At 66.3% G+C, this 56,207-nt stretch carries 57 protein-coding genes (1 of these 57 running past the window's edge); 29 read left to right on the forward strand and 28 right to left on the reverse strand.

Translation table 11 applies throughout. From position 1 onward, the window contains the following. On the forward strand, window positions 1-892 hold an 892-nt coding region (locus AO057_RS00005; RefSeq protein ID WP_057673692.1), incomplete at its 5' end, for an IS110 family RNA-guided transposase. Window positions 893-1,839: 947 nt separating this feature from the next. On the opposite strand, the gene AO057_RS00015 is transcribed toward AO057_RS00005, so the two are convergent. Next, a complete protein-coding gene (locus AO057_RS00015; RefSeq protein WP_057673694.1) occupies window positions 1,840-2,271 on the reverse strand; it encodes a helix-turn-helix domain-containing protein in 432 nt (143 codons plus the stop codon). A 157-nt stretch (window positions 2,272-2,428) separates the two neighbouring features. On the opposite strand from AO057_RS00015, the gene AO057_RS00020 reads away from it, so the two are divergent. The 4 genes from AO057_RS00020 to AO057_RS00030 all read left to right on the forward strand — a co-directional run bounded on the left by AO057_RS00020 (window position 2,429) and on the right by AO057_RS00030 (window position 5,412). Continuing rightward, a complete protein-coding gene (locus tag AO057_RS00020) occupies window positions 2,429-2,779 on the forward strand; it encodes a single-stranded DNA-binding protein (protein WP_057673695.1) in 351 nt (116 codons plus the stop codon). Next, on the forward strand, window positions 2,776-2,946 hold the full coding sequence (locus AO057_RS17635; protein WP_156404436.1) for a hypothetical protein: 171 nt from the start codon (window positions 2,776-2,778) through the stop codon (window positions 2,944-2,946). Before AO057_RS00020 ends, AO057_RS17635 begins: the two co-directional genes overlap by 4 nt. Before the next feature lie 84 nt (window positions 2,947-3,030). Further along, entirely contained in the window at window positions 3,031-3,840 is an 810-nt protein-coding gene (gene ppk2 / locus AO057_RS00025; RefSeq protein ID WP_057673696.1) for a polyphosphate kinase 2, read from the forward strand. Window positions 3,841-3,885: 45 nt separating this feature from the next. Continuing rightward, on the forward strand, window positions 3,886-5,412 hold the full coding sequence (locus tag AO057_RS00030; protein WP_057673697.1) for a CYTH and CHAD domain-containing protein: 1,527 nt from the start codon (window positions 3,886-3,888) through the stop codon (window positions 5,410-5,412). Window positions 5,413-5,502: 90 nt separating this feature from the next. Here AO057_RS00030 and AO057_RS00035 read toward each other — a convergent pair whose 3' ends face one another. Next, window positions 5,503-6,339 (reverse strand): hypothetical protein, encoded by an 837-nt coding sequence (locus AO057_RS00035; RefSeq protein ID WP_057673698.1) that lies wholly within the window; start codon window positions 6,337-6,339, stop codon window positions 5,503-5,505. Between the two features lie 343 nt (window positions 6,340-6,682). Between AO057_RS00035 and AO057_RS00040 the strand changes: the two genes are divergently transcribed. Genes AO057_RS00040 through AO057_RS00050 form a run of 3 tightly spaced genes read left to right on the forward strand, consistent with a single transcriptional unit; the run spans window position 6,683 to window position 8,696 of the window. Next, window positions 6,683-7,300, forward strand: a complete 618-nt coding sequence (locus AO057_RS00040; protein WP_057673699.1) for a LemA family protein — start codon at window positions 6,683-6,685, stop codon at window positions 7,298-7,300. After that, the gene (locus tag AO057_RS00045) at window positions 7,297-8,193 is read left to right on the forward strand and encodes a TPM domain-containing protein (RefSeq protein WP_371258257.1); all 897 of its coding nucleotides are present in this window, start codon (window positions 7,297-7,299) and stop codon (window positions 8,191-8,193) included. The genes AO057_RS00040 and AO057_RS00045 overlap by 4 nt, the downstream gene beginning before the upstream one ends. Window positions 8,194-8,195: 2 nt before the next feature. Continuing rightward, window positions 8,196-8,696, forward strand: a complete 501-nt coding sequence (locus tag AO057_RS00050; protein ID WP_057673700.1) for a TPM domain-containing protein — start codon at window positions 8,196-8,198, stop codon at window positions 8,694-8,696. Between the two features lie 59 nt (window positions 8,697-8,755). Here the strand turns inward: AO057_RS00050 and AO057_RS00055 are convergent, their stop codons facing one another. From AO057_RS00055 to AO057_RS00090, 8 genes are read right to left on the reverse strand one after another with little or no spacing between them, the layout of a single operon-like run. Further along, window positions 8,756-9,469 (reverse strand): GntR family transcriptional regulator, encoded by a 714-nt coding sequence (locus AO057_RS00055; RefSeq protein WP_057673701.1) that lies wholly within the window; start codon window positions 9,467-9,469, stop codon window positions 8,756-8,758. A 9-nt stretch (window positions 9,470-9,478) separates the two neighbouring features. Then, complete coding sequence (locus AO057_RS00060) at window positions 9,479-10,141, reverse strand: cysteine hydrolase family protein (RefSeq protein WP_057673702.1); 663 nt, start codon at window positions 10,139-10,141, stop codon at window positions 9,479-9,481. Continuing rightward, the gene (locus AO057_RS00065) at window positions 10,138-11,520 is read right to left on the reverse strand and encodes an AtzE family amidohydrolase (protein WP_057673703.1); all 1,383 of its coding nucleotides are present in this window, start codon (window positions 11,518-11,520) and stop codon (window positions 10,138-10,140) included. Before AO057_RS00065 ends, AO057_RS00060 begins: the two co-directional genes overlap by 4 nt. Next, window positions 11,517-11,729, reverse strand: coding sequence for a DUF4089 domain-containing protein (locus AO057_RS00070; protein WP_057673704.1), 213 nt, complete (start codon window positions 11,727-11,729; stop codon window positions 11,517-11,519). Before AO057_RS00070 ends, AO057_RS00065 begins: the two co-directional genes overlap by 4 nt. Before the next feature lies 1 nt (window position 11,730). Beyond that, complete coding sequence (locus AO057_RS00075) at window positions 11,731-12,654, reverse strand: ABC transporter permease (RefSeq protein ID WP_057673705.1); 924 nt, start codon at window positions 12,652-12,654, stop codon at window positions 11,731-11,733. Continuing rightward, the gene (locus AO057_RS00080; RefSeq protein ID WP_057673706.1) at window positions 12,651-13,730 is read right to left on the reverse strand and encodes an ABC transporter permease; all 1,080 of its coding nucleotides are present in this window, start codon (window positions 13,728-13,730) and stop codon (window positions 12,651-12,653) included. The genes AO057_RS00075 and AO057_RS00080 overlap by 4 nt, the downstream gene beginning before the upstream one ends. Beyond that, on the reverse strand, window positions 13,727-15,340 hold the full coding sequence (locus AO057_RS00085) for an ABC transporter ATP-binding protein (protein WP_057673707.1): 1,614 nt from the start codon (window positions 15,338-15,340) through the stop codon (window positions 13,727-13,729). The genes AO057_RS00080 and AO057_RS00085 overlap by 4 nt, the downstream gene beginning before the upstream one ends. Window positions 15,341-15,345: 5 nt before the next feature. Continuing rightward, the gene (locus AO057_RS00090) at window positions 15,346-16,326 is read right to left on the reverse strand and encodes a BMP family protein (RefSeq protein ID WP_057673708.1); all 981 of its coding nucleotides are present in this window, start codon (window positions 16,324-16,326) and stop codon (window positions 15,346-15,348) included. Window positions 16,327-16,502: 176 nt separating this feature from the next. Between AO057_RS00090 and AO057_RS00095 the strand changes: the two genes are divergently transcribed. The 3 genes from AO057_RS00095 to AO057_RS00105 are packed head-to-tail and all read left to right on the forward strand — an operon-like array spanning window position 16,503 to window position 19,158. Continuing rightward, window positions 16,503-17,300, forward strand: coding sequence for a cysteine hydrolase family protein (locus AO057_RS00095; RefSeq protein ID WP_057673709.1), 798 nt, complete (start codon window positions 16,503-16,505; stop codon window positions 17,298-17,300). Then, entirely contained in the window at window positions 17,300-18,484 is a 1,185-nt protein-coding gene (locus AO057_RS00100) for an amidase (protein ID WP_057673710.1), read from the forward strand. The genes AO057_RS00095 and AO057_RS00100 overlap by 1 nt, the downstream gene beginning before the upstream one ends. A 5-nt stretch (window positions 18,485-18,489) precedes the next feature. Continuing rightward, window positions 18,490-19,158, forward strand: a complete 669-nt coding sequence (locus tag AO057_RS00105) for a TetR/AcrR family transcriptional regulator (protein WP_240480700.1) — start codon at window positions 18,490-18,492, stop codon at window positions 19,156-19,158. A 14-nt stretch (window positions 19,159-19,172) separates the two neighbouring features. Here AO057_RS00105 and AO057_RS00110 read toward each other — a convergent pair whose 3' ends face one another. The 17 genes from AO057_RS00110 to AO057_RS00175 all read right to left on the reverse strand — a co-directional run bounded on the left by AO057_RS00110 (window position 19,173) and on the right by AO057_RS00175 (window position 39,230). Then, window positions 19,173-19,994 carry an ABC transporter ATP-binding protein gene (locus tag AO057_RS00110; RefSeq protein WP_057673712.1) on the reverse strand — a complete coding sequence of 274 codons (822 nt, stop codon included), beginning with the start codon at window positions 19,992-19,994 and terminating at the stop codon, window positions 19,173-19,175. Continuing rightward, the gene (locus AO057_RS00115) at window positions 19,991-20,827 is read right to left on the reverse strand and encodes an ABC transporter permease (RefSeq protein WP_057673713.1); all 837 of its coding nucleotides are present in this window, start codon (window positions 20,825-20,827) and stop codon (window positions 19,991-19,993) included. Before AO057_RS00115 ends, AO057_RS00110 begins: the two co-directional genes overlap by 4 nt. A 5-nt stretch (window positions 20,828-20,832) precedes the next feature. After that, a complete protein-coding gene (locus AO057_RS00120) occupies window positions 20,833-21,849 on the reverse strand; it encodes an ABC transporter substrate-binding protein (RefSeq protein WP_057673714.1) in 1,017 nt (338 codons plus the stop codon). Between the two features lie 19 nt (window positions 21,850-21,868). Then, a complete protein-coding gene (gene atzF, locus AO057_RS00125) occupies window positions 21,869-23,608 on the reverse strand; it encodes an allophanate hydrolase (RefSeq protein WP_057673715.1) in 1,740 nt (579 codons plus the stop codon). A 159-nt stretch (window positions 23,609-23,767) separates the two neighbouring features. Beyond that, window positions 23,768-24,160, reverse strand: coding sequence for a hypothetical protein (locus AO057_RS17310; RefSeq protein WP_205629984.1), 393 nt, complete (start codon window positions 24,158-24,160; stop codon window positions 23,768-23,770). Window positions 24,161-24,259: 99 nt separating this feature from the next. Then, window positions 24,260-25,753, reverse strand: coding sequence for an AMP nucleosidase (locus AO057_RS00130; protein ID WP_057673716.1), 1,494 nt, complete (start codon window positions 25,751-25,753; stop codon window positions 24,260-24,262). Window positions 25,754-25,803: 50 nt separating this feature from the next. Then, a complete protein-coding gene (locus AO057_RS00135; RefSeq protein WP_057677109.1) occupies window positions 25,804-26,364 on the reverse strand; it encodes a dihydrofolate reductase family protein in 561 nt (186 codons plus the stop codon). Window positions 26,365-26,375: 11 nt separating this feature from the next. After that, the gene (locus AO057_RS17640) at window positions 26,376-26,834 is read right to left on the reverse strand and encodes a hypothetical protein (protein ID WP_156404437.1); all 459 of its coding nucleotides are present in this window, start codon (window positions 26,832-26,834) and stop codon (window positions 26,376-26,378) included. A gap of 201 nt (window positions 26,835-27,035) precedes the next feature. After that, on the reverse strand, window positions 27,036-28,037 hold the full coding sequence (locus AO057_RS00140) for a response regulator (protein ID WP_057673717.1): 1,002 nt from the start codon (window positions 28,035-28,037) through the stop codon (window positions 27,036-27,038). Then, window positions 28,034-31,537, reverse strand: coding sequence for a hybrid sensor histidine kinase/response regulator (locus AO057_RS00145; protein ID WP_057673718.1), 3,504 nt, complete (start codon window positions 31,535-31,537; stop codon window positions 28,034-28,036). The genes AO057_RS00140 and AO057_RS00145 overlap by 4 nt, the downstream gene beginning before the upstream one ends. Before the next feature lie 98 nt (window positions 31,538-31,635). Next, window positions 31,636-32,295, reverse strand: coding sequence for a dihydrofolate reductase family protein (locus tag AO057_RS00150; protein ID WP_057673719.1), 660 nt, complete (start codon window positions 32,293-32,295; stop codon window positions 31,636-31,638). A 37-nt stretch (window positions 32,296-32,332) separates the two neighbouring features. Further along, window positions 32,333-32,848, reverse strand: a complete 516-nt coding sequence (locus tag AO057_RS17645) for a hypothetical protein (protein WP_156404438.1) — start codon at window positions 32,846-32,848, stop codon at window positions 32,333-32,335. A gap of 118 nt (window positions 32,849-32,966) precedes the next feature. After that, window positions 32,967-33,578, reverse strand: a complete 612-nt coding sequence (locus tag AO057_RS00155) for a hypothetical protein (RefSeq protein WP_057673720.1) — start codon at window positions 33,576-33,578, stop codon at window positions 32,967-32,969. 146 nt (window positions 33,579-33,724) lie between these two features. Next, window positions 33,725-34,390, reverse strand: coding sequence for a nucleotidyl transferase AbiEii/AbiGii toxin family protein (locus tag AO057_RS00160; protein ID WP_057673721.1), 666 nt, complete (start codon window positions 34,388-34,390; stop codon window positions 33,725-33,727). Beyond that, window positions 34,387-34,878, reverse strand: coding sequence for a helix-turn-helix transcriptional regulator (locus AO057_RS00165; RefSeq protein WP_057673722.1), 492 nt, complete (start codon window positions 34,876-34,878; stop codon window positions 34,387-34,389). The genes AO057_RS00160 and AO057_RS00165 overlap by 4 nt, the downstream gene beginning before the upstream one ends. 76 nt (window positions 34,879-34,954) lie before the next feature. After that, a complete protein-coding gene (locus tag AO057_RS00170; protein WP_057673723.1) occupies window positions 34,955-35,869 on the reverse strand; it encodes a response regulator transcription factor in 915 nt (304 codons plus the stop codon). Then, a complete protein-coding gene (locus AO057_RS00175; protein WP_057673724.1) occupies window positions 35,856-39,230 on the reverse strand; it encodes a hybrid sensor histidine kinase/response regulator in 3,375 nt (1,124 codons plus the stop codon). Before AO057_RS00175 ends, AO057_RS00170 begins: the two co-directional genes overlap by 14 nt. Before the next feature lie 221 nt (window positions 39,231-39,451). Between AO057_RS00175 and urtA the strand changes: the two genes are divergently transcribed. The 17 genes from urtA (at window position 39,452) to ureG (ending at window position 54,756) form a co-directional block, all read left to right on the forward strand. Then, window positions 39,452-40,720, forward strand: coding sequence for an urea ABC transporter substrate-binding protein (gene urtA / locus AO057_RS00180; RefSeq protein WP_057673725.1), 1,269 nt, complete (start codon window positions 39,452-39,454; stop codon window positions 40,718-40,720). Between the two features lie 93 nt (window positions 40,721-40,813). Then, window positions 40,814-41,728, forward strand: coding sequence for an urea ABC transporter permease subunit UrtB (gene urtB, locus AO057_RS00185; RefSeq protein WP_057673726.1), 915 nt, complete (start codon window positions 40,814-40,816; stop codon window positions 41,726-41,728). A gap of 28 nt (window positions 41,729-41,756) precedes the next feature. Further along, window positions 41,757-42,959 (forward strand): urea ABC transporter permease subunit UrtC, encoded by a 1,203-nt coding sequence (gene urtC, locus AO057_RS00190; protein WP_057673727.1) that lies wholly within the window; start codon window positions 41,757-41,759, stop codon window positions 42,957-42,959. 22 nt (window positions 42,960-42,981) lie between these two features. Further along, window positions 42,982-43,725: an urea ABC transporter ATP-binding protein UrtD gene (urtD, locus tag AO057_RS00195; RefSeq protein ID WP_057673728.1), complete on the forward strand. Its 744-nt coding sequence runs from the start codon at window positions 42,982-42,984 to the stop codon at window positions 43,723-43,725. Window positions 43,726-43,745: 20 nt separating this feature from the next. Then, complete coding sequence (gene urtE, locus AO057_RS00200; protein WP_057673729.1) at window positions 43,746-44,435, forward strand: urea ABC transporter ATP-binding subunit UrtE; 690 nt, start codon at window positions 43,746-43,748, stop codon at window positions 44,433-44,435. A 43-nt stretch (window positions 44,436-44,478) separates the two neighbouring features. Continuing rightward, the gene (gene fmdA, locus AO057_RS00205; protein WP_057673730.1) at window positions 44,479-45,711 is read left to right on the forward strand and encodes a formamidase; all 1,233 of its coding nucleotides are present in this window, start codon (window positions 44,479-44,481) and stop codon (window positions 45,709-45,711) included. A 13-nt stretch (window positions 45,712-45,724) separates the two neighbouring features. Continuing rightward, complete coding sequence (locus AO057_RS17315; RefSeq protein WP_082605346.1) at window positions 45,725-46,075, forward strand: FmdB family zinc ribbon protein; 351 nt, start codon at window positions 45,725-45,727, stop codon at window positions 46,073-46,075. 498 nt (window positions 46,076-46,573) lie between these two features. Continuing rightward, entirely contained in the window at window positions 46,574-47,611 is a 1,038-nt protein-coding gene (locus tag AO057_RS00210; protein ID WP_057673731.1) for an aliphatic amidase, read from the forward strand. A gap of 11 nt (window positions 47,612-47,622) precedes the next feature. Then, on the forward strand, window positions 47,623-48,447 hold the full coding sequence (locus tag AO057_RS00215) for a CbbQ/NirQ/NorQ/GpvN family protein (protein WP_371258258.1): 825 nt from the start codon (window positions 47,623-47,625) through the stop codon (window positions 48,445-48,447). After that, window positions 48,431-50,032 carry a nitric oxide reductase activation protein NorD gene (locus AO057_RS00220; protein WP_057673732.1) on the forward strand — a complete coding sequence of 534 codons (1,602 nt, stop codon included), beginning with the start codon at window positions 48,431-48,433 and terminating at the stop codon, window positions 50,030-50,032. The genes AO057_RS00215 and AO057_RS00220 overlap by 17 nt, the downstream gene beginning before the upstream one ends. A 226-nt stretch (window positions 50,033-50,258) precedes the next feature. Then, window positions 50,259-50,561: an urease subunit gamma gene (locus tag AO057_RS00225; protein ID WP_057673733.1), complete on the forward strand. Its 303-nt coding sequence runs from the start codon at window positions 50,259-50,261 to the stop codon at window positions 50,559-50,561. A 9-nt stretch (window positions 50,562-50,570) separates the two neighbouring features. Continuing rightward, on the forward strand, window positions 50,571-50,735 hold the full coding sequence (locus tag AO057_RS17650) for a hypothetical protein (protein WP_156404439.1): 165 nt from the start codon (window positions 50,571-50,573) through the stop codon (window positions 50,733-50,735). A gap of 22 nt (window positions 50,736-50,757) precedes the next feature. Then, window positions 50,758-51,063, forward strand: a complete 306-nt coding sequence (locus AO057_RS00230; RefSeq protein WP_057677111.1) for an urease subunit beta — start codon at window positions 50,758-50,760, stop codon at window positions 51,061-51,063. Window positions 51,064-51,065: 2 nt separating this feature from the next. Then, window positions 51,066-52,784 (forward strand): urease subunit alpha, encoded by a 1,719-nt coding sequence (ureC, locus tag AO057_RS00235; protein ID WP_057673734.1) that lies wholly within the window; start codon window positions 51,066-51,068, stop codon window positions 52,782-52,784. A 7-nt stretch (window positions 52,785-52,791) separates the two neighbouring features. Next, on the forward strand, window positions 52,792-53,406 hold the full coding sequence (gene ureE / locus AO057_RS00240; protein WP_057673735.1) for an urease accessory protein UreE: 615 nt from the start codon (window positions 52,792-52,794) through the stop codon (window positions 53,404-53,406). Continuing rightward, a complete protein-coding gene (locus AO057_RS00245; protein ID WP_057673736.1) occupies window positions 53,378-54,088 on the forward strand; it encodes an urease accessory protein UreF in 711 nt (236 codons plus the stop codon). Before ureE ends, AO057_RS00245 begins: the two co-directional genes overlap by 29 nt. Window positions 54,089-54,093: 5 nt before the next feature. Next, window positions 54,094-54,756 (forward strand): urease accessory protein UreG, encoded by a 663-nt coding sequence (gene ureG, locus AO057_RS00250; RefSeq protein WP_057673737.1) that lies wholly within the window; start codon window positions 54,094-54,096, stop codon window positions 54,754-54,756. A gap of 23 nt (window positions 54,757-54,779) precedes the next feature. Here ureG and AO057_RS00255 read toward each other — a convergent pair whose 3' ends face one another. Continuing rightward, window positions 54,780-55,964, reverse strand: a complete 1,185-nt coding sequence (locus AO057_RS00255; protein ID WP_057673738.1) for an alkane 1-monooxygenase — start codon at window positions 55,962-55,964, stop codon at window positions 54,780-54,782. Between the two features lie 113 nt (window positions 55,965-56,077). Here AO057_RS00255 and AO057_RS00260 point away from each other — a divergent pair, with 113 nt between their 5' ends. Further along, on the forward strand, window positions 56,078-56,207 hold the beginning of the coding sequence (locus AO057_RS00260; protein ID WP_057673739.1) for an MDR/zinc-dependent alcohol dehydrogenase-like family protein. 248 nt of this gene lie beyond the right edge of the window; the window shows 130 of its 378 coding nt (coding positions 1-130); its start codon is at window positions 56,078-56,080; its stop codon lies beyond the right edge, outside the window.

Here is a 56,207-nt window from a genome sequence, read left to right on the forward strand (position 1 = left end):
CAATTCCCTGGGCATCGAGGTGCGCCTGCTGCCGGCCCAGTACACCCGCGCCTATGTGCGGCGCAACAAGACCGATGCCACGGATGCGGCCGCCCTGCTGGAGGCGGCCCGCGCCGCCGATATCCGTCCGGTACGCGTCAAGTCGGTCGAACAGCAGGCCCTGCAGGGCCTGCACCGCATCCGTTCCCTCTGGATGGGCACACGCACTTCACGCATCAACGCCCTGCGCGGCTTCTTGCGTGAGTTCGGCATTGCCATCCCCGTGGGTGCGCGTACCGGCGTCGAAGCCATCAGCCGCGTGCTGGCCGACCCCAATACCGCGGTGCCCGAGCTGATCCGGGGTTCGGCCAGGCTGCTGGTGGAGGAGATCCGCCTGCTGGAGGCCCGCATCGCCCAGGTGGAGCGGGAGCTGGCCGCAGCGGCCCGTCTGAGCCCGGCCTGCACCATGCTGCTCTCCATTCCGGGCATTGGTCTGTTGACGGCCACGGCCCTGGTGGCGGCCACCTCGGGCGATGTGAGCCACTTCCAGGATGCGCGGCACTTCGCCAGCTGGTTCGGCCTGACGCCCAGGGAGTTCAGCTCGGGCAACAGCCGCTACCTGGGGCGCATCTCCAAGAAGGGGGATCGCTACTTGCGCATGCTGCTCACGCACGGCGCCAGGAGCGTGTTGCGCGCGGCCAAGGTGGCCCAGGGCGCGGGCAAGGAGGTCTGCGGGGTGCGACGCTGGGCACTGGATGTTCAAGGGCGAACGAACCACAACAAGGCGGCCTGTGCACTGGCCAACAAGATGGCACGCATCTGCTATGCCACGCTGCGCGACAAGACGACGTTCGATGAAAACAGCCGGCTCAGCAAGAAGATGAACCGCCAGGCCTTTGTGATGCCGGCCTGAGCCACCCACGAGAGATTTGAAGTTTACCCATCTGCCTTTGCGACGAGATTGATCGACCATCATGGCCAACCGGGTTCCTCCCACACCGTCAGACGCCGATAACTCTTCCGGCTCTTATGCAGCCGCTTGTATTGATTGGCGCAACGGTGACGCAGATTCCATGTCGGCACGGGACTACACAGATCCCACCTCAGATGCCGGATATACGACTGCAGGCGCTTTACCCGTCGGTCCCCAATCGGTCAGTTTCTTGCACTTGAGGGGGAGTCCATATATGAATTGTTAGACCGTGCGGCCACCCTCAACGCTCCAGCCACCAAGACGCCAGCGGCGCGGCGACCATCACCAAAGCAACGAGACCCCACCCAAGCAGTTCGCGCCTGCTCAAGCGATAGCCCCGCCTCTCCAGGTAGGCATGAAGCGGGCCAATGGTCACCCACCCCACGAGCTTCTGTCCGCGTCCAGAGCTTCGTCGCTGGAACCAGAAGAGTAGCGCCCATACGCCAAACCCTGCGGCGATTAAAAGGACGTAGATTGCGTATCCGCGCATACCAAGCGGTCTAACTTGATATAGGCCGCAAATCTGTCGGCATAACAAGGCTCATGGCTTTCTCCCTTTTCGTTTGCAAGTGCCTGATTTATATCCGGATTCGTGCCAATTGGCCCACCGGAAAGACAATTAACGAAGTCCACGAACCCGGCAAAACTGCGGGATAACATGGCCGCTTGCGGACTAACACGGCAACGGCCGTTCACCAAAACCCGCGTCGCATCAACGACTTAGCGTTGCTCTGTGTTTTAGGGGCAACATTAAAAAACCTGCAAAACCCGGCAGTGTTCGATGTCCGCTTTGTGCCGTCGATGCCACTGTCCGCTATTGGCCGACAACGCCCCTTCGATCGCCCCTACCTGATCAAAAAGAACTTGCTCAAGAAGGGGGCGCAAGCTCACTTCTGCTGCGCCAGGCGCGCGGCAGCTTCACGTTTGCCCAGCTTGCGTACTTGCGCAATGGCGGCCAGCTGGCCTGCCCGCGGTTTGGATTTGCCGCTTTCCCAGTGGTAGACGGACTGGGCAGAAACGCCCAGCAGCCTGGCCATCTCTGCCGCCGAAAGATCGAGCTTCTTGCGCAGGGTGGCAAAACCATCGACGCGGAAGCGCAAGGGCAACTGCGCCGGCTCTTCGGCAGTCTTCCGGTTGCGTGGGCTGGTTTTGTCCAGCTTCTTGAGCGTTGACTCCAAGCCGGCGATTCGCCTCTTCAGTGCCGCGATGTCAGAACGGTACTGGGCCGAGGCCTTCTTGAAAGCCTGGGTCTCTGCGCGAACCTCTTTGCGCGCGATGCGCGAGATTTCCGATTTCAGCAGCGTTGCCAGATTGGGCATGGGGGTCCTTATGGAACGAGATGATCTTCATGTTACGTCGAACGCGCACGGGGCAGGAACGCAACTCTTTTCCAAATGTGCAAATTTCGAGATATCTTCACGATGTCTTGAGGGCTTTTCGATCAGTGACAATCCCCCCACAACTCCTGGGAACCCCATGATCGAAGGCCTCATAACCGGCACCCTGGTGGGCCTGGCAGAACAGCGGCAAGGCAAGAACGACACCACGTTCGTGCTCGCCAAGGTGAAGGCGACGCCGGGCGAAGGCGAGAGCCTGATCGTCAATGTGATTGCCTTTGCGGCCGAGGCCTGCGCGGCCCTGCTGGCGCTGGACGAGGGCGACACGCTGGCGCTGTCTGGCGCGCTGACGCCGAAGGTCTGGACCGACAAGCAGGGCAACACCCGGCCGGCGCTGGACCTGGTGGCCAGCCAGGTGCTGACGGTCTACCATGTGGACCGCAAGCGCGCGGCACTTGGCGACACCTCGCAGCCGACGGAAAAACCATGAAGCCCCCGCCCCGCGTCATCCCCACCCCCGGCTGGCTGCGCCCCGTGATCCGCTGGGCCACCCGCGTTTCCATCAACGCGCCGGCCTGGGTACCTAACTGGCTGAAGAACGCGCCGCTGAAGCTGACCTCACTCATCCTGCGCGCCTGGATCGCCATCGTGCGTTAACGCACGGAGGGTCCGTGGCGCGGCCCCGGACGAGCGGGCCCGTTCACCATTGAACCAGCGCCCCACCTCCGCTACGATGCAGCGATGAAGAAACCCAAAAACGGCAAGGGCGACAAGTCCGACAAGCTGGGCAAGGACGCCTACTACGAGCAGCTCGCAGCACTCCAGCTGGAGCTCAACGACGTGGCGCGCTGGCTGCAGCACACCGGCAAGCGCCTGGTGGTGGTGATCGAGGGGCGCGACACGGCCGGCAAGGGCGGGGTCATATCCGCGCTGTCCGACACGCTGAACCCGCGCCAGTGCCGCACGGTGGCGCTGGCCAAACCCGGCGAGCGCGAGAAGACGCAGTGGTATTTCCAGCGTTACGTGCCGCACCTGCCGGCGGCCGGCGAGATCGTGTTCTTCGACCGCAGCTGGTACAACCGCGCCGGCGTCGAGCGCGTGATGGGCTTTTGCACCGAGGCCGAGACCGAGGCCTTCCTGCAGCAGGCGCCCGTGTTCGAGCGCATGCTGGTGGACGACGGCATCCTGCTGTTCAAGTACTGGCTCACGGTGGACCAGGCGCAGCAGGAGGAGCGTTTTGCCGAACGCGTGGCCGACCCGCTCAAGCGCTGGAAACTCAGCCCCATCGACGTGCAGGCGCGCGCCAAGTACGCCGAGTACGGCAAGGCGCGCGACGCCATGCTCAAAGCCACCCACCACAAGAAGACACCGTGGGTGCTGGTGGACTTCAACGACCAGCGGCGCGGCCGGCTCACGCTGATCCGCCATCTGCTGGACCACATCCCGGAGCGCGAGGTGCCGCAGACCGTGGTCAAGTTCCCGCCGCTGGACCACAAGCCTTTGCGCGAGAAGTTCGGTACGCCGCTCAAGCCCATCGCGGCGGCGGACTGAGCGCTGCGGTGTGCATGGCAGATCTCCGTGGGTAGCACCCAGCCCATGAAACGCGACACGACCACCCGCCCCGCGCAGGAGATCGAACTCAAGCTGGCCTTGCCGGCCGCGGACCCCGCCGCCCTGGCGCAGCGACTGGCACGCCTGCCGCTGCTGGCGCGGCGCAAGGCCAGCACACTGCGCCTGTACAACATCTACTACGACACGCCCGCGCAAGACCTGCGCCAACAGCGTGTGGCGCTGCGGCTGCGCCGCGTCGGCAGCGAGGCCAGCCCGCGCTGGTTGCAGACGCTCAAGACCGGCGGTGCTGACGGCTCGGCCCTGAGCCAGCGCGGTGAATGGGAAGTGCCCGTGCCCGGCGCTGCCTTGCAGCGGCGTGCCCTCAAAGAAACGCCCTGGTCGCGCCTGGACCCGGACGGCGCGATCTTCCGCGCGCTGGAGCCCTGCTTCGTCACCACTTTCCACCGAACGAGCTGGACCGTGCGCCGGCGCAATGGCAGCGTGGTCGAGGTGGCGCTGGACATCGGGCACATCGAGGCGGGCGAACGGCGCAGCGCCATCTGCGAGCTGGAGCTGGAGCTGCTGGCCGGCCCGCCGCAGGCGCTGTTCGACCTTGCGCAACTGATTGCCCGCAACATTGCGGTGCTGCCGGCGACGCAGAGCAAGGCCGAACGCGGTTTTGCCCTGGCGCAGGGGGTCATCGACATGCCGGTCCGGGCCCAGCCGCCGGCGCTGGGGTCCAAACTGCTCGTGACGCAGGCGGCGCAGCAGGTGCTGCGCGAGAGCTTCAGCCAGTTCACGTCCAATCTTTGGGCCCTGCGCAGTTCGGACGACGCAGAAGTGGTGCATCAGGCGCGCGTGGCCTGGCGCCGTTTCAGGAGTGCGTGGCGGCTGTTCAGGTCGTCGCTACCTGCCGATGCGGTGCCGTCCTGGTTGCCGCTGCGGCCCCTGCTGACGTTTCTGGGCGAACTGCGGGATCTGGACGTGGCCCGCATCGAGACGCTCCCGCCGCTGGCCGATGCCTACACGGCCGGGGAGCCGCGGCGCGCCGGGGAATGGCAGGCCCTGTCGGCGTCCCTGCTGCAGGCGGCCACGCTGCAGCGCAAGGCGGTGCGCTTCGCGCTCCAGGTTCCCACCGTCGGCGCCTGCCTGCTCGCGACCACGCAATGGATCGAGGGTTTGTCGGCCTTGCCGGCAGCGGGCACCGCTGACGCCGGGCACCAGGAGCCGCTGCCCCGCTGGGCCAGGCAGCGCGTGGTGCGCCTGCACCGGCAGCTCAAGCGCGCCCTGAAGCAGGCGCCCGACGCCGCGCATCTGCACCGCATCCGCATTCTTTCCAAGCGGCTGCGTTATGGCATCGAGGCGCTGCGCCCTCTGTTGCCGAAGCAAAAAGCGAAGCCCTGGCACGCGCAGGCCCTGCACCTGCAGACCACCCTGGGGATGACCCGCGATGTCCTGCAGGCGAGCGCACTGGCCACCCAACTGGAAGCCAACCGGGGCCTTGCGGAGTTCTTGCGTGGCGTTGCCATTGGTTCAGTGACAAGCCCCCAACAACTCCAGGGAACACCATGATCGAAGGCCTGGCAACCGGCACCCCCCTGCCAGTGTCCTGCTCCGGAAATAGTGGCACGGAATGAAAGCGAGGGATTTCAGGTCAGGACACTAGATATTGGCCTGATCCTTGGTGCTCGGCAGCCTGCGCCCGATGTCGGCGGCTGCCTGCGTCAGCGCGGCATCCAGCGCTTCCATGCCGAGCGCGTTGTACTGGCGCCCGGCCTCGGACTTCAGGAAGGCGACATAGCTTTTCAGATGCGGCGTGGACAAGGGTGCGTAGGCTCTGGCAAAAAGCGACAGTGCCATGGCGGAAAAGCCTTGCATCATCTGCGGGCGCTGCGCCTCCAGCGCGGCCTTGAATTCACCCTGGGACAGCATCGGCGCCTGTGCCGAGACGCTTGCCGCGCCATGCCACGCAGCCAAGCTCGTGTTGATGGTGATCTGGGCCCACGTTTCGGCGGTACTCGTCTCCTTGACGAGTTCCTCCAGCAATTTGCGGCGCGCCGGCTCCGAGTTTTGCAGCAGCGCCGTCCCTTGCTGCATCTGCACTTGCGGATCCACGCTTTCTGCCGAAGCCTGCTCTTCAAGCTTCGTCACGGTTTTCCCGACAGGTGAATCGAACCAGCGCTGGAGTCTGGGGACGTGCTGGGCACCGAGCTTCTTCGAAATGACGTCCATGCTGAACTCACGCAGCCGGTTCGCCGCGTAGGACTCCCGGATGACGCTCGATATGCGAGCGAGCTCGGCGGCGCTCGGTGTCATGCCGGCTTGCGCAAAAAACCCTTGCAAGCCGCTCTCGGCCTGGGGCGCAATGCTGCCCAGCTGCTCCCACAGGCCGGACTTGCGCAGCAGGCTCTCGGTCGTGGCCCGGTCAATCTGCGCATGCACACCACCCGCCCCCAGAAGAAACGCGCTCAGAAACAGACATCGAAAAAACCTGATCATGGGACCCCCTTGTTGATCGTTACCGACTCTCACTCATGGTGGCGGCAATCCGCCGGATATCCTGTGCGCTGCAGGGCTGACACATTGGTCCACCGACCCCAACATCGCGCCGCGAACTCGGGACGCCGCATCTTAACCAAGAGGATTTGCACTGCCTATCCCCCGAAAGGGGGATACAGGCGCAGATTTCGAGGAAGGGCTGGCAGCCAATCGATGCCGGGCGCAGCCCATCGCCAGGACCTGTTCAGCGCAGCCTTGGCCCCCGGCGCCGGCATGGCGTGAAACGGAACTGGACACCTCCCCGGCAAGGTCCTAGCATTGCCGGATTCACCGGAGAAATGAAATGCGCAGATTGCAAGTCTTGCTCTTGACCCTGGCCGTGCTCAGCCTCTCGGGCTGCGGCTACAACACCTTCCAGACCACCGACGAGCAGATCAAGGCCAGCTGGGCCGAGGTGCTGAACCAGTACCAGCGGCGGGCCGACCTGATCCCCAATATCGTCAACACCGTCAAGGGCGAGGCCAACTTCGAGCAGGAAACCCTGACCAAGGTGGTGGAGGCCCGCGCCCGGGCCACCAGCATCCAGGCCACGCCGGAGCTGGTCAACAACCCCGAGGCCTTCCAGAAGTTCCAGGCCGCACAGAACTCACTCTCCGGCGCCCTGAGCCGCCTGCTGGTGGTGAGCGAAAACTACCCGCAGCTCAAGGCCAACCAGGGCTTCCAGGAACTGCGGGCCCAGCTGGAGGGCACCGAGAACCGCATCACCGTGGCCCGCAACCGCTACATCAAGGCCGTGCAGGAGTACAACGTGGCGGTGCGCAGCTTCCCCACCAACCTGACGGCCATGGTCTTCGGCTACTCGGTCAAGCCCAGCTTCACGGTCGCCGATGAAAAAGAACTGGCCACGCCGCCGAAGGTGGATTTTGGTGGCCCGGCCAAGAAGCCCGAGGCCGCACGTTGAACCCTGTCGCTCACGGCCTGCGGCAACGGCGCTGGGCCGGGGCGCTGGTCGGCCTGCTGTGGCTGCTGGCCTTCCCCTGGGGGACGGCGCACGCGGCCGATGAGCTGGTCCCCGTTCCCCCGTTGCAGGCCCTGGTGACCGATCTCACCGCGACCCTGACGCCCGAGCAGCGGGCGGGCCTGGAGAGCCGGCTGCGGGCCTTCGACGAACGCAAGGGCAGCCAGCTGGCGGTGCTGATCGTGCCCACGACCCAGCCCGAGGCCATCGAGCCCTACGCGATCCGCGTCGTCGAGCAGTGGAAGCTCGGGCGCAAAAAGGTGGACGACGGGGTGCTCCTGCTCGTGGCCAGGAATGACCGCAGCGTGCGCATCGAGGTGGGTTACGGTCTGGAAGGCGTGTTGAGCGACGCCATCACCAATCGCATCATCAACGACATCATCGTGCCCCGCTTCAAGCAGGGCGACTTCTTCGGCGGCATCGACGCCAGCGTGGAGCAGATGATCAAGCTGATCGACGGCGAGGCGCTGCCGGCGCCGGCTGGGCGCGCGGGCGATGCGTCCTTCGATCTCGGCGGCATGGCCCCGGTGCTGCTGATGATCGCCGTGGTGGCGGGCGGTGTCTTGCGCGCGGTGCTGGGGCGCCTGCCGGGGGCCGCCGTGACGGCGGGCATCCTGGGGCTGATCATCTGGTTCCTGTCCGGCGTCATCCTCATTGCCCTGGTCGGCGCCGTGATCGGCTTCGTCGTCACCCTGCTGGGTGGCGGCTCCCTTCTGCGCGGCGGCATGGGCGGCGGCCATCGTGGGGGTGGCTTTGGAGGCGGCTTCGGCGGCGGTGGTTTCAGGGGCGGCGGAGGTGGCGGTTTCGGCGGGGGCGGCTCCTCGGGGAGGTGGTAAGCATGAACCTGCAACGCTGGACCCGACACCTGCTGAGTTCGCACTGGAGCGTGCGGCGCGCCTTCCCGCGCGCGACGATGGCGGCCATCGCCGAGGCGATCCGTGCTGCCGAAAGCGGACATGGCGGGGAGATCCGCTTTGCGGTGGAGGCTGCGCTGGAGCCCGGGGAATTGATGCGCGGCATGACCCCGCGCGAACGCGCCATCGACGTGTTTTCCGAGCTGCGGGTCTGGGACACGCAGCACAACAACGGCGTGCTGATCTATGTGCTGCTGGCGGACCACGCGGTGGAGATCGTCGCCGACCGCGGCATCCACGCGCACGAAGGCACGGAAACCTGGGACGCCATCTGCCGGCAGATGGATACGGCCTTCGGGCAGGCCGATTACCGCGCGGGCGCGCTGCTGGGCGTTGCAGCGGTGGCGCGGGCCTTGAAGAAGCACTTCCCCCAGCGCGGCGGGCACCCGAACGAATTGCCGGACGAACCGGCCGTGCTGTCCTGAGACTTCAGCCCGGCTGATCGCCTGGCATACGACAGATGGCCTGGCGCAGGCCTCACATCTCAGGCGGCGCGCGCCAGATGCACCTGGTGCAGGGTGATCTTGCGCACCTCGGACTGGCTGGTCTGGATGTGGGCGCGCAGCAGCATCACCGCCGGGTCGCTGCGCTTGCGCTGGATGGCGCGCAGGATCTTGGCGTGTTCCTCGTAGGTCGCGTCGATGCGGGCCTGCTTGGTGAAGTCGAGCCGGCGGATGATGCGGATGCGTTCGGTCACGTCGCGGTGCACGCGGGTCATCTCGGCATTGCCGGCCGCGGCCACCAGGCTGCAATGAAATTCTTCGTCCCACTGCGCGACCTGGCGGATGTCGGTGCTGCGCTCGGCTGCGGGCACCAGCCAGATCGCGGCGATCTGTTCGAGCAGGGCGCGGTCGATCTTGGTCTCGTCGGTGCACAGGCGCTGCACGGCCGTGGTCTCCAGCACCATGCGCAGGTCGTAGAGCTGCTCGAAGCGCTCGAAGTCGAAGGGCAGCACGCGCCAGCCGTTGCGAAACAGCACCTCGACATAACCTTCCTGCTGCAGGCGGAACAGGGCCTGGCGCACCGGCGTGCGCGAGACACCCAGGCGCTCGCTGAGTTCGTTTTCGGTGAAGCGGTCACCCGGCACGAGCTTGAAGTCGGCCACGTCGCGCTTGAGCTGCTCGTAGACCATCTCGGCACGCGAGTGGAAGACGGGCGTTTCGGCAGGAGCGGTAGAGCGGCGGCGGGTGGTGACCATGGTCTGACTTTATCGCAGGGCGGCCAGCAACTGGGCGCTGGCGGCGGTCCAGCCGACGATGGCGCCCTGCGCGTGGATCATCTCCACGGCGGCGGCCTTGAAGTGCGGGAAATAGCTCTCGGTGCAGTCTTCCAGCAGCAGGCTGTCGTAGCCGCGGTCGTTGGCCTCGCGCATGGAGGTCTGCACGCAGACCTCGGTGGTCACGCCCATGAAGAGCAGGTGCGTGATGCCGCGCGCCTGCAGCATCTCGTGCAGGCCCGTGGCGTAGAAGGCGCCCTTGCCCGGCTTGTCGATCACGATCTCGCCCGCGATGGGCGCCAGTGCCGGGATGATCTGGTTGCCCGGCTCGCCCATCACCAGGATGCGCCCCATGGGCCCGGCGTCGCCGATGCGCAGCGTGGGATTGCCACGGTTGCGCTTGGCTGGCGGGCAGTCGGACAGATCGGGCTTGTGGGCTTCCCGCGTGTGCACCACCAGACCACCCGTTTTGCGCCAGGCCAACAACACAGACTGGCAGGCCGGCACGATGGCTTCGAGCAGCGAGACGTCGTTGCCCAGTGTCTCGCCAAAACCCCCGGGCTCGATGAAGTCGCGCTGCATGTCGATGATGACCAGCGCGGTGTGCGCGGGCTCGAAGGCGTACGCGAAGGGCTGGGCGGCGATGGTCTTCACAGCGGGGGTTCCTTGGGGCCAGCCACGCCGGCAGTCTGCAAGACGGCCGCCGCGCGCAGTGCGAGGTCTTCGCGCCAGGGTGCGGCAATGATCTGCACGCCGATGGGCAGGCCGCCCGTGCCCTGGGGCCAGAGCGGCGCAGCCACCACGGGGCAACCGGCAAAAGAGACGGGCTGGGTCAGCAGGCCCATGGAGGGCCGGGTGGGATGCTTCTGGCCGTTCACCTCGATCCACTCCTGGCCGATCTGCGGTGCGCTCACCGGCGTGGCGGCGCACAGCAGCAGGTCCCAGTCGGCGAACAGGGCGTTGACGCGGTCGCGGTAGACACGGCGGTAACGCTGCGCGCGCAGGTACCAGTGCGCGGGCTGGAGGGCGCCGGCAATGAAACGGTCCACCGAGAGCGGCTCGAAATCCTGCGCGCGCTGGCGCAAGTCGGCCAGGTGCAGGCTGCCGCCTTCGCTGGCGGAGATGATGAAAGCGGCGGCGCGCCCGGCCGCGGCATCGGGCCAGCTGGCCTCACCACGCGCGCCCAGCGCCTGCGCCACCCGCGCCACGGCTTCGCGCGCCGGGGCGCTGGCGTGTTCGTGGAAATAGCCGCTCAGCACCCCGATGCGCAAACCTTTGAGGCCATTGAGGAGCGTGGGCGCAACCGGCTGCACGCGCAGCGCATGGCAACCGGGGTCCAGCGGGTCGGGTCCCTGCATGGCGTCGTAGGCCAGGGCCAGGGTCTCCACACGATCGGCGATCGGGCCGAGGTGGTCGATGCTGTGCACAAAGGGATAGGTGCCGCGCCGCGACAGGCGGCCGAAGGTGGGCTTGAGCCCCCAGACGCCGCACAGCGAAGACGGCACGCGGATGGAACCGTTGGTGTCCGAACCCAGGGTCAGCGGCACCTGCCCCGCGGCCACTGCGGCACCGCTGCCACCGGAGGAGCCGCCGGCGATGCGCGTGCCGTCGTGCGGGTTGCGGCAGGGGCCGTAGTGCGTGTTCTCGGTGGTGAAGCCGTAGGCGTACTCGTCCATGTTGAGGCCGCCCAGCAACACCGCGCCGGCAGCCTGCAAGCGCTGCACCAGCACCGCGTCGGCGTGGGCCGGCGGCAGGCCGCGGTTGACCTTGGAGCCTGCCAGGGTGGTGAGGCCTTCGATGTCGAACAGGTTCTTCACGGCATAGGGCAGCCCGGCCAGAGTGGGCAGCGCCTCACCGCGCGCACGGCGCTGGTCGATGGCGGCGGCCTCGGCGCGTGCACGTGCCAGCGTGCGGTCGGTGTAGGCGTTGACCTGCGGCTCGGTGGCCTCGATGCGTGCGATGGCGTTTTCGCAGGCCTGGGCGGCCGACAGGGCGCCGCTCTTGATGGCTTGCAGCAGTTCGGTGCTGTTCATGGGGCCGGGTCCTGCTGCGGAAAGGGGGCCGGTCGGTAGATCTCGGCCGGTTCGTCTTCGACCCCCAGGGGCATGGCTTCGAGCAACTGCGCCAGCGCGGCCGTGCGGCCCAGGTGCAGGGCCACGGTCTGGGCGCGTGCTTCGTCCAGCGGCAGCTCCAGCGCGCGCGCCGTCGCGCGGACGTAGGCGAGGACTTCTTCTTCGTTCATCTCAGTGGCCTGTGTAGGGACGGGTGAGTGCGGCGGGCGCGACCTGGCGGCCGACCAGCCCGCCCACGGCCAGCAACGCCAGCACATAGGGCAGCATGATGAGCAGCGCGCTGGGCACCTGCACGCCCATGGCCGGCAGCTGGAACTGCAGGGCCGTGGCCGCGCCAAACAGACCGCAGGCCAGCAAGGTGCGGCCCAGTTTCCAGTTGCCGAAGATCACCGCGGCGATGGCCAGGTAGCCGGCGCCGCCGGTCATGCCTTCGGTGAAGGTGTGGATGTCGCCGATGGAGAGGAAACAACCGGCCAGCGCCGACATGAAACCGGTGAAGAGCACCGCGCCATAACGGATGCGCGTGACCTTGAGCCCCGAGTTCGCCGCCGCCTGCGGCGCCGTGCCCGCGGCGTGCAGCGCCAGGCCCAGCGAGGTCGAGCGCATGACCCAGGCCACGGCGATCACCAGCAGCACGGCCGCGTAGAGCAGCCAGGTCTGGTGGAACACATGCTCGCCCAGCAGCGGGATGTCGGCCAGGCCCGGCGGGGCCCATTTGTCCAGGCCCGGGATCTCGGCGCGCGAACGGCTGCCGAAGAGCGCGCGGTAACCGAGCGTGGTGGCGCCCAGCACCAGGATGTTGATGCCGATGCCGGTGACGATCTGGTTGGCGCGCAGCGTGATGCTCAGGAAGGCCTGCAGCCATGCGATGGGCAGCACACACAGGACACCCAGCGCCAGGCCGATGACAGGCGAACCCGTGGCCCAGGAACCCACGGCGCCCGCGAAGGCGCCGGTGAGCATCATGCCCTCCACGCTCATATTGAGCACACCGGCGCGTTCGCTCACGAGTTCGCCGGTGGCGGCCAGCAGCAGGGGCGCGGCCAGGCGGATGCTGGAGCCGACGAATACGGCGGCGAGTTCGGGTTCGATCATCGGCGGGCCTCCATGCGCTGGATGGCGAGCGCCGCGCCGGCCAGGATCACGATGATCAGGCCCTGGATCACCACCACCAGCGCGGTGGGCACCTGCGCCACCATTTCCATATTGATGCCGCCCGAGCGCAGGAAGCCGAACAGCAGCGAACCCGCGATCACCCCAGGCACCGAGCCGCGCGCCAGCAGGCCCACGACCAGGCCGTCGAAACCATAGCCGGACGAGAAGCCGGCCTTGAGCGTGTACTGCTCACCCTGCAACATGCAGGCCCCCGCCAGGCCGCCCAGCGCACCGGCGGCGCAGAGCACACCCACCGTGAGCCGGTCCACGGCCATGCCGGCACGGCGCGCGGCGCGTGCGTTCAAGCCGGTGGCACGCAGGCGCAGGCCCAGCACCGTGAAACCCAGCACCACGGCCACCACCACCGCGAACACCAGCCCGATGGGCAGGCCCGCGTGCAGCGGCACCGAGGCATCGCCCAACAACAAGGGCAGCTGGGTGGCCAGCGGAATCTCCAGCGACTCGGGCAGCGTGGCCGAAGTCGTCATGGGTCGGCGCAGCAGCTGTTCACTCTGCACACTGCCGTAGACCATCCACACCGCGATGAAAGACAGCAGCAGCGTGGCAATCACCTCGTTGGTGCCGGCCTTGACCTTGAGCAGCCCCGCGATGCCGCCCCACAGCGCGCCCGCCAGGCAGGCCCCGAGCATGGGCACGATGAAGGCCAGGCCCCAGGGCAGGCCAGCCACCGGCGGCCAGAGCGCGAAGGCCGTGGCGGCGATGCCGCCCACGGCAATCTGTCCTTCACCGCCCACATTGGTGAGATTGGCGCGTTCGGCCAGCACAAAACCCAGGCCCACGAGCATCAGCACCAGGGCTCGGTTGATCGAGGCCGCCAGGGCATAGGGCGAGCCCCAGGCGCCATCGGCGAATGCGGCCACCGCCTCGCCCACGGGCACGCCCATGAGCGCGACCATCACACCGCCGATCAGCAGGGCCAGGGCCACGGCGGCCACCGACATGCCCAGCGCGGGGCCGGGCCGTACCGTGCGCCACAAGCTGAGTGCGGTGCTCATGCCAGGGCCTCCTCTGGAACGGCCGACGATGTTTCCTGTCCAGCCATCCAGGCGCCGATGCGCGGGCGCTCGGCCGCATCAGCGCGGCAGGTGCCCATGAGACGGCCGCGGTAGAGCACGACGATGCGGTCGGCCACGGCCAGCAGTTCTTCCAGTTCCGACGAGATCAGCAGCACGCCGACGCCGCGTGCGGCGACCGTGCGGATGTGGCCGTAGATAGCCTCCACCGCGCCCACGTCCAGGCCGCGGGTGGGCTGGGCGGCCAGCAGGAAACGCAGGGGATCGAGCGTGAGCTCGCGCGCCAGCACGGCCTTCTGCTGGTTGCCGCCGGAGAGGCCACCGAAGGCTACCTCGGGGCCGGCGGCGCGCACGTCGAAACGCTGCATCAGCTCGCGCGCGGCGCGGTTCAGGGCCTCGCGGTCCAGCAGGCCGTATTTTTTGTAGCGGCCCAGGCGGTCGAGCATCATGTTCTCGGCCACGTTCATGCCCGTGACGCAGGCCAGGGCGTGGCGGTCTTCGGGCACCACGCCGCAGCCGGCGGCCGTCAGCGTCTTGGGGCTCTTGCCCGTCATCTCCTCGCCGAAGATGTGGAAACGACCCTCGGTGGGTTTGAGCATGCCGGAGAGCACGGCACCCAGCTCGCTCTGGCCATTGCCCTCCACCCCCGCGACGGCGACGATCTCGCCCGGCGCCACCATCAGCGTGAAATTGTCCAGGCGCAGCACGCCGTCGGCGTCGCGCACGGTCAGGCCATCGGCCAGCAGCGCCATCTCGCGTGGCGGCAATGTCTCGTGAACCACCTGCTTCACGCTGCGCTCCGGCGCCATCGGGCTCGCGGGCGCCTGCAGGTCGCGCTGGATCATGGCACGCACCAGCATGTCGATCTCCTGCGCCGGCGCATCGGAACGCGCCACCACCCTGCCCCCGCGCAGCACGGTGGCGCGGCGCGCCACCAGGCGGATCTCGGCGAGTTTGTGCGTGACCAGCACCACACCACAGCCCTGCGCAGCCACACGCTCGCACACCGCGAGCAGGGCCTCGATCTCGGCGGGCAGCAACACGGCGGTGGGTTCGTCCAGCACCAGCAGACGCGGCTCGCGCACCAGGCACTTGACGATCTCCACACGCTGGCGCTCACCCACGGACAAATCCTGGATGCGCGCATAGGGGTCCAGCGCGAGGCCGTAGCGCTCGCGCATGGTCTCCAGCTTGGCGGCACAGGCCTTGCGGTCGAGCACGCCGCGGGACTGGCCCAGCAGCATGTTGTCGACCACCGTCAAATCCGGCACCAGGCTGAAGTGCTGGTGGACCATGGCGATGCCGTGGTTCAGCGCGTCGGCCGGTGAGCGCGGCGTGTAGGGCGCGCCGTCCAGCACCATCTGACCGGCATCGGGGCTGTGCACGCCGAAAACGAGGTTGCACAGCGTGGACTTGCCCGCGCCGTTCTCGCCCAGCAGGCAATGCACCTCCCCCGGCATCAAGGCCAGCGACACATCGGCCAGCGCCTGCAGGGTGCCGAAGCGCTTGCCGAGACCGTCGATGCGCAGCAGGGGCGCGACGTCTTGCGACGTCGCGCCTGCAGCCTCGCCGGTGACAGCCTCGGTGCGCACGGTGCTCAGCCTTCCAGCACCTTGATCTTGCCGCTCTGGATGTCCTTCTTGATCGCCTCAAGCTTGGACTTCATCTCCGGCGTGGCGCCGCACACCACCATGTCGGAGGCCTTGGGACCCATGGCCAGGCCGAAGGGTTTGTAGCCGGCTTTCCACGTGCCCTTGACAGCCTCACCAATGGCGTACTGCACCTGGTAACCCACGCCCGTGATGCTGTAGGCCGGGTACAGCGGATCGCTGCCGCAGCGGTCGGTGTAGCTGCCGACGATCTTGGTGCCCTTCTCCTTGGCCGCCTGCTCCATGCCGCGCAGGCCCAGGTTCAGGATGTGATAGTGGACGTCGGCGCCCTGGGCGATGGCGGCCAGCGTGGCTTCCTTGGACTTGGCCACGTTGTCGAAATCGCCCGTGTAGTTCTCGAAGTACTTGATCTTGGGGTTGATGTATTTCGCGCCGTTGCCGAATTCCTTGCCGGCGTTCACGATGGAGGGGATCTCCATGCCGCCCACATAACTCACGGCGCCGTTCTTGGACAACATGGCAGCGGCGGCACCGGCGACGAAGGCGATCTCGGCCTGCTTCACGTCGTAACCCGCGACATTGGCGAGGTCTTCACCCTTGTTGCCGCCGACGATGGAGAACTTGGTGTTGGGAAAACGCTTGGACACTTTCAGCACGGCCGCCTGCGTCTGGCCGCCCACGCCGATCACCAGCTTGTTCTTGCTGGCCAGGTTGGTCAGGGCCTGTTCCATGTCGGCGTAGTTGATGTTCTCGATCATCTGCACCTTGACCTTGTCGCCGAACTCCTTCTGCGCGGCCACCAGGCCGTCGTAGCCGGACTCCATCCAGCCCTTGTCGGACTTGGAGCCGGGGATCAGGATGCCGACCGTCACCGGGTCAGCGGCCGGCGCGGGCCCGGCCAGCGTGAACGCCGCCGCGGCAACGGCGGCCAGGGTGAACATACGGCGGGAGGGGAATGAAACCTTCATGGCATGCCTTTCGCTTAGTGGTGGAGGGAAGTAAATAACTGATTACTTACGACCATGTCCTGCAATAAAGATGCCAGTGCCACAGCCGTTTTTTGCCGCCTGCGCGCGCGCAAACGGTGCGCGCGCACCAGCATGCAGCAGCGCATGCCCATGGAACGCACACAACAGGAGTCCTCATGAAACGTCACCCCTACCTGCCCGACCCCCGGCCCCAAGGGGCGCTCGGACTCGGACACCAGTACTACTGGGTCGCGAACGCGCATGAAGTGGACATGTCCATCGCACCGCCCGCACCGGTGCCCGCGCGCATCGCGGCGCAGCCGCAAAACGTGGTGCTGGACCTGCGGCGCACGGCCATCGTCATCATTGATCTGCAGAACGACTTCTGCGCCAAGGGCGGCTGGGTCGATTCGCTGGGCCTGGACTACACGGCCGACCGCACGCCCATCGAGCCCTTGCAAAAACTGCTGCCCGCGCTGCGCACGGCCGGTGTGCCCGTGATCTGGGTGAACTGGGGCAACCGCCCCGACCTGGCCAATATGCCGCCCAACCAGATCCACCTCTACGACAACGGCGGCGCCGGTGTCGGCCTGGGTTACCCGCTGCCCGGTGGTGGCGGCAATGTGCTGGAGAAAGATTCCTGGGCCGCGGCCGTGGTCGACGAGCTCAAGCCGATTGAGGGCGACTACTGCGTGGACAAACACCGCATCAGCGGCTTCTGGGACACACCCCTGGACAGCATGCTCAAGAACCTGGGCATCAAGAGCATCCTGTTCGCGGGCTGCAACACCGACCAGTGCGTGCTGCACACCCTGACCGACGCGAACTTCCTGGGTTATGGCTGCGTCATGCTGGAAGACTGCTGCGCCACCAGCTCGCCCGCCTTCTGCGCCGAGGCCACGGTCTGGAACGTGAAGAAGTGCTTCGGCTTCGTGACCGACTCCACGCAGGTGCTGCAGGCGCTGCCCAAGTGATGCACGCATCGTCATCGCCCTCCGGTGCCTTCGTGCCCGGGCCGCGCGTGCTGCGCGAGCCCACGGGCACGGGGGTGCTGGACGGGCAACGGGTTGCCGTCAAGGACCTGATAGCTGTGGGCGGCACACCCAGCACCTGCGGCAACCCCGACTGGACGGCCAGCCATGCGGTGCCGGTGGACGATGCGCCCTGCGTAGCCGCCTTGCGCGCTGCGGGCGCGCGCATCGTCGGCAAGACCGTCACCGACGAACTCGCTTTCAGCCTGGAAGGCGAGAACGCCTTCCACGGCACACCACGCAACCCGGCCGCGCCGGACCGTCTGCCCGGCGGTTCCTCCAGCGGCTCCGCCGTGGCCGTGGCCAACGCTGAGGCCGATCTCGCCCTGGGTACCGACACCGGCGGCTCGGTGCGTGTGCCGGCTTCCTTCTGCGGTGTGCACGCCATGCGGCCCACCCACGGCCGCATCTCGCTGGCCGGCGTGCTGCCCTTTGCCGAGAGCTACGACACCGTGGGCTGGTTCGCGCGTGATGCGACGCTCCTGCGCGCCGCCGGCCACGTGCTGCTCGGCACGCGGCACCATATTGCAACCCGGCCCCGGCCCCTGCGCCTGTGTCTGGCCGAAGACGCGCTGGCCCTGGCCGAGCCCGCGGTGGCGCAGGCCCTGCGCGCCTGGGCCCAGGCGAACGGCATCACTGAAAGACGCCAGGCCTTTGTGCGGCCCTGGCGTGAAGTGCAGGAGGCCTACTCCCTGCTGCAGGGGCTTGAAATCCAGGCGACCCTGGGCCCCTGGATACGCGAACGACGACCGACCTTCGGGCCGGCCATTGCGCCGCGCTTCGCCGGCGCGATGGCGCTGGACCGTGCCCTGGACGCGCCGTGGCGACGCTGGCGTGATGAGATGAAAAGCGAACTCGTGGCGCGCATCGGGCCGGACGAAGCCTGGCTGCTGCCCGCCGCGCCCGGTGTGGCCCTGCCACGCAATGCCAGCGGTGAACAGCGCGGTGCTTTTTATGAACGGGCCCTGGCCCTGGGCGCCCTGGCAGGGCACGCTGGCCTGCCGCAGATCGTGCTGCCGCTCTTGCAGGTGGAGGGCCTGCCCGTGGGTCTCTCCTTCATCGCCGGCCCGGGGCAGGACGAAAGCCTGCTGGACCTGGCCCTGGCGCTCTCGCCCACAAAGGAGTGATGGCTGTGACATCGCGTTCACCTGGCCGCACAACGGCCCGCAAGGAAACGCCCGCCAAGCGGGACCCGGCGGCCGCACGTGCGCGCCTGCTGCAGGCCGCCGTGGACGAATTCTCGGCGCACGGTTACAGCGGTGCGCGCACCGAGCGCATTGCGCGGAGCGCCGGCACCAATATCCGCATGCTCTACCACTACTTCGGCGGCAAGGATGCGCTCTACGTCGTGGTGCTGGAGACGGTGCTGGCCGATCTGCGGCACGATGAACTGCAGCTTGACGCCGAAGCCCTGCCCCCGATGGAGGGCTTGCTGTGCATCTTCGATTTCGTGGCCGGCCACTTTGCCGCCCACCCCCAGCTGCGCAAGCTGCTGGCCTTCGAGAACTTGAACGAAGCCCGGCACCTGGCGCGCTCGGACCGGATACCGGAGATGGCCACGCCGGTGCTGAACCTGATCCGCAAGCTGCTGGCACGCGGCGCGGCCACGGGCGAGGTGCGCAAGGGCGTGGACGCCCTGCACCTCTACGTGGCCATGGTCAGCCTGTCCTACTACGGCCGCGCCCATGCGTACACCCTCACACGCATCTTCAACAAGGACTTGCAAAAGCCTGCCTGGCAACGCGCGCACCTGAAACTCACCCGCGCCATGGTCGAGGCTTACCTCAGACCCGATGACTGAACGGGCGGTGAACATCAGCGCCTCACCTCGCGCTGGAAGATTTCCAGGCTCAGCTTCTTGGTGCGGATGAAACTGGGCTCGGAGAGCGTCTCCACCGTGCGCGGGCGCGCATCGTTGTAGGGCAGGATCTCGGCCACCTTGGTGGGCCGCTTGGTCAGCAGCAGCACCTGATCGGCCAGGTAGACCGCTTCTTCCAGATCGTGCGAGACCAGCAGCATGGTGGTGCCGGTCTGCATGAAAACTTCCTGCAGCTTCTCGCGGATGAAGAGCGTCATCTCGAAGTCCAGCGCCGAGAAGGGTTCGTCCAGGAACAGCACCTCGGGCTTGGGCGCCAGGGCCCGCATGATGGAAGCCGTCTGCTGCTGGCCGCCCGAGAGTTCGTAGGGGTAGCGGTTCAGGTCGAACTTGACGTCGAAGCTGGCCACCAGCTCGGCCATGCGCCGGTCCACCTCGGCCTTGCTCTTGCCTTCGAGCTTGAGCGGGTAGGCGATGTTGTCGATGGTGCGCATCCAGGGGAACATCGCCTCGCGGTAGTTCTGGAAGACGTAGCCGATCTTGGTGTCCTTGAGCGATTTGCCGTCGAACAGGATCTCGCCGCTGTCGATGGGGATGAGCCCGGCGATCATGTTGATCAGCGTGGACTTGCCGCAGCCGTTGGGCCCGAAGACCGAAACGATCTTGCCCTTGGGGATGTCGAGGTCGAAGTTCTCGTACAGCGGCCAGCCCGCGAAATACTTGGTCAGGCCGCGGATGGTGATGTGGGTGCCGGCCGGGCCGGGCTTGAAGGGCGGCACCGGCACGTCGGCCACCACGGGGGCATTCAGGACTGTGCTCATCTGCCACTCCAGTGCACGATTCTTCGTTCAGCGACGAGAAACAAAATATTCAGCGCGTAACCCAGCACACCCGCGGCCAGGATGGACGCGTACATGTCACGCACATTCATGACCTGCTGCGAGTTGATGATGCGGTTGCCCAGGCCACTGTCGGAGCCGATGAACATCTCGGCCACGATCACGATCACCAGGGCCATGGAGACCGCCGAGCGCAGGCCCACGAAGCTGGGCTGCAGGCTCTCCCACACCAGCACGTCCTTGAAGATCTGCCAGCGCGAAGCCCCCATGACCTTGGCTGCCATCACCCGCTGCTTGCGCGCGTTGATCACACCATAGGCGCTGTTGAAGACCACGATCAGCAGTGCACCGAAGGCGGCGATGGCCACCTTGTTGATGTCCGATACGCCGAAGATCATCAGGAACAGCGGGATCAGCGCCGACGACGGCGTGGAGCGGAAGAAGTCGATCAGGAACTCCACGCTGCGGTAGGCCTTCTCGGCGCTGCCCAGCACCACGCCCAGGGGCACCCCCACCACAGCCGCGATCAGGAAGGCCTGCGCGGTGCGCCACAGCGTGACGGCAAAGTCCTTGAGCAGCGGGCCACCGGCCAGGCCGTTGATCAGCGTGGTCACGGTCTCGGCCGGGGGCGGCAGCAGGATGGCCTTGATGGCGCCGAAGCGCACCGTGAGGTCCCAGACGATGAAAAGCAGCACCGGCCCGATGAAAGGCAGGGCCTTGCCCCAGGCGATCTTGCGAGGGGCTGTGGCCGCGGGCGCGGCCGCCGTCCATGGGGCGGCCGTTGCGGGCGCGCTGGCTGAGCTGGAGTCCGCCATCGTGCTCACCCCTTGTAAAGCATGCTGTCGACCATGAGGCGCGAGGAGAAGATGCCCTTCTCGGCGAACAGATCGAAGAACTTCTGGAAGTGGGCCACGTCAGCCGGCTTGAACTCGTTGTACATCATGTAGGCCGCCAGCGGCACTTCTGCCGTCAACGCGCCTTCGATGGCGGTGTAGCCCTTGAGGTACTGGCGCGCTTCCACGTTCTGCGCGCGCACATAGGCCACGCCCTTGCCGTAGGCGGCGATGAACTTCTTCGCCTCTTCGGGGTGCTTCTTGATGAAGGCCGACGACAGCGAGGCCGAGCCGCCGAACCAGGGCGCCATGGCGTCGCCCAGCACGTATTTCGAGATCACGCCGGCTTCGAGCACACGCGTGGTGCCGTTCAGGCGGCCGATGGTGCCCGTGGGCTCCAGGGTGTAGCAGCCGTCGAGCTGGCCGGCAGCGAGTGCGGCCACGTGCTGGCCGATGGGCAGCTCCACCACGGTGGCGCCGGTGGCACCGCCGCGCTCCAGCACGGTCTTGGCCAGGGTCACGTTCTGGATGCCGGGGCCGGAGCCGATGCGCTTGCCCTTGAGGTCGGCCAGGGTCTTGGCCGGGCTGGCGGCCGGCACGATGATTTCGTCCAGCACGTTTTTCACGTTGCTGGGGTTGGAGCAGAAAATCTTGAAGGTGCCCGGCGCGGCCAGTTCACCGATGGCGATGTTGGCCGAACCCGTGCCGTTGGATGTGCCGTCGGCGCGGTCGGACAGCACCGCTTCCATCACCTGCTGGGCTCCGGCGAAACGCAGGGCCTCCACGTCCAGGCCAGCTTCCTTGAAGTAGCCCTTTTCGATCGCCGCGTAGAACGGCAGGCCGGCCGCGATGGGCCAGTAACCGATGCGGATCTTGGGGCCGCTCTGCGCGCGCACCAGGGCCGGTGCGCCCAGCGCGGCCAGCGCGAGGCCGGCGCCGCCCGCCTGCATGAGCTTGCGGCGCGTGGTGGTGGCGGACAGGGAAGTGAGGGTCTGGTCTTTCATGGAGCGCTCCTGCTAGGGGTTAAGGGAAGGGATGGGTATGAGGAGCCTGCGCCACCTGGAGCGAAGCCAGGTAGGCGCGCCAGCCGCCGAAATGGGTGATGTCCAAAGCGCCGGTCAGGGCCTGCGCCTCGCACAGGAAACCCTGCACGCTGCTGCCGTCGGCCAGCTGCAAGGTGCCGATGCCCAGCGGCGCGGGCACCAGGGCGACGAAGGAACCGTAGTGCTCGACGGGCATCTCCCAGAGCTCAAGCTTGATGCGCGCGCCCTGCCCCGGCGCCACCCGCAGCAGGCCGGGTTTGGGTGGCACGGTGCCGGCCAGGGCATAGAAGCGGTAGTCGGGCGCGGTCTCGGTGGCCGCGAGCAGGCATGCACCGCGCTCGGTGAGCTGGCTGTTGAGCGGCATGCCCGAGAGGTGCGCGCCCACCACGGCCACTTTCACCGTGGCGCGGGGGCGGATGCCGGGGATGGCGGCGGGTGCGGGCAATCGCTCGCCGATGGCGCCCTGCGTCAGACCGGTGGCATGATGAAAACGCTGGCCCAGCTCGGCCAGCTGCCAGTCGCTGGCGCAGGGGCCGATCAGCGTGATGCCGAAGGGCAGGCCGTCCTTGCGAATGCAGCTGGGCACCGACAGCGCCGCGTAGTCCAGCAGGTTGACGAAGTTGGTATAGGCGCCCAGGTTGCGGTTGAGCACCACCGGGTCGGCCTGCATCTGCGCGATGGTGTAGTGCGTGGGCGCGGTGGGCACGCACATCAGGTCCATGCCCTTCCAGACCTCGGCAGCACGCTGGCCCAGGACGCGCAGCTGCGTCTGTGCTTCATACAGGTCGGCCGCGCTGTAGGCCTTGCCCTTGCCGATGATGCTGCGCACCGGCTCCATGACCTCGTCTTCGTGCGCGTCGAAGAAGGGGCGGATAGCGGCGTAACGCTCGGCCACCAGCGCGCTCTCGTACAGCAGCGTGGCGGACTGTGAAAACGGCGAGAAGTCGATACGCACCTCCACGCCACCCAGCGCGCGCAGTTGCGCCCTCGCCTCCTTGAAGGCTGCCTCGGCCAGCGCGTCACCGTAAAACTCCAGCTGGTCCGGCACACCAAAACGGAAGGCCGCGGGGAAAGGCTGCGTGGCCATGTCGAGCTCACGCGAGTACGGGTCCAAGGGGTCGTAACCGCGTGCAGCCTCCAGCACCTGCGCCGCCAGGCCCACGCTGCGCGCGAAGATGGAGATACAGTCCACACTCTGCGCGGCGGGCAGCACACCACGTGTGCTGATGAGCCCCTTGGAAGGCTTGAGGCCGACGATGTTGTTCAGGCCCGCGGGCACCCGGCCCGAGCCGGCGGTGTCCGTGCCCAGCGAGAAGTCGGCCTGCCCGGTGGCCACCACGTAGGCCGAGCCGGAACTGGAGCCGCCGGATACATAGAGAGGATCGAAGGCATTGGGCACCGGCCCCCAGGGCGAACGCGTGCCGTTCAGGCCGCAGGCGAACTGGTCCAGGTTGGTCTTGCCCAGCAGCGATGCACCGGCGGCGAGCAGCTTGTGCACCACGACGGAATGCGCGGCGGGCTGGAAAGCAAAGGCCTCGCAGGCGGCCGTGGTGCGCAGGCCGGCCGCGTCGATGTTGTCCTTGACCGCAAAACGCAGACCACTCAGCGGCCCGGCCCCACCCGGCAACGCCGTCTCAAAACGGGAGATCCAGGCTTGTGCCGCAGCAGCGGGCTGGGCCTGACGTTCGGCACCGTGTACTGGGTTTGTGGGTTGCACCATCTTGCTGCATTCGATCTTGTATACATGTAGACATGCAACATGTATGCCAATGAACACAGATGGTTTTGCCGTTCGTCTTGTATGGAAAAACGAGCAAGATGGATGCGGCGGGCCGCGCCATGGAGGCTCCGCACCGCTCGGACTGAGCCTGTGTGAGGCTTAACGCTTGACGAAGATCGCCTTGCCTTGAACCGTCTTGGCTGTGACAGGAACAGCGTAGAAGTATTTGGTTCCGTAACCACCAACTGCAGTTGTAGTTCTTTCACCAGCAGAAACCAAAAGCACGCCGTTTGCTCCGAGTTTGGCTGCCTGCTGTTTTAGTTCGCCAATCGCATAGTCCATGGAACCTTGCTCCGTCCAACCCGCATCGCTCGATGCGTTAACCAGCCCAATCACTTCAAAATCAGCGGGCGGTTCAAGATAGACAGTGACTTGCTCCGGGACAAGCGGGGTTCTTGTCGTCCCTGTCACGATGGCGGATCCAGAGGCACAACCTCCCAATATGAGAAGAACCAGAGCAGATAGGAACAAACTTGAACGGCATTGCATCATGTTCTCCTCCTGGAAAAATAAATTACCAATGTCTGCTAGCTTGAAACAAACATCAAGTGGTCTCTTGTAAGGTTCACGCCTTCGTTTGTCTCAAACCTCTTACTGGAACGCCACTTCCGCGAAACTCCGCAGCTTGCGGCTGTGCAGCTGGTTCATGCCGGCCAGTCTTAGCAGCTCCAGCGCGCGGATGCCGATGCGCAGGTGCTGGTCCACGCGCTCGCGGTAGAAGTGGTTGGCCATGCCGGGCAGCTTGATCTCGCCGTGCAGGGGCTTGTCGCTCACGCACAGCAGGGTGCCGTAGGGCACGCGGAAGCGGAAGCCGTTGGCGGCAATCGTCGCACTCTCCATGTCCAGGGCCACGGCACGGCTCTGGCTGAAGCGGCGCTGGGGCTGGTTGTCGGGCAGCAGCTCCCAGTTGCGGTTGTCGGTGGTGGCCACCGTGCCGGTGCGCATGATCTGCTTGAGTTCCGCGCCGTGCAGGCCGGTCACCTCGGCCACGGCCTGCTCCAGCGCGACCTGCACCTCGGCCAGCGCGGGAATGGGCACCCACAGCGGCAGCTCTTCGTCCAGCACATGGTCTTCGCGCACATAGGCGTGGGCCAGCACGTAGTCGCCCAGCTGCTGGCCGTTGCGCAGGCCAGCGCAGTGGCCCAGCATCAGCCAGGCGTGCGGGCGCAGCACGGCGATGTGGTCGGTGATGTTCTTGGCATTGGCCGGGCCCACGCCGATGTTGACCATGGTGATGCCGTTGCCGTCGGGGCGCACCAGGTGGTAGGCCGGCATCTGCGGCAGGCGCGGCGGCGCCTTGCCGTTCGCATCCCCCGGCTGCGCGGTTTCACCCGCACGGCGTGTCACCACATTGCCGGGTTCGATGAAGGCGCTGTACTCGCTCTTTGTGTCCTGCATGAGTTCATGGCCCAGGCGGATGAACTCGTCGATATAAAACTGGTAGTTGGTGAAGAGCACGAAGTTCTGGAAGTGCTCGGGCACCGTGCCCGTGTAGTGGCGCAGGCGGTGCAGCGAATAGTCCATGCGCTGCGCGGTGAAAAGCGACAGCGGGAAGGGCCGGCCGGGCTGCGGCTCGTAGGTGCCGTTGGCGATGCCGTCGTCCATGGCGCCCAGGTCGGGCAGGTCGAACCAGTCGCGCATCATCTGCCGGCGCCCGGCGCTGAGTTCGCCCTCGATGTGCTCGTTCTCGGCGAAGGAGAAATGCACGGGGATGGGCTGCTTGCTGGTGGTCACTTCCAGCGTCACGCCGTGGTTGAGCAGCAGCAGGCGGAACTGTTCCAGGTAATAGTTGTTGAACAGGTCGGGCCGCGTGAGCGTGGTCTCGAACACACCGGGCCCCGCCACGAAGCCGTAGCTCAGGCGCTCCTTCGCACCGGCCGGCTGGCGCAGCACGGTCTCGGTCCGGATGCGCACCAGGGGGTAGAAGGCGCGCACCGGGCCGGCGCTGTCGTCCCCGGCCACAAAACGCTGCATGCCCGCGCGCAGGTGGGTGATGCTGCTGTCATAGATGCGGCGCACATGGGCCAGGGCGGCGGCGGCATCGGTGAACTCTTGCGGGGCAATGAGGGGCGGTAGGTGGTGCATACGGAAACATTGTGCCTCGGTCGCATGACACTTGGTACCGCACGGCCAGTTCAGGCCGCGGGCTTGGGCACCGTGTAACGCAGCTCGGCAAAACCGGTGCCGACCTGGCGCACGGACGCCAGCTTCAGCGGCGGGCTGGTGAGCCGGCGCGGGAACAGGGGCTTGCCTTGGCCCAGCGTGACCGAAGCCACCTGCACGATCATCTCGTCCAGCAGGCCAGCATCAAAAAACTGCCCCGCCAGATCGCCTCCGCCCACCACCCAGAGGTTCTTGCCGCCCGCGGCCTTGAGCATGGCCGCATGCACGGGGCGCACATCACCCTGCACGAAATGCAGGTTGGCGCCGGGGATGGCCGGCAGCTTGCGGCTGGAGAAGATCCACGTGGGCTGCGCATAGGGCCAGGGCGATCCGGTCTCAGCCGTCACGGTCTGCGCATGGGACAACATCCACTCGTAGGTGGACGAGCCCATGGCCAGGGCGCCGACTTCGGCGATGAAGGTCGGGTAGCTCGTGTCGTTCACATTGCCCAGGGGGAACAGCCACTCCAGGGAGTTGTCTTCGGTAGCGATGAAGCCGTCCAGGCTGGTGGCGGTGTAGTACTGGGTTGTCATGGAAAAGAAGTTCAACGGCCGCTAGCTCTGGTCTGCTGGAATGACTTGCCAGCAGGGGTCGCCGCAAGCAGCAGCTTGACGGCTCCAATTGCAAGCAAAACTTGCGCAGGCCAAAGAATGAATGGGGCAAATTGCATTACGACAAAGCTGCCTCCACCACCTTCAACAGTTGATGCGAGAAGACGAGCAACTACATGGAGGCAGGTCAGGACAATGCCCACCAGAAAGGCCCCTCTCCCAGGAATTGGCGAAGGAACGCGTTCGGGAAGATTTGACGCACGGAAAAACCACGCAGTCACGACAGCTGCTGGCAGGTATGTCAGGACCAGCGCAACAAGGTTGGGCAAGATCGGGGGAGACTCCTTCAGCATCGCGCCCAAGAAGCCACGAAATAAAGTGAGCACGATCTCACCGCCTATTGGAAAAAAAGCAACCAGCAAAAATGTGAAGCCCCAGAACGCGATCGTCATATTTCTCACCCTTTAACGTAAAGTGGACCGCAGAATCGGCCCGTTTAGGCTCCCAAGCTCTCGACTTTATTGGGCACCCTTTACCCAACCAGGCCTGTTGAACAAAATCAAAGCAAGCAACAGCCCGGCAAAGATTGTGAAAGATTCTAGGAAGCCACTCATCCTGGGCCTATCCCCCAAAAGGGTCATCCCACCACAGACCTAACCCTCAAACTGCGGATGCAACTGCCGTATCCGCCCCAGGGCCAGCGCCGCAGCAGCCGTGCGTGTCTCCACACCCAGCTTGGCGTAAACGCGCTCCAGGTGTTTCTTGACCGTCATGGGGCTGCTGCCCAGGATGTCGCCGATGTCGCGGTTGATCTTGCCCTTGATCACCCAGTAGAGCACCTCGGCCTCCTTGGCGGTGAGGCGGAAGCTCAGGGAGATGGCTTCGATGACGGTTTCGTCCGAGGCCTCCTGCATGATGAGCAGCCAGTCGCCGCCGGCTTCGGGCGCGCTGGCGTCGTCGTTGCGCTGGTGCAGGCGGAAGGTCAGGCGTTTGGCGCCCTGCTCTACCGAGAGGCGCGGCGGCTCGGCCAGGGTTTCGCCGCGCGCCAGCACTTCGGCCAGATGCGCCACGCCGCGGTGCAGCCAGGACAGCACGGGCTCGGGCACGTTGGGGCCGCTGGCGCCGTAATAACGCTGCAGCAGCTCACGCGCCAGCGGGGTCTGCCACATGAGGCGACCGTCACCCAGGCGCACGGTGATGCTGGCGTAACCGAAGGCGTCGAGCGCGTTGCGGGCCTGGCGCCGCTCGCGTGCGCCCTGCAGGTGCACCTGCATGCGGGCGAGCACTTCCTTCGGCCTTATCGGTTTGGTCACGTAGTCGGTGCCGCCGGCTTCCAGCGCGGCCACCAGGTGCTCGGTCTCGGTCAGGCCCGTCATGAAGATGATGGGGATGTGGGCGGTGGCAGCATTGGCCTTGAGGCGGCGCGCGACCTCGAAGCCGTCCATGCCGGGCATCATGGCGTCGAGCAGCACGATGTCGGGGCGGGCCTGCGCGGCGCGCTGCAGGGCCGAGGCGCCGTCCAGCGCCACCAGCACGGTGCAACCTGATTCGTCCAGCGCGTCGTGCAGCAGGGAGAGGTTGTCGGGCACGTCGTCGACGATGAGCACCACGTCGCTCTGCGCGCGGTTCAGGGCCTGGTCCAGGGTGTCGTTCATGTCTTTTCCGGGCTGGTGTCCAGCAAGGCAAGTATGGCGTCGAAACGGTAGGCCCGCGCCAAGCCGCGCACCTGCTCCACCCAGCTGTGGTGCGCTGGGCTTTCGGCCTCGATCTCGTCGAGCAGACGCACGATGCCGCGGTAATAGCCCAGGCTGGTGTGCTCGCGCAGCTCGGCCAGGAACTCGGCGCGCGGGGGCAGCAGGGGCCCGGGCGGTGCGGGCGGCGCTTCGGGGGGCAGCACACGCTCGGTCCACTGCAGCTGCAGGCGCTGTTCCAGCCAGTCGAGCAGCTCGCTATGGCGGATCGGTTTGGTGATGAAGTCCGCCGGGGTGATGCCCACGTCGTTGTCCAGGCCCTTGTCGAAGGCGTTGGCCGAGACCACGGCCACGGGCAGCCTGGCCCCGCCGTTCAGACGGCGCAGGCGGCGTATGGTTTCCCAGCCGTCGATGCCGGGCATGGCCAGGTCCATGAAAACGGCGTCGGGGCGGTAACCCGCGGCCAGCAGGTCCAGCGCGTCGTGCCCGCTCGCGGCGGTGCGCAGCACGAAACCCAGGGGCACCAGCAGCTGGGTGAGCATCTCGCGGTCGGGTTCTTCGTTGTCCACCACCAGCACGTGGCGGCGTGCGCCGGCGTAACCGCGGCGCGGCGGTTTGGCCGCTACGGGTTTGGCGGAAGGCAGCGCGGCATGCACCTCGGGCAGGAAGAGCTTGACGTGGAAAACCGAGCCCAGGCCCGGTGTGCTCTGCACGGTGAGCTCGCCACCCATGAGGTCGGTGAGCATCTTGGCAATGGTCAGGCCCAGGCCGGCGCCGGGTGTGCCCTGGGCGGAGGCGGTGCGCGTGAAGGGTTCGAAGAGGCGGTCCACGTCCTGCAGGGTCATGCCGGGGCCGGTGTCGCGGATGTCGATGTGGGCCATCTCTCGCGCGTAACGCAGCTGGAAGGTCACCTCGCCCTGGGCCGTGAACTTGATGGCGTTGCCCAGCAGGTTGATGAGGATCTGGCGCACGCGTTTCTCGTCGGCACGCACACGCTCGGGCAGCACGGACAGGGGCGCAAAACGGAAGGCCAGGCCCTTGGCCGCGGCCTGCAGCTCGAACATGGCGGCCAGCTCGTGCACGGTGTCGGCGAAGGCCATGGGTTTGACGTCCAGCGTGAGCTTGCCCGATTCGATGCGCGCCAGGTCCAGCGTGCCTTCGATCAGCGAGAGCAGATGTTCACCCCCGCGGCGGATCACCTGCACCGCGTGCTTGCGGTGCTTGGGCACCTGCGGGTCTTCGCCCATCAGTTGCGCATAACCCAGGATGCTGTTGAGCGGCGTGCGCAGCTCGTGGCTGATGGCGCTGATGTAGCGGCTCTTGGCCTGGTTGGCCTGCTCGGCCTGATGCTGGGCGCGTTCGGCCGTGCGGCGCGCGTCCTGCAGGGCGGCGTCGGTCTGCTGGTGCAACTCAATCTCTCGCATCAGCAGGGCGGTCTGGCGGTTGGATTCCTCTTGCGCCACCTGGCGGCTCTTGTGCGCCAGCACCACCCACCAGGCCGCCATGCCCGCGATGAGCAGCAGGGCCATATAGGTCTTGAGGAAACCACCGCGCAATGCAGCCTGCATGAAAGCGGGCAGTTCGCTGTCGGCATAGACGTGCATCAGGGCCTGCAGCTCCTGCTGATAGAACAGGCCGAAGACCCCCGCCAGCAGCGGCACGGTGACCAGCATGAGCAGCAGGAAATGCGCCAGGCCCGAATCCAGATAGGGCCAGAGGCTGCGCGGCAGCAGGCGCTGCAACATGCCTATCCACTGGGCCGAGAGGCTGGCCTGGGGTTTGCACAGATCGCCGCAGCGCGCGTCCAGCGTGCAGCAGAGCGAGCAGATGGGCCCCTGGTAGGCGGGGCAGTGGGCCATGTCCGGGCCTTCGTATTCGCCCTCGCAGATCACGCAACGGCGCACGCCGTAGCGGGCGTAGGGGCCTGCGTTGGCCTGGGCCTCGGGAGCCAGCTCGCTCTGCCGCGCGATGTAATAACGCCCGCGTGTGGCCCAGGCGATCAGCGGCGCGGCGATGAAGGCCGTGCCCAGCGCGATCACGGCCGAAAAGGCCTGGGCCAGCGGGCCGAAGAGACCCAGGTGCGCCGTGACCGAGAGAATGGAGGCCAGCACCATGGCGCCCACGCCCACGGGGTTGATGTCGTAGAGATGCGCGCGCTTGAACTCGATGCCCTTGGGCGACAGGCCCAGGGGTTTGTTGACCACCAGGTCGGCCACCACGGCCATCATCCAGGCGATGGCGATGTTGCTGTACAGGCCCAGCACGTCGCCCAGGGCCTGGAAGACGTTCATCTCCATCAGCATGAAGGCGATCAGCGTGTTGAACACCACCCACACCACGCGCCCCGGGTGGCTGTGCGTGAGGCGCGAGAAGAAGTTGCTCCAGGCGAGGGACCCCGCATAGGCGTTGGTGACGTTGATCTTGAGCTGCGAGATCACCACGAACAGGGCCGTCGCCGCCACGGCCCAGCCGTAGTTGGGGAAGACGTATTCATAAGCGGCCAGGTACATCTGGTTCGGGTCCACCGCGCGCTCGACGGGAACGGCGTGCGTGATGGCCAGGTAGGCCAGCAGCGCCCCGCCCAGCATCTTGACCACGCCCAGCAGCACCCAGCCCGGCCCGCCTGCCATGACGCCGAACCACCAGCGCTTGCGGTTGGCTTCCGTGCGGGCCGGCATGAAACGCAGGTAGTCGGCCTGCTCGCCCATCTGCGTGATGAGGGCAATGCCCACCGTGAGGGCAGCACCAAAGAGGGGCAAGGCGAAGTCGGAAGACGCCCCTTTCTCCCCCTTGTAGTGCACCACGCCCGAAAACGCATCCGGGTCCAGGGCCAGCACAAAGGCAAAGGGCACGACCAGCATGAGCAGCCACAGCGGCTGGGTCCAGACCTGCAGCCGGCTGATGGCCGAGACCCCGTGCGTGACCAGGGGGATGACGACCAGCGCACAGATGAGGTAACCCCAGCGCGGCGGAATGTCCAGCGCCAGCTCCAGCGCATAGGCCATGACGGCCGCCTCCAGCGCGAAGAAGATGAAGGTGAAGCTGGCATAGATCAGCGAGGTGATGGTGGAGCCGATGTAGCCGAAACCCGCGCCGCGCGTGAGCAAGTCCATGTCCACCCCGTAACGCGCGGCATAGACGCTGATGGGCCAGCCCGCCAGGAAGATGATGAGCCCCGTGGCCAGGATGGCCCAGAAGGCATTGGCCCAGCCGTACTGCACCAGCAGCGTGGCGCCCACCGCCTCCAGGATCAGGAAGGAGGCCGCGCCGAAGGCCGTGTTGGCCACCCGCCATTCGCTCCACTTGCGGAAACGCTGCGGCGTGTAACGCAGCGCGTAGTCCTCCATGGTCTCGCGCGCCACCCAGCTGTTGTAGTCGCGCCGGATCTTGACGATGGACTGCACGGCGGCCGTGGTATGCGGCGGCGCAGCAAGGTCAGCGGATGGGGATTCCGGGGCGTTCATGCCCCGGGAGAGTGCAGATTCCGTGCCATGCCCCGGGGTGGGGCGGGATGGCGCCAATGTTCCGGTTCAGCGGCGGCACCGTCCGCTGCAAGCATTTGTCAGGCGTCCGTATGCCCCTGGCGCCGCAGGACCACATGCGTGGCTTTCTCCGACGCGACGAACTGCACGCATTCGTATCCCTGAGCGCGCATATCCACCCCCTCAAACAGTCGCTCTCCCCGGCCCAGCAGGACCGGCGAGATGGCGATGTGCAGCTCATCGATGAGGCCCGCACGAAGATATTGCTGGATGGTGTTGGCTCCGCCGCCTATGCGCACGTCCTTGCCCCTGGCGGCCTCGCGCGCCCGGTCCAGCGCCTCGTGTATGCCGCCCGTGACGAAGTGGAAGGTCGTGCCACCTTCCATCTCGATGGACTCGCGTGCGTGATGCGTCAGGATGAACGTGGGAACGTGATAGGGCGGGCTGTCGCCCCACCAGCCCTTCCAGCTCATGTCGGGCCAGGGACCGCGTACCGGTCCGAACATGTTTCTTCCGAGTATCCAGGCGCCAACATTCTGAAAGCCACGGGCGGCGAAATCATCGTCAACCCCGGTCGCACCGTCTTTGCCGAACAAGGCCCGTTGCAAGGTGCGTGTTGGGAACAGCCACTGGTGCAGATCCGTCCCGCCGATGCCGAGCGGGTTATTTAGGTCTTGATCCGGACCCGCTCCGTAGCCGTCGAGCGAGATGGTGAAGCCTTCAACGCGAACTCGTGTCATCGTTTGCCTCCGTTTAGCGCTTGACTGAAGTTAAGCATCAATCAGATGTCCACACCTTGTGGAAATTGGTGCCGCGCCAGAGATAGACAAAACTCGACTTCTCATCAAAAAACCCCACGATAGAGTCGTTTTCGATTCGAAAGACTGTTGCCTCACCAGGCCGGCACCAGTCGTACCCCATGTCCCGTTCTCGGCACACAATATTAAAAACGCCCTTTGGCTGCTCATCGATGCCTATGGAAGTCAGGCTTTGAACTTCCCATCGATCCAAGACCAGATGTCTAGGGACGCCATCAGAGCGTCCAAAGGTAACGACCAGCCCTAAACGTTTTTCATCCTTACTCACCAGCAGCCTTGCGACATCCGGAAAGCCATCGCCATTGAAGTCACCACTCACACCTAAGTATTGGACTGGCGACCGATTCCGAAATTCTTGATACATCGTCAATTCGGAAGGCCGTGGCATACGCCACCCTTCCGGAATGGGTGGTGTCTTCGCAAGCAGCGAGGGCGCCAACGCCAGTAGTCCCGCAAAAAAAAGGAGTTTGCGCATGATGATTAACGTCGGAGTTGACCGGCACGCAATGGCATTGCGCCGCGAGACGTATGCTTCCGCGCACGGCTCGCGGCGCAATGCCGCTGCGTGTGCACGTCGAACGACCTATTAGAGCTCACGCTCGACATCTTGCCTCCCAGAACTGGTTGTTGAATCGGGGCAGCGACTCCAGGTGTGCAAACTGTTCCTGGAACTGTGCGCGCACGTCGGAAAGATCGACCGACTGCGCTAAAGAGAAGACACACGTATTGGCGAGTGCGTAAACGAATTTCGTCATGCCCGAAGACGACAACGGGTCATGTGTAAACCCCATCGATCCGATTGGGAAAGAAGCTGAAACAGGAACCGGGATGGGATAGCGGGTCTCCATGTACCCCTTGTTCAGAGCCTCGACGAGCGAATGTCCAAGGTAGCCGTCGTAGCCGTCACGCCTGATTCTTTCGATGTCAGAAAGCCCGAGCGCACTCAGCTCTTCCAGCATTGACTCGAACTTGTGGCCATAGCCCATTGCAAGCCGATTCACAGCCGATCGAGCCGCGGGCAGCGGGAGGTGTTCATACTCGGAATGACGGTGGTAAAGGAGAACAGCCTTCAGGACCTTTTCCACGCCCATGATCTCGCTGAATCGCGCGTTGTCTTCGAAGGCGACGTCGTCGCTGTCAAAGGCGAACAGGAGATCGCAGAGGCCCCGATAGAGCCAGGTTTTCGCCACGCGATCCCGGTGCATGCTCGTGAACTCTAACTTGATATAAGCCGCAAATCTGTCGGCATCACAAAGTTCATGGCGCCTCCCGTGATGTGTTCTAAGTGCCTGATTTATATCAGCCTTCCCCCGACTCACCTAGCCCCTGTGTGCCCCCACACCGAGCTGACCTAGCCACGTCGCTTGAGCACGGACCCCAGAATCTCTCGCGCCTGTTGCAGACATTCGTCAAACGACTGCTGGAAGTCCAGCGCATCGATGGCCTCGAATTCCGCCCGGGCCAGCGCCATCCGCTCCTGCAGACGGTGCAGGAAAGCCGCGCCATGTCGCACGAAGAAGGGACTGCCTTCGGCAATCGCCGCCGGCTCCAGGGAGGCCACGGCACACAGATCGAACAGGTCTCGCGCCTTGGCCTGGTCGCCCCGAAACCACATCTTCTTGGCGATGATCTCCGCGCTGCGCTCCACCTTGATCTCGCGCCCGGCGTGCTTCACCACCTCGTAGGGCTGCGCTGTCAGGGCCGTGCCGACCACGATATCGATCTCGCCCTGCGGCAGGTAGAACTTGATGAACTCGGCGTTCTCTTCGTAGTCCGCGCTTACCGCCTCGGCCACATCGCTGAGCCTGGGGTTCACATAACCCAAGTACTGCGGGTCGGGCACGAAGAGGTCGATGTCCTTGCTGAGCCGGTGTCCGTGGCGCAGCATGAGCACGGTGCCACCGCCAAAGGTCCACAGCGGCTGATGCACCATGCCTTCCAGATGCGTCATCAGGCCGAGCGCCTGGGGCCAGAGTTCACGCCAGACGCCGGGGCGGTTCAGGTCTAGTTTGCTCATGTCCACAAATCCCGCGCGCTCTTGAAGCCACGCGCCAGTTCACGCATCTGCGTCCAGACCTCGGCACGCGGCACACCCTCTTGCGCATGCAGTTGCTCCACCACGGCCGCCAGCAGGGCGGGCGTGGCCTCGTCCAGCAGGGTGGCCACGTGCGGCTGGAAGGCGGACGGCACGCGGCCCTGCAGCAGGGCCGCGCGCAGCACGCTGGCCGTGAGCGGCTGGCGGTAGCTCACGCTGGCGCTGCGCGCTGCGAGTTCCAGCGCCGGGGTCTTGCCCACCGTCGGCTGCGGCGCCACCGTGACGGACAGACCCAGCACACCCAGCAGACGGCTCACGCGCACAAGGCTCAGATCCTGGAGGCTGGCCGCTTCCAGCTGGTTGACCGTGGCGCGCGACAGGCCGCTGAGCCGCGCCAGCGCGGCCTGCGTGAGGCCCATGTCGGCGCGACGGGTGCGGACGACGGTGCTGAGTTCGGCCAAGGTAGACATGGCAACACTCTAGGACAGGCCATGACAAATGTCAAATATATTTGACATATCCTGTCCCTCCAGACTGCGGAGGAAGCTAGCCCTCCTGCAGCAGGCTACTCGCAATCGCCGCCGCCGCCGTGCGCGTCTCCACGCCCAGCTTCTCGAAGATGTGTTCCAGGTGCTTGTTCACCGTGCGCGGGCTCATGCCCAGGATGTCGGCGATGTCGCGGTTGGTCTTGCCCTTGGCCAGCCAGGAGAGCACCTCGGTCTCGCGCGGGGTGAGCGCGGCCACGGAGAGGCGGCGTTGCGCGGGGTCGAGCGCCAGCGCCACACGGCGCAGCAGCACCATGACTTCACCGGGGCCGCCCTGCCCCAGGTAACGCGCCTGCAGCTGGCTGCCGTCGGGCAGCGGGGCCAGGGTCTCGCCCTGGTGCACGACCTGCTGCAGCCACTGGCGCTGGGCCGCGTCGTCCTGCTCGGGGCCCAGGGCCTGCTGCAGCCAGCGCATGGCCTGCGGCGAGCGCCAGGCCAGACGGCCTTGCGTGTCCAGCAGCACCACGCCCAGGCCGGCCACATCCACCGCCTCGCGCGCGAGGCGGCTCACGTGGGCGTTGCGCAGGTGCGTGGCCAGGCGGGCCAGCACCTCGGGAATCTTGAGCGGCTTGACGACGTAGTCCACCCCGCCGCTGGCGAAGCCTTCGACGATCTGCTCGGTCTCGGCCAGGCCGGTCATGAAGATCACGGGCACGTGCGCCCAGGAAGGCTCGCCCTTGAGGCGGCGGCAGAGGGTGAAGCCGTTGTCGCCAGGCATGATGGCGTCGAGCAAGACTGCATCCGGAACGGCCATCTCGAAGCGCTCCAGTGCCTCGATGGCGTCGCGGGCCACCAGCACGGTGTAGCCCTCGATGGCCAGCGCATCGCAGAGCATGCGCAGGGTCTCGGGCGCATCGTCCACCACCAGCACCACGCTGGAGACGGCGGACGGGGGCAGGGGCTCAGGCGGATTCATCTTCGGTTTCTTTCAGGCGGGCGATCAGGGCGTTGAAGTCGAAGCGGTCCACGTGCACCACCAGGGCCTGCAGCACGTCGGCGATGGCCGGCGCCTCCTGGGCGCTGTTGCGCAGCAGGCTGCGCAGGCCGCTGGCGTTGCCCAGGCGCGCCATGGCGATGAGGCGCTGGCGCAGTTCGGCGGGCAGGGGCAACGCGGTGGCGCCGTCGGGCGCGGTGGGGGACGCGGCTAGGCGTTGCGTTTCATGCACCCATTCCAGTTGCAGCACACGCGCCAGCAGGTCCAGCAGTTCGGACTCGATCACGGGTTTGCTCACGAAGCCCTGGGCGCCCACGGCGGCCAGCAGCTCGGGGCGGTTCTCGAAGGGGTCGGCCGAGACGAAGATGATGGGCAGGCCGGGCCCGGCGGCGGTGCGCATGAGCTGCGCGGTCTGCCAGCCGTTGAGGTCGTCCATATTGATGTCGAGCAGCACGGCGTCGGGGCGTTCGCGCTGCACGATCTCCAGCGCCTCGCGGCCGCTGGCGGCCTCGCGCATGGCGAAGCCCAGGGGCAGCAGCAGGCTGGCCAGCAGCTGGCGCTGGATGGGCTGGTCGTCCACCACCAGCAGGGTGCGGCGCGGCGCGAGGTAAGCCACGATGGGGCGCAGGTGGCGCACGGTGCGTTCGGCCGGCGCCTCGATCTCGCGCAGGTAGAGGCGCACGCTGAAGGTGCTGCCCTGCCCCACGGCGCTGCGCAGGCTGAGGTCGCCGCCCATGAGTTCGGTGAGCAGGTGCGTGATGGTCAGGCCCAGGCCGGTGCCCGACTCGCTGGTGCGCCGGCCCGCGCTGCCGCGCTCGAAGGGCTGGAAGATGCGCTCCTGGTCCTGCGGGGCGATGCCGATGCCGGTGTCTTCCACCTCGAAGCGCACCACCTCGTGCCGGCAGTCCACGCGGAAGACGATGCCGCCGCGGTCGGTGAAGCGCACGGCATTGGCCAGCAGGTTGATGAGGATCTGGCGCAGGCGCTTGGCGTCGGCCTGCACCCAGGCCGGCACGCGGCCCTGGGTCTCCAGGCGGAAGGCCAGGCCCTTGCCCTCGGCCTGCGGCTGCACCATGCGCGCGAGTTCGGAGAGGAATTCGGGGAAAGGCAGGGGCGCCGGGTCCAGGCGCAGGCGGCCGGCTTCGATGCGGGCCAGGTCCAGCAGGCCGTCGATCAGCGCGTGCATGTGCTGGCCGCTTTGCTGCATGGTGGTGACCATCTCGCGCGGGCTGCCCTGCAGCTCCTTGCCGCGCAGCAGGATCTGCGCGTAGCCCAGGATGCTGTTGAGCGGGGTGCGCAGTTCGTGCGTCATGCCGGCCACGTAGCGTGTCTTGGCCTGGCTGGCGGATTCGGCCACCTCCTTGGCGCCCTGCAGGGCCTCGTCGGTGCGCATGTGGGCGTCGATCTCCTTCTGCAGCAGCTGGGTCTGGCGCTCGGACTCGTCGTGCGCCATGCGCCGGCTCTCGTTGGCCAGCACCACCCACCAGGCGCACACGGCGGCCAGCAGGGCCAGCAGGGAGAAGGCCTTGATGAAGGGCTGGCGCAGTTCCTCGGCCGGGGCGTGCAGGCTTTCCTGCACATAGACCACGCCCAGCAGGAAGGCCAGCACCGCGCACAGGCCGAGGAAGACCGTGAAGTACTGCGCCACGCGGAAGTTGAAGCGGTTGTTCAGGCTGGCCGGCAGGATGGCGCTGAGCATGTCGCGCACCTGGTCGGCGGCGCGCGACTGGGTCTTGCAGCGGTCGTGGCAGCGCGATTCGAGCGAGCAGCACAGCGAACAAATAGGCGCGCCGTAGGCCGGGCAGCTGGCCATGTCGGCGCTCTCGAACTGGTTTTCGCAGACGCTGCAGCGCACCACCTCGCCGGGCTTCCAGGGTGAGGCGTCGTGGCGCGCCAGGTAATAACGCCCCTTCGTGGCCCAGGCCAGCAGCGGCGCGGTGAGCATGGCGGTGAACAGCGCGATGAAGGGCGAGAAGGCTGCCGCGTACTCGCCCAGCAGCCCGGCATGCGCCGTGACGGACAGCACCACAGCCAGGCCCATGGCACCCAGGCCCACGGGGTTGAGGTCGTAAAGGTAGGCGCGGCGGAACTCCACGCCCTTCGGCGACAGGCCCAGGGGCTTGCTGATGACCAGGTCGGCCACCAGCGCGCCGACCCAGGCGATGGCCACGTTGGCGTACAGGCCCAGCACTTTCTCCAGCGCGCCGAAGACGCCCAGGGTCATGAGCAGCATGGCGATGATGACGTTGAACACCAGCCAGACCACCCGCCCGGGGTGGCTGCGCGTGAGCCGCGCGAAGAAGTTGCTCCAGGCGAGCGACCCGGCGTAGGCGTTGGTGACGTTGATCTTGACCTGCGAGATCACCACGAAGAGCACGGTGAGCCACAGCGCCAGCACCGGGCTGTCGAGCGACTGGCTGTAACCCACCAGGTACATCTGGGTGGGTTCGGCCGCATGCCCCGGCAGCGCGCCGTACTGCAGCGCGACGAAGGCCAGGAAGGCGCCGCCCAGCATCTTGAGCATGCCCGGCACGATCCAGCCCGGCCCGGCGGCCAGCACGCAGCCCCACCAGCGCCAGCGGTTGGCCCGGGTGCGTTCGGGCATGAAACGCAGGTAGTCGACCTGTTCGCCGATCTGCACCACCAGCGAGAAAGCCACGGCCGCTGCGGCGCCGAACATCAGCGGTTCGAACTCGCTGCTGCCCGAGCTCAGGCCCGAGAGGCCGGTGAATTCGCGGTAGAGATCGGGCTGGGCCACGGCGAACCAGAAGAAAGGCCAGAGCAGCAGCACCACCCACAGCGGCTGCGTCCAGGTCTGCAGGCGCGAGATGAAGGTGATGCCGTAGAGCACCAGCGGGATGATGACCAGGGAGGACAGCACGTAGCACCAGACCAGCGGCCAGTCCAGCACGAGCTGGATGCCCAGCGCCATGATGGCCGCCTCCAGCGCGAAGAAGATGAAGGTGAAGCTGGCGTAGATCAGCGAGGTGACGGTGGAGCCCAGGTAGCCGAAACCCGCGCCGCGTGTGAGCAGGTCCATGTCGAGGCCGTAGCGCGCGGCGTAGACGGCGATGGGGAGGCCGGTGAGGAAGGTGATGAGCCCCATGACCAGGATGGCCCATAAGGCGTTGTCGAAACCGTAGTTCAGCGCGATGGCCCCGCCGATGGCTTCCAGCGCCAGGAAGGACATGCCGCCGAAGGCGGTGTTGGCCACACGCCATTCGCTCCACTTGCGCGCGCTGCGCGGCGTGTAGCGCAGCGCGTAGTCCTCCAGGGTCTCGTTGGCCACCCAGGAGTTGTAGTCGCGGCGGATGCGGAAGATTTTTTGCGGTGCGTTCGTCATAAGGGTGCATGCGGGCCCCGGCGCCTCTTTCTGGTGAGGCAGGTGCCCATACAGGTGCACATGCAAGAACTGTTCTCGAATCGCGATACGACACCGATACGTTGATTGACGTATGGGCTATACGCGCCCCTCTCCCTAATCTCAAGGCCGTGGTGACAAGGTGTTGCCCGCACCTCCCGCAGGTGTTTCCTGGTTCCCTCTTCCTCTAACTGGAGTGCCTCATGAAGAAACCGTCCGCCCCCTCCCACCCGCTAGCCACCGGTCTGCAGCGCCGCCAGGTCCTGCAGGCCATGGGCGCCCTGTCCGTGGCCGGTGTGCCCGGCCTGGCCCTGGCCCAGCAGTTCCCGACCGCCAAGGTCAACACGACCAAGCTGGCCGTGACCGACACCGAAGTGATCGTGGGCCAGCTGCACTCTTCATCCGGCACCATGGCCATCTCCGAGACCGGCTCGATCCAGGCCGAGCAGCTGGCCATCGACCAGATCAACGCCATGGGCGGCATCCTGGGCCGCAAGATCAAGGTGATCAAGGAAGACGGCGCCTCCGACTGGCCGACTTTCGCCGAGAAATCCAAGAAGCTGCTGGTCAACGACCACGTGGCCGCCGTCTTCGGCTGCTGGACCAGCGCCTCGCGCAAGGCCGTGCTGCCGGTGTTCGAGAAGGAAAACGGCCTGCTCTACTACCCCACCTTCTACGAAGGCCTGGAGCAGAGCAAGAACGTGATCTACACGGGCCAGGAAGCCACGCAGCAGATCATCTACGGCCTGGACTGGGGCTCGAAGGAGAAGAAAGCCAAGACCTTCTTCCTGGTGGGTTCGGACTACATCTGGCCGCGCACCTCGATGAAGATCGCGCGCAAGCACATCGAGTCCGTGGGCAAGCTGGGCAAGGTGGTCGGCGAGGAGTACTACCCGCTGGGCAACACCAACTTCAACTCCCTGATCAACAAGATCAAGGTCGCCAAGCCGGACTGCATCTTCGCCGCCGTGGTGGGCGGCTCCAACGTGGCCTTCTACAAGCAGCTCAAGGCCGCCGGCATCACCGGTGACAAGCAGTTCCTGCTGACGCTGTCGGTGACGGAAGACGAGATGACCGGTGTGGGCGGCGAAAACTTCGCCGGCTTCTACAGCTCGATGAAGTACTTCCAGTCGCTGGACAACGAGAACAACAAGAAGTTCGTCGCCGCCTTCAAGGCCAAGTACGGCAAGGACGCGGTGATCGGCGACGTGACGCAGGCCGGTTACCTCGGCCCCTGGCTGTGGAAGGCCGCCGTGGAGAAGGCCGGCAGCTTCGACGTGGACAAGGTCGTGGCCGCATCGCCCGGCATCGAGCTCAAGACCGCGCCCGAAGGCTACGTGAAGCTGCACCAGAACCACCACCTGTGGAGCAAGTCGCGCATCGCCATCGGCAACAAGGACGCCACCTTCAAGGTGGTGGCCGAGTCGCCCAATCTGATCGAGCCCGACCCGTTCCCGAAGGGTTACCAGTAATCCGATAGATCCGCTCAGGGAAAGAAGGTGACGGCCCACCGGAAAGCCGGGGGCCGCCACCCGCGATACGCAAACAGACAAGCAGGTGACGCCATGGAATTCAAGGAAATCGTCGACATCACCCTCATGCAGGGCTTCGCCGGACTGAGCCTGTTCTCGGTCCTTTTGCTCATGGGCCTGGGCCTGGCCATCATCTTCGGCCAGATGGGCGTGATCAACATGGCGCATGGCGAGTTCATGACCATCGGGGCCTACACGGTCTTCCTCTTCTCCACGCTGGTGGAGAAGTTCGCCCCCAATCTGATGCCCTACTACTTCCTGGTCGCCATCGCGGTGGCCTTCTGCCTGGCCTTCATCGCCGGCTGGCTGGTGGAGTGGGGCCTGATCCGTTTTCTCTACAAGCGCCCGCTGGACACGCTCTTGGCCACCTGGGGCCTGAGCCTGGCGATCCAGCAGGTCTTCCGCACCGCCATCGGCCCCAAGGAAGTGAGCCCCACGCTGCCCGACTGGCTCATGGGCTCCTGGTCGCCGCATGAGGGCCTGGACATCCCGATCAACGGCCTCTTCGTGCTGGGCCTGACCACCTTCGTGACCTGCGGCGTGCTGCTGGCGCTCTACAAGAGCCGCTGGGGCCTGCGGGTGCGTGCCACGGTGAGCAACCGCACCATGGCCAACGCCATCGGCATCAACACCAGCAAGACCGACCGCCTGACCTTCGCCATCGGCTGCGGCATCGCGGGTGTGGCCGGCGCTGCCTTCACCACCATCGGCTCCACGGGCCCCACCAGCGGCTCGCTCTACATCGTCGACTCCTTCCTGGTCGTGACCTTCGGCGGCGCGGCCAGTCTGCTGGGCACCGTGGCCTCGGCCTTCGGCATCGCGCAGACGCAGTCGATCAGCGAGTTCTTCATGAGCGGCTCGAACGCCAAGGTGCTGACGCTTTCCATCATCGTCGTGATCCTGATGATCCGCCCGCAAGGCCTGTTCGCCAGCAAGGTGCGCCGCTGATCCCGCTTTTCATTCCAGGAGTCCAAGCATGAACAAATTCACCACATGGATAGCCCAGCGGGGCCTGGGCAGCGTGCTCACGCTCGCCCTGCTGCTGCTGGTCGCCTTTCCGCTGATCTTCGACATCTTCCGTCTCAACCTGGTGGGCAAATACCTGACCTACGGTTTCGTCGCCCTGGGCCTGGTCATGCTCTGGGGTTATGGCGGTGTGCTCAGCCTGGGCCAGGGCGTGTTCTTCGGCCTGGGCGGCTACGCCATGGCCATGTTCCTCAAGCTGGAGGCCTCGGACCCGATCACCACCAAGATCCAGTCCACCCCCGGCATCCCGGACTTCATGGACTGGAACCAGCTCACGGCCTTGCCCCTGTGGTGGCAGCCCTTCGAGTACCTGCCCTTCGCGCTCTTCGCGGTGATCGCCGTGCCCACGCTGCTGGCCTTCATCATCGGTTACGCCATGTTCAAGCGCCGCGTGGGCGGCGTGTACTTCGCCATCATCACGCAGGCGGTGGCGCTGATCCTCACGGTGCTCATCATCGGCCAGCAGGGCTACACGGGCGGTGTCAACGGCATGACCGACCTGAAGACCGTGCTGGGCTGGGACACGCGCACCGACAGCGCCAAGTACATCCTCTACTACCTCTGCACCTTCCTGCTGCTGGGCAGCATCGCCCTGTGCCTGTGGGTGCAGAAGAGCAAGCTGGGCACCCTGCTGCTGGCCATGCGCGACAAGGAAGACCGCGTGCGCTTCTCGGGCTACGACGTGGCCATGTTCAAGGTCTTCGTGTTCTGCCTGGCGGCGGCCCTCTCCGGCATCGGCGGTGCCCTCTTCACGCTGCAGGTGGGTTTCATGTCGCCGTCCTTCGTGGGCATCGTGCCCTCGATCGAGATGGTGATCTACGCCGCGGTGGGCGGGCGCATGAGCCTGGTGGGCGCGGTCTACGGCACCCTGCTGGTGAACTTCGGCAAGACCTACTTCTCCGAGAGCTTTCCCGACCTCTGGCTCTTCCTGATGGCCTCGCTCTTCATCGGCGTGACCATGGCTTTCCCCGATGGCCTGGCCGGCGTCTGGGAAACGAAGGTCAAGCCCTGGTGGAAACGCAAGCAGGCCGAGCGCCTGGCCATCCGCAAGGCGGTGGAAGCCGACGCGGCTTCCGATGCACCGGTCACGCAGACCGGCAGCCTGAGCCGCACGCCCCCGCTGACCGGCTCCGTGAGCGGCCAGAGCGCCTGACCCACCCCACAGGAGCACAACCATGAGCAACACCGACTTCGCCCTGGCCGTGGAAGACCTCACGGTCTCCTTCGACGGCTTCAAGGCCATCGACAACCTGACGCTGTACATCGACAAGAACGAGCTGCGCGTGATCATCGGCCCCAACGGTGCGGGCAAGACCACCCTGCTGGACCTGATCTGCGGCAAGACCAAGGCCAGCGGCGGCAGCATCAAGTTCAAGAATGAGGAACTGACCAAGCTGGACGAGCACATCCGGGTGCGCCGCGGCATCGGCCGCAAGTTCCAGACACCGTCCATCTACGAGAACCTGTCCGTCTTCCAGAACCTGGAGGTGTCCTACCCCACGGGCCGTTCGGTCTTCGGCGCCCTGGGTTTCAAGTGCACCGACGAGGTGAAGGCCCGGGTGCAGGTGGTGGCCGAGGAGATCGGCCTGGCCGACACGCTGGAGAAAGAGGCCGGCCTGCTCTCGCACGGGCAGAAGCAGTGGCTGGAGATCGGCATGCTGCTCATGCAGGACCCCGAGCTGCTGATGCTGGACGAACCCATCGCCGGCATGAGCGCACGCGAGCGCGAGCTCACCGCCGAGCTGCTCAAACGCATCTGCAAGAACCGTTCGGTGATCGTGATCGAGCACGACATGGAGTTCGTCAAGCAGATCGCGCACAAGGTCACCGTGATGCACCAGGGAAAGATCCTGGCCGAAGGCTCCATGGCCACGGTGCAGGCCGACCCCAAGGTGATCGACGTCTACCTCGGCCACTGAAATCACAGGAGTAACACACCATGCTCAAAGTCACCGACATGTACACGGCCTACGGCCAGAGCGAGGCCCTGCACGGCATCTCTTTCGAAAGCAACAAGAACGAGACCGTCGCCATCATGGGCCGCAACGGCATGGGCAAGACCACGCTGTTCAAGAGCCTCATGGGCGTGCTGCCACTGAAGTCCGGGCAGATCCTGGTCGACGGACAGGACGTCTCGAAGGACGAAAGCTACCGCCGCGTGGCCAAGGGCATCGCCTACGTGCCCCAGGGCCGCATGATCTTCCCCACGCTCACGGTGGAGGAGAACATCCAGACCGGCCTGGAAAACTCCAAAACCAAGCAGATCCCGGAAGAGATCTACGCGCTGTTCCCGGTGCTGTGGGACATGCGCCGGCGCAAGGGCGGCAACCTCTCGGGTGGGCAGCAGCAGCAGCTGGCGATTGCCCGCGCGCTGGTGACCGACCCCAAGGTGCTGCTGCTGGACGAGCCGACCGAAGGCATCCAGCCTTCCATCATCAAGGACATCGCCAAGGCGCTCAACGAGATCCGCAAGCTGCGCGAGATCACCATCATCGTCTCGGAACAGGTGCTGTCCTTCGCCATGGACGTGGCCGACCGCCTGTTTGTCATCGAAGGCGGCCGCCTGGTGCACGAGACCGCGCGCGACCAGACCGATGTGAAGCGCATCAAGTCCTACCTTTCCGTCTGACCCCTCCCCCATTTTTTTCACCCTGACCTTTAGGAGTAGCACCATGGCTGAAGCCCTCATCAAAGTCGACCTCAAGCAATCCGCCTACAGCAACCCCCAGGTGCACAACCGCTGGCACCCGGACATTCCCATGGCGGCCTGGGTCAACCCCGGCGAGGACTTCATCCTCGAAACCTACGACTGGACCGGCGGTTTCATCAAGAACAACGACAGTGCCGACGACGTGCGTGATATCGACCTGTCCATCGTCCACTTCCTGACCGGCCCCGTGGGCGTGAAGGGTGCGCAGCCCGGCGACCTGCTGGTGGTGGACCTGCTGGACATCGGCGCCAAGGACGAGAGCCCCTGGGGCTTCAACGGCTTCTTCAGCAAGAAAAACGGCGGCGGTTTCCTGACCGACCACTTCCCCCTGGCACAGAAGTCCATCTGGGACTTCAATGGCATGTTCACCAAGAGCCGCCACGTGCCCGGTGTCGAATACGCCGGCCTGATCCACCCTGGCCTGATCGGCTGCCTGCCCGACAAGAAGATGCTCGATGCCTGGAACGCGCGCGAGCAGGAACTGATCGACACCGACCCCACCCGCGTGCCCGGCCTGGCCAACCCGCCCTTCGCCGCCACCGCCCACCTGGGCAAGCTCACGGGCGAGGCGGCCAAGAAGGTCGCGGCTGAAGGCGCGCGCACCGTGCCCCCGCGCGAGCACGGCGGCAACTGCGACATCAAGGACCTGTCACGCGGCTCCAAGGTGTTTTTCCCGGTCTACGTGGACGGCGCGGGCCTGAGTGTGGGCGACCTGCACTTCAGCCAGGGCGACGGCGAGATCACCTTCTGCGGCGCCATCGAGATGGCCGGCTGGGTGCACATGCGTGTGAGCCTGATCAAGGGCGGCATGGCCAAGTACGGCATCAAGAACCCGATCTTCAAGCCCAGCCCCATCACACCCAACTACAAGGACTACCTGATCTTCGAAGGCATCTCGGTGGACGAGGCCGGCAAGCAGCACTACCTGGACGTCAACGTGGCCTACCGCCAGGCCTGCCTGAACGCCATCGAGTACCTCAAGAAGTTCGGCTACAGCGGCGCGCAGGCCTATTCCATCCTGGGCACGGCGCCGGTGCAGGGCCACATCAGCGGCGTGGTGGACGTGCCCAACGCCTGCGCCACGCTCTGGCTGCCGACCGAGATCTTCGACTTCGACATCAACCCCACGGCCGCCGGCCCGGTGAAGATGATCGACGGCAGCATCCAGATGCCGATCTCGCAAGACGTCAAGTAAGCAGGAGCCCCGCATGCCTACCTATGACTACGACTGCCCGGACTGCGGGGGCTTCGAGGCCCTGCGCAGCCTGGCGCAGCGCAACGAACCCTGCAGCTGCCCGGACTGCGGCACCGTGAGCACCCGCGTGTTCGTGGCCGGGCCACGGCTGGCCTGCCTGAGCGGCGAGACGCGCAAGGCTTATGAGACAAATGAGCGTGCCTCTCATGCACCGCGGTCTTCGCGGGATGGGTCTTATGGACGGCTCAAGCATCCGGCGGGGTGTGGCTGTTGTTCGACCAGTGGCAAGCGTGGCTCTACCGTGACGGCGGCGGATGGGAGCAAGTCGTTTGCGGGGAAGCGGCCTTGGATGATTAGTCACTGATCTTTTGAGTGCCGGCGTCTTCTCATGGATGCTTTTCTTTCCACCCCCTATCCCCCCCCCCCCCCCCCCCCCCCCCCCCCCCCCCCCCCCTACCCCCCCCCGCCCCCTTCCCACCCTCGCCAGGGCGGGAAGGGGGAGCCCGATTTTGTTTCTGCGCGCCGGCTAGGCTTCTACGGCGCCAAGGTCGCGGTCTGCCTCTTCTCTCCAAGATTTCGAGGCTACGGTCGTAGTCAATGGCTCGGTCGCTGGCGCGCAGCTGCCAGCCGGGGGCGCGCACACCCCGATGCGGCCTCTACGACCGCTGGCCTGAAATGCAGGCGCCCTACATGCGGTGGCGACCTCACCCCCGTAGAAGCGCATCCATCCGCCAACCACCAAATCGGCTCCCCCTTCCCGCCCTGGCGAGGGGGGGAAGGGGGCGGGGGGGATAGGGGGTGGAAGGAAAAACTTCCAAAACCAACTATTCAAGCAACACACCAAGTCATCAGGAGTAAGCAAATGATCCACGGAGATATATCAAGCAGCAACGACACCGTCGGCGTCGCAGTCGTCAACTACAAGATGCCCCGCCTGCACACCAAGGCAGAAGTGCTGGCCAATGCCCGCAAGATCGCCGACATGCTGATCGGCATGAAGCGGGGCCTGCCCGGCATGGACCTGGTGATCTTTCCCGAGTACAGCACCCACGGCATCATGTACGACGCCAAGGAGATGTACGAAACCGCCGCCACCGTGCCCGGCGACGAGACCGCCATCTTTGCCGAGGCCTGCCGCAAGGCGAAAGTGTGGGGCGTGTTCTCGCTCACGGGCGAGCGGCACGAGGAGCACCCGAACAAGGCGCCGTACAACACGCTGATCCTCATGAACGACCAGGGCGAGATCGTGCAGAAGTACCGCAAGATCATGCCCTGGGTGCCGATCGAAGGCTGGTACCCGGGCAACTGCACCTATGTCTCCGATGGCCCCAAGGGTCTCAAGGTCAGTCTCATCATCTGCGACGACGGCAACTACCCCGAGATCTGGCGTGACTGCGCCATGAAGGGCGCCGAGCTCATCGTGCGCTGCCAGGGTTATATGTACCCGGCCAAGGACCAGCAGGTGCTCATGGCGAAGGCCATGGCCTGGGCCAACAACACCTATGTGGCCGTGGCCAACGCGGCGGGCTGGGACGGTGTCTACAGCTACTTCGGCCATTCGGCCATCGTCGGCTTCGACGGCCGCACGCTGGGCGAATGCGGTGAGGAGGAATACGGCGTGCAGTACGCGGCGCTGTCCAAGAGCCTGATCCGCGACTTCCGCAAGAACGGGCAGAGCGAGAACCACCTCTTCAAGCTGGTGCATCGCGGCTACACGGGCAAGATCAACTCGGGCGAAGGCGATACGGGTGTGGCCGCCTGCCCCTATGAGTTCTACGGCGAGTGGATCCGCGACCCCGAAGGCACGCGCAAGAAGGTGGAGGCCTTCACACGCAGCACGGTGGGCACGCCGGAATGCCCGATCGAGGGCATCCCCAACGTGCAGGCCACACACCGCTGAGGCCGGCTACCGTGCAGCGCGACCTGGACGCCACCGATCCGCTGGCCGATTACCGCGTGCGCACGCCGCCGTATTACCGGCCGGCGGCGCGCGAGGGGGCGCTCTACGAGCACGCCTACGCGCACCGCCTGCCCCTGATGCTCAAGGGGCCGACCGGCTGCGGCAAGACGCGTTTTGTCGAATACATGGCCTGGAAGCTCGGTCGCCCGCTGGTCACCCTGGCCTGCAACGAGGACATGAGTGCCTCCGACCTGGTGGGGCGCTGGCTGCTGGACGAGCGCGGCACCACCTGGCACGACGGCCCGCTGACCCTGGCGGTGCGCCATGGCGGCATCTGCTACCTGGACGAGGTGGTGGAGGCGCGCCAGGACACCACAGTGGTGATCCACCCGCTGACCGATGCGCGGCGCATGCTGCCGCTGGACCGCAAGGGCGAGCTCGTGCAGGCCCACCCGGACTTCCAGCTCGTGGTCTCCTACAACCCCGGGTACCAGAGCCGCGCCAAGGACATGAAGCCTTCCACGCGCCAGCGCTTCGCGGCGCTGGAGTTCGACTACCCACCCGAAGCCGTGGAGACCGAGATCGTCGCGCACGAGGCCGGCATCGCGCCGGAGCTGGCCGCGCGCCTGGTGGGCATTGCGCGGCGCTCGCGCGCGCTGCGCGAACGCGGCCTGGACGAGGGCGCGTCCACGCGCATGCTGATCTACGCCGGCACGCTGATCCGCGACGGCGTGGACCCGCGCGACAGCTGCGACATGACCATGACCCGCGCCCTGACCGACGACCCCGATATGGCCGCGGCCTTGCGCGACCTGGTCGATGCCAGCTTCCCCTGAGCTCCTGGCTGCGCCGGCGCTGCTGCTGCAGGCGCTGGCCGGTCGTGGCCTGCAGGTGGCAATGCAAGCACCCGCCGCACCCGATGCCGCCGCCGCGCGTCCCATCGTGAACGCCACGCACCTGCTGCTGCCGGCGCTGGACACGCCACAACAGCGCGCGGCCGTCGCCCATGCCGCCGCCCACCTGCTGTACTCGCGGCCGGCCCAGCCCTCGGCCACACTCAAGCCCCTGGGCCTGGCTGTGGTCGGCGCCGTGGAGGACGCACGCGTGGAGCTGCTGCTGGCACACGCCCTGCCCGGCGTGCGGACCTGGTTCGACGCGCCGCTGCGCCAGGTACTGGAACCCGAGGGTCTGAGCGTGAACGCCCTGTTCTCGCGCCTGGCGCTTGCGCTGCACGACGAGCACTACGCCGACGGCAACCACTGGATCAACAAGGCGCGCACGCTCTTTGCCGCTGCGCGCCGCGAACACGGGCTGGAGGACGACACGGCCTTTCGCCGCCTGGCCTCGGTGCTGGCCAACGACCTGGGCCAGATGCGCGTGCGCTTCGACCCGCGCCTGTACGCCGTGCCCGCGCCCTACCGCGACGACAACAGCTACCTCTGGCAGCACGGCGCCACGCGCGAGACCGAGGCCCAGCCCCTGCCCGCGCCGATCAGAGGGCAGGCACCGCCCGCCGATGGCCCGACGCCTAACCTTGAGACCACCATGCCCGCCCTGGCCTACCCCGAGTGGGACTACCGCAGCGGCGTGCTGCGCCCCGACTGGTGCCAGCTGTACGAGCTGCGCCCACTGGCCGCAGCGCAGACGGCACCGCCGCCGGCACACCATCTGCTGCTGCCGCTGCAACGGGTCCGCCCCCAACACGGCCGTCGCCTGCGCCGCCAGTGGGAAGGCGAAACGCTGGATCTGGACGCGGCCATCGAAGCCGCAGTTGAACGGCGCCTGCAACGCGCGCCCACGGGCCGCATCTTCCAGCGGCCGGGCCCGCAGGCGCGGCCGCTGAGCCTGCTGGTGCTGCTGGACCTCTCTTTGTCCACCGGTGAGCGCGCCGCCGGGCAGGCCCGCAGCCTGCTGCAAGTGGAGCAGGAGGCCGCCCTGCTGCTGGCGCGCTCGGCGCAAGGCGCCGGCGAACGCATTGCCCTGCACGGTTTCTGCTCGGACACACGCGCGCAGGTACGCTACCACCGCCTGCTCGACTTCGGTGAACCGCTGGGCGCACAGGCCGCAGCCCGGCTGCAGGCACAACAGGCCGCCTGGTCCACCCGCCTGGGCACGGCCCTGCGCCACGCCTGCGCGCTGCTGGCCGCCGAGCCGGCCGAACGGCGTGCCCTGCTGGTGCTGACCGACGGCGCACCGGCCGACGTGGACGTGCACGACGCGCGCTACCTGGTCGAGGATGCGCGGGCCGCCGTGCAGGATGCCGCCCGCCTGGGCCTGCCGGTCTGCGGCCTGGCCGTGGACGCCGGCGCAGCCGCTTATGCGCGCCGGATTTTCGGCGCAGGGAACTACCGGATCGCCGAAACACCCGACCAGCTGCCACGCCAGCTGGCCGCCTTGCACGCACGTTTTTCATGCGCCTAGAACCCAAGATTGCCCCTGACTGGTGCTATTCCGATCTGATTTGCACCATGAACAGGCGAAGACTGGGGCCGGATGCACGATCCAGGGCAGCTGGCCGGACGGCCGACGCGGCACGGCTATTGCATGGTCATGAGCAATTCAAGACACAAGACAGCACGACCATGGAACTCACTCCCCGCGTTCGGCCGGCCTTCGCGGCCGCACGGTCTGTTTGAAACGAAGCAATATGGAACTCACTCCCCGTGAAAAAGACAAGCTGCTGATCTTCACCGCCGCGCTGTTAGCCGAACGGCGTATGGCGCGCGGCCTCAAGCTCAACTACCCTGAAGCCATGGCCTACATCAGCGCCGCGGTGATGGAAGGCGCACGCGACGGCAAGAGCGTGGCCCAGCTCATGAGCGAGGGCCGCACCCTGCTCAAGCGCGGCGACGTGATGGAGGGCATCGCCGAGATGATCCCCGACATCCAGGTCGAAGCCACCTTCCCCGACGGCACCAAGCTCGTCACCGTGCACCAACCCATTGTTTAAGGAAGCACCATGCGCACGCTCTGCACCGCCCTCACCTCTGTTCTCATCAGCAGCGCCGCGCTGGCCCACGACGGCCACGGCGCCGCCGGCACGCACTGGCACGCCACGGACCTCTGGGGCTTTGTCGTCTTCGGCGCGCTGGCCGTCATGGTGATCTGGCACCTGCGCAAATAAGGTCGCATCCATGGCCCCCGCCCTGATCCCCGGCGAACTGCTGATCGACGACGGCGCGCACACGCTCAACGCGGACCGGCGCACGCTGACCCTGGTGGTGAAGAACACCGCCGACCGCCCCATCCAGGTCGGCTCGCACTACCACTTTGCCGAGACCAACGGTGCACTGGACTTCGACCGCACGGCCGCACGCGGCATGCGCCTGAACATCGCCAGCGGCACCGCGGTGCGCTTCGAGCCCGGCCAGCAGCGCACGGTGGAGCTGGTGGACTACGCCGGCGAGCGCAAGGTCTACGGCTTTCGAGCCCTGGTGCAAGGAAAACTCTGATCATGTCCTTCATCACCAAACGCGCTTACGCCGAGATGTTCGGCCCCACCGCGGGCGACCGCGTGCGCCTGGCCGACACGGATCTCATCATCGAAGTCGAGCAGGACTACACCCTGCGTGCCGGCGGCTACGGCGAGGAAGTGAAGTTCGGCGGAGGCAAGACCATACGTGACGGCATGGCGCAATCGCAGCGCACACGCGCCGAGGGGGCGATGGATACCGTGCTGACCAATGCGCTCATCATCGACCACTGGGGCATCGTCAAGGCCGATATCGGTTTGAAGGACGGGCGCATCGCCGCCATCGGCAAGGCCGGCAACCCCGACACGCAGCCCGGCGTCGACGTCATCATCGGCCCCGGCACCGAGATCATCAGCTGCGAAGGCAATATCGTCACGGCCGGCGGCATCGACAGCCACATCCACTTCATCGCGCCGCAACAGATCGAGGAAGCGCTGTGCAGCGGCGTGACCACCATGCTGGGCGGCGGCACGGGCCCGGCCACCGGCACCCTGGCCACCACCTGCACCCCCGGCCCCTGGAACATCGAGCGCATGCTGCAGGCGGCCGACGCCTTTCCCATGAACCTGGGTTTCCTGGGCAAGGGCAACGCCAGCCTGCCGGCCGCGCTGCACGAGCAGATCGACGCCGGCGTGATCGGCCTGAAGCTGCACGAGGACTGGGGCACCACGCCCTCGGCCATCGACAACTGCCTCAACGTGGCCGAGGCCACGGACACGCAGGTGGCCATCCACTCCGACACGCTCAACGAATCGGGATTTGTCGAGAACACCATCGCGGCAGTGAACGGTCGCGGCATCTGCGCCTTCCACACCGAGGGCGCGGGCGGCGGCCATGCACCCGACATCCTGAAGGTGGTGGGCCAGGCCAACTTCCTGCCCAGCTCCACCAACCCCACCATGCCCTACACCGTGAACACGCTGGACGAGCACGTGGACATGCTCATGGTCTGCCACCACCTGGACCCGGCCATCGCCGAGGACCTGGCCTTTGCCGAAAGCCGCATCCGCAAGGAGACCATCGCGGCCGAGGACATCCTGCACGACCTGGGCGCCATCAGCATGATGAGCAGCGACAGCCAGGCCATGGGCCGCGTGGGCGAGGTCATCATCCGCACCTGGCAGACCGCGCACAAGATGAAGGCCCAGCGCGGCCGGCTGGAAGAAGACGGCGGGCGCAACGACAACTTCCGCGTCAAGCGCTACATCGCCAAATACACCATCAACCCGGCCATCGCCCACGGCATCAGCCACGAGGTGGGCAGCATCGCCCCGGGCAAGTGGGCCGACCTGGTGATCTGGAAACCGGCTTTCTTCGGCGTCAAGCCCGCTCTCATCCTCAAAGGCGGCTTCATCGCCTTCGCGGCCATGGGTGACCCCAACGCCAGCATCCCCACGCCCCAGCCCGTGCACTACCGGCCCATGTTCGGCGCCTACGGCGGCGCGCTGCGCCAGACCTCGCTGACCTTCGTCTCGCAAGCAGCCCTGGCCGCCGACGTGGGCCGACGCTACGGCCTGGGCAAGCAGCTGGCCGCCGTGAAAAACATCCGCGGCGTGAGCAAACGCCACATGATCCACAACCACTACGTGCCGACCATGGAAGTGGACGCGCAGACTTACCAGGTACGCGCCGACGGCCAGCTGCTGACCTGCGAGCCCGCCACCCGGCTGCCCATGGCACAGCGCTACTTCCTGTTCTAATTTCGGCATGCTTACCGCTTCCAAACTGATCCCCCAAGGCCAGGGCCTGGCCCCCGTGCTCCTCAAGCGTGCCTCCTCCGTCGAGCTCGACTGGGACGTGCGCCAGAAAAGCCGTTTTGCCGCCACCGACTCCCTGGGCCGTGAGCTCGGCATCTTCCTGCCGCGCGGCACCCTGGTGCGCGGGGGCGATGTGCTGGTGGCCGAAGATGGTTCACTCATCCGCGTGATCGCTGCGCCCCAGGCGGTGCTGCGCATCACGACCTGCACCCAGCACGGCTCCCCCTTCGACCTGACGCGCGCGGCCTACCACCTGGGCAACCGCCACGTGCCCATCGAGCTCAAGCCCGACCACCTGAAGATCGAACCCGACCACGTGCTGGCCGACATGCTGCGCGCCATGCACCTGACCGTGATCGAGGCGCAGGAGGCCTTCGAACCCGAAGGCGGGGCCTACAGCGCGGGCGGCCAAGGCCACGATCATGGCCACGCGCATGAACACGGTCACGGTCATGAGCACGCACATGCCCACGAACACCCGCACGACCCGGGTCATGAACACGGTCCCGATTGCGGCCACGACCATGGAGACGCCCATGGACATGCGCACAAACACCCTCACTGAACCGCTGTCGCCCTCCAGCCTGCTGCAGCTGATCTGGCTGGCCTCGCCAGCCCTGCCCGTGGGGGGCTTCTCCTATTCCGAAGGCATGGAGGCCGCGGTCGATGCCTGCCACGTGCGTGACGAGATCACGGCCGCCGAGTGGCTGGTGCAGCAGCTGCACCTGACCCTGGCGCGCGCCGACCTCCCCGTGATCGCCCAGGCCCTGATCGCCTGGCGCAAGGGTGACCATGCGCGCGTGCGCGCCCTCAACGCCTGGCTGCTGCAGACCCGCGAGACCGCCGAGCTGCGCCTGCAAACCGAGCAGATGGGCCGCTCCCTGCGCGAGTGGCTGCGCAACCTGCCCCTGGCCAGCCCCGCCACCCTGGACTTTGCCGCCGCGCTGGAACCAAGTTACCCCGTGCTGTTCGCGCTCACCGCCGCCGGCAGCGGCGCGGGCGAACGCGACGTGCTGCTGAGTTACGCCTTCGGCTGGGCCGAGAACATGATGCAGGCCGCGCTCAAGGCCGTGCCCCTGGGCCAGACCTCGGGCCAGCGCATCCTGGCACGCCTGGCCACCGAGATTCCCGTCGCCGTCGAGCACGCCCTGGCCCTGCACGACGAAGACCGCCAGGCCTTCAGCCCCATGCTGGCCATCCTCTCCAGCCGGCACGAAACCCAATATTCGCGCCTCTTCCGCTCCTGAACACCATGAACGCACCTTCCCTGCACCACATCAAGAACCGCAGCAAACCCCTGCCCCCTCTGCGCGTGGGCATCGGCGGCCCCGTCGGCTCGGGCAAGACCACCCTGCTCGAAATGCTGTGCAAGGCCATGCGCGACCAATACGACCTGGTCGCCATCACCAACGACATCTACACCAAGGAAGACCAGCGCCTACTGACCGTCAGCGGCGCGCTGCCGGCCGAACGCATCATGGGTGTGGAAACGGGCGGCTGCCCGCACACTGCCATCCGCGAAGACGCGTCAATCAACCTCGAAGCCATCGACCGCATGCTGGTGGACTTCCCCAATGCCGACGTGGTGTTCATCGAAAGCGGCGGCGACAACCTGGCTGCCACCTTCAGCCCCGAGCTCAGCGACCTGACCATCTACGTGATCGACGTGGCCGCGGGTGAGAAGATCCCGCGCAAGGGCGGCCCCGGCATCACCAAGAGCGACCTCTTCGTGATCAACAAGACCGACCTCGCACCCTACGTGGGCGCGAACCTGGACGTGATGAAGGCCGACACCGAGCGCATGCGCACCAACGCACAGGGGCTCAAGCCTTTCGTGATGACCAACCTCAAAACGCTGACGGGCGTGGACGAGGTGGTGAAGTTCATCGAGACACGCGGCTTGCTGAAGGCCTGAGCAGCGGCGTCCGTCGATACGGATCAGTAGGCATTTCCATACCGTGCGACGATCTCTTCGCGCCGTGCCGGGTCGATGTTGACCTTGCCCAGGTCTCCCCGCACATGCGGCAGGGCCAGCAGGCGCGGGTCCATCACCCTGAACCACAACGGCGGCACATAGGCCAGCGGGAACATGCCGAAGTAGCCACTGGGCAATTGCGGCAGGTCCGGAAAATCACGCAAGGACTGGTAGCGCCGTGAAGGATGGGCATGGTGGTCGGAATGGCGCTGCAGGTGGAACAGCGCCAGATTGGTGACCAGGTGGTTGGCGTTCCAGGAGTGGTGGGGTTGCGGAGTTTCGTAGGCCCCGCTCGGCAGGCGATCGCGCAGCAGGCCGTAGTGCTCCACGTAGTTGGCCGAGGTCAGCTGCCACCAGGCCACCACGTTGTGCAGGGCCAGGAAGGGCAGCATGATCCAGCCCCAGGCGGCAATGAGCCCCAGCTGCAGCACGGCCGTGACGGCGTAGGACTGCAGCATGGTGTTGTGCAGGCTCCAGGCGCTGCGGCCGTCCTTCTGCAGACGTTCCTTCTCCAGCGACCAAGCGCGGCGGATGCCGCCGGGCAGTTCGCGCAGGGCAAAACGGTAGATGTTCTCGCCCATGCGGGCGCTGGCGTGGTCTTCGGGTGTGGAGACCCAGCGGTGGTGGCCGCGGCCATGTTCCACGGTGAAGTGGCCGTAGGCCGGCACGGCCAGCACCAGGCGCGCCAGCCACTGTTCGATGCGGGTGTACTTGTGGCCTAGCTCGTGGCCGGTGTTGATGCCCAGGCCCGAGTCGGTGCCGGCGATGTAGGCCAGCATGAGCACGGCCCACCATGAAAGATCCTGCGTGCCCACCCACCAGGCGCAGCCGATCAGGGCGACGAAGTGCAGGGGCACGGTGGCCCAGGTCAGCCAGCGGTAATAACGGTCCTGCTCCAGCTGGGGCACCACGGCCTCGGGCGGGTTGTTCTCGTCCTCGCCCAGTAGATAGTCCAGCAGCGGCATGAGGCCATAGCTGATGAGCAGGGGCAGGCCGAGGGCGATCTGCGCGCCGGTCCAGGCCTGCAGGGCCATGCCCGTAAAGGGCAGCAGGGGATAGACCACCGACAGCAGCCACCAGGCGCGCTTGCGGTCGCGGTATTCGACGCGGCCCAGCTGCGGATCGTCTGCGACATAAACCTGGGGCATGTGAAAACTTCCCGGTGGCCTTGGTGATAACCATTATGGGGTGGTCTCGCCCGCCGGGCTAGCATGTCTTGCACCTTGCCGCACCGCACAACACCCCCCCGAAAGGACAACCCTTGGAACAGCAACGCATCGCCATCATCGGCCTGGGCCGCATCGGTTCGGCCTTCCTGAGCCAGATGCTGCAAAAACGCAGCCAGGGCATCGAGCTGGTCTGCGCTGCCGAGGCGGCCGACACACCCGGTC

It is taken from the genome of Curvibacter sp. PAE-UM (genome assembly GCF_001432305.1).
Lineage (GTDB): Bacteria > Pseudomonadota > Gammaproteobacteria > Burkholderiales > Burkholderiaceae_C > Hylemonella.

Coding starts and splice junctions, on each gene's coding strand:
- AO057_RS00015 (WP_057673694.1), bottom strand. CDS start 2,271: ATGCCCAATCTGGCAACGCTGCTGAAATCGGAAATCTCGCGCATCGCG.
- AO057_RS00020 (WP_057673695.1), top strand. CDS start 2,429: ATGATCGAAGGCCTCATAACCGGCACCCTGGTGGGCCTGGCAGAACAG.
- AO057_RS17635 (WP_156404436.1), top strand. CDS start 2,776: ATGAAGCCCCCGCCCCGCGTCATCCCCACCCCCGGCTGGCTGCGCCCC.
- ppk2 (WP_057673696.1), top strand. CDS start 3,031: ATGAAGAAACCCAAAAACGGCAAGGGCGACAAGTCCGACAAGCTGGGC.
- AO057_RS00030 (WP_057673697.1), top strand. CDS start 3,886: ATGAAACGCGACACGACCACCCGCCCCGCGCAGGAGATCGAACTCAAG.
- AO057_RS00035 (WP_057673698.1), bottom strand. CDS start 6,339: ATGATCAGGTTTTTTCGATGTCTGTTTCTGAGCGCGTTTCTTCTGGGG.
- AO057_RS00040 (WP_057673699.1), top strand. CDS start 6,683: ATGCGCAGATTGCAAGTCTTGCTCTTGACCCTGGCCGTGCTCAGCCTC.
- AO057_RS00050 (WP_057673700.1), top strand. CDS start 8,196: ATGAACCTGCAACGCTGGACCCGACACCTGCTGAGTTCGCACTGGAGC.
- AO057_RS00055 (WP_057673701.1), bottom strand. CDS start 9,469: ATGGTCACCACCCGCCGCCGCTCTACCGCTCCTGCCGAAACGCCCGTC.
- AO057_RS00065 (WP_057673703.1), bottom strand. CDS start 11,520: ATGAACAGCACCGAACTGCTGCAAGCCATCAAGAGCGGCGCCCTGTCG.
- AO057_RS00070 (WP_057673704.1), bottom strand. CDS start 11,729: ATGAACGAAGAAGAAGTCCTCGCCTACGTCCGCGCGACGGCGCGCGCG.
- AO057_RS00075 (WP_057673705.1), bottom strand. CDS start 12,654: ATGATCGAACCCGAACTCGCCGCCGTATTCGTCGGCTCCAGCATCCGC.
- AO057_RS00080 (WP_057673706.1), bottom strand. CDS start 13,730: ATGAGCACCGCACTCAGCTTGTGGCGCACGGTACGGCCCGGCCCCGCG.
- AO057_RS00090 (WP_057673708.1), bottom strand. CDS start 16,326: ATGAAGGTTTCATTCCCCTCCCGCCGTATGTTCACCCTGGCCGCCGTT.
- AO057_RS00095 (WP_057673709.1), top strand. CDS start 16,503: ATGAAACGTCACCCCTACCTGCCCGACCCCCGGCCCCAAGGGGCGCTC.
- AO057_RS00100 (WP_057673710.1), top strand. CDS start 17,300: ATGCACGCATCGTCATCGCCCTCCGGTGCCTTCGTGCCCGGGCCGCGC.
- AO057_RS00110 (WP_057673712.1), bottom strand. CDS start 19,994: ATGAGCACAGTCCTGAATGCCCCCGTGGTGGCCGACGTGCCGGTGCCG.
- AO057_RS00115 (WP_057673713.1), bottom strand. CDS start 20,827: ATGGCGGACTCCAGCTCAGCCAGCGCGCCCGCAACGGCCGCCCCATGG.
- AO057_RS00120 (WP_057673714.1), bottom strand. CDS start 21,849: ATGAAAGACCAGACCCTCACTTCCCTGTCCGCCACCACCACGCGCCGC.
- atzF (WP_057673715.1), bottom strand. CDS start 23,608: ATGGTGCAACCCACAAACCCAGTACACGGTGCCGAACGTCAGGCCCAG.
- AO057_RS17310 (WP_205629984.1), bottom strand. CDS start 24,160: ATGATGCAATGCCGTTCAAGTTTGTTCCTATCTGCTCTGGTTCTTCTC.
- AO057_RS00130 (WP_057673716.1), bottom strand. CDS start 25,753: ATGCACCACCTACCGCCCCTCATTGCCCCGCAAGAGTTCACCGATGCC.
- AO057_RS00135 (WP_057677109.1), bottom strand. CDS start 26,364: ATGACAACCCAGTACTACACCGCCACCAGCCTGGACGGCTTCATCGCT.
- AO057_RS17640 (WP_156404437.1), bottom strand. CDS start 26,834: ATGACGATCGCGTTCTGGGGCTTCACATTTTTGCTGGTTGCTTTTTTT.
- AO057_RS00140 (WP_057673717.1), bottom strand. CDS start 28,037: ATGAACGACACCCTGGACCAGGCCCTGAACCGCGCGCAGAGCGACGTG.
- AO057_RS00145 (WP_057673718.1), bottom strand. CDS start 31,537: ATGAACGCCCCGGAATCCCCATCCGCTGACCTTGCTGCGCCGCCGCAT.
- AO057_RS00150 (WP_057673719.1), bottom strand. CDS start 32,295: ATGACACGAGTTCGCGTTGAAGGCTTCACCATCTCGCTCGACGGCTAC.
- AO057_RS17645 (WP_156404438.1), bottom strand. CDS start 32,848: ATGCGCAAACTCCTTTTTTTTGCGGGACTACTGGCGTTGGCGCCCTCG.
- AO057_RS00155 (WP_057673720.1), bottom strand. CDS start 33,578: ATGCACCGGGATCGCGTGGCGAAAACCTGGCTCTATCGGGGCCTCTGC.
- AO057_RS00160 (WP_057673721.1), bottom strand. CDS start 34,390: ATGAGCAAACTAGACCTGAACCGCCCCGGCGTCTGGCGTGAACTCTGG.
- AO057_RS00165 (WP_057673722.1), bottom strand. CDS start 34,878: ATGTCTACCTTGGCCGAACTCAGCACCGTCGTCCGCACCCGTCGCGCC.
- AO057_RS00170 (WP_057673723.1), bottom strand. CDS start 35,869: ATGAATCCGCCTGAGCCCCTGCCCCCGTCCGCCGTCTCCAGCGTGGTG.
- AO057_RS00175 (WP_057673724.1), bottom strand. CDS start 39,230: ATGACGAACGCACCGCAAAAAATCTTCCGCATCCGCCGCGACTACAAC.
- urtA (WP_057673725.1), top strand. CDS start 39,452: ATGAAGAAACCGTCCGCCCCCTCCCACCCGCTAGCCACCGGTCTGCAG.
- urtB (WP_057673726.1), top strand. CDS start 40,814: ATGGAATTCAAGGAAATCGTCGACATCACCCTCATGCAGGGCTTCGCC.
- urtC (WP_057673727.1), top strand. CDS start 41,757: ATGAACAAATTCACCACATGGATAGCCCAGCGGGGCCTGGGCAGCGTG.
- urtD (WP_057673728.1), top strand. CDS start 42,982: ATGAGCAACACCGACTTCGCCCTGGCCGTGGAAGACCTCACGGTCTCC.
- urtE (WP_057673729.1), top strand. CDS start 43,746: ATGCTCAAAGTCACCGACATGTACACGGCCTACGGCCAGAGCGAGGCC.
- fmdA (WP_057673730.1), top strand. CDS start 44,479: ATGGCTGAAGCCCTCATCAAAGTCGACCTCAAGCAATCCGCCTACAGC.
- AO057_RS17315 (WP_082605346.1), top strand. CDS start 45,725: ATGCCTACCTATGACTACGACTGCCCGGACTGCGGGGGCTTCGAGGCC.
- AO057_RS00210 (WP_057673731.1), top strand. CDS start 46,574: ATGATCCACGGAGATATATCAAGCAGCAACGACACCGTCGGCGTCGCA.
- AO057_RS00220 (WP_057673732.1), top strand. CDS start 48,431: ATGCCAGCTTCCCCTGAGCTCCTGGCTGCGCCGGCGCTGCTGCTGCAG.
- AO057_RS00225 (WP_057673733.1), top strand. CDS start 50,259: ATGGAACTCACTCCCCGTGAAAAAGACAAGCTGCTGATCTTCACCGCC.
- AO057_RS17650 (WP_156404439.1), top strand. CDS start 50,571: ATGCGCACGCTCTGCACCGCCCTCACCTCTGTTCTCATCAGCAGCGCC.
- ureC (WP_057673734.1), top strand. CDS start 51,066: ATGTCCTTCATCACCAAACGCGCTTACGCCGAGATGTTCGGCCCCACC.
- ureE (WP_057673735.1), top strand. CDS start 52,792: ATGCTTACCGCTTCCAAACTGATCCCCCAAGGCCAGGGCCTGGCCCCC.
- AO057_RS00245 (WP_057673736.1), top strand. CDS start 53,378: ATGGACATGCGCACAAACACCCTCACTGAACCGCTGTCGCCCTCCAGC.
- ureG (WP_057673737.1), top strand. CDS start 54,094: ATGAACGCACCTTCCCTGCACCACATCAAGAACCGCAGCAAACCCCTG.
- AO057_RS00255 (WP_057673738.1), bottom strand. CDS start 55,964: ATGCCCCAGGTTTATGTCGCAGACGATCCGCAGCTGGGCCGCGTCGAA.